Source organism: Gammaproteobacteria bacterium, assembly GCA_013697705.1.
Lineage (GTDB): Bacteria > Pseudomonadota > Gammaproteobacteria > UBA6002 > UBA6002 > UBA6002.
Genome location: JACCWJ010000027.1, coordinates 1 through 57,671 on the forward strand (window position 1 = coordinate 1; position 57,671 = coordinate 57,671).

Consider the following 57,671-nt stretch of genomic DNA (forward strand, 5'->3'; position numbering starts at 1 on the left):
GCGACTTGATCGCGGGATCCAGCCTCGGACGTGGATCCCGCGATCAAGTCGCGGGACGACGTGGATAGGGAATCACGGGGCGACGACAGGAAGGGTAGTCGCGGACCACGTAGAGGTAGTCGCAGGACGACGGGAAAGGGAGTCGCGACGTCGAACGTTCAGCTTAATAGTTACGATCTCGTAGCTTGGATGTATTAATTATTGGGATAATGAATCATATCGTGAAATGAGGCAATTTTTGTGGTTGTATTTCGGTAACCATGGGGTTGATTTGCATTGAACCTTAATCCCTCGCCCTTATTTAAAACTTGCCAAACGCCATTTACTAAAACGTCCATTTTTCCTTCGACCACAATGACATGCTCAATCACTCCGTGTTTATGTGGCGGCGATAAATGTTCACATCCCGGTAACAAGTCAATGATATAAATTTCAAAATTTAATTGTTTATCAAAAGGAAATAAGGGCATTACACGTATTTTTTTATCACTGGGATGAATACGCCGTGGTTGCCCAGCTCGATAGATAGGTTCATCAAACTCTGTGCCAATCTCTTCAATAAAAGAAGAAAAAGAAGTACGAAAACCGCTCGCAATTTTCCATAAAGTTGCAATGGTGGGGCTAGACTCCTCTCTCTCAATTTGCCCTAACATTGCTTTACTTACTCCAGTTTCTTCCGCTGCTTTATCTAAACTCCAACCGCGTTCTCTGCGTAAGGCCTTTAATGTTAGGGAAATATGCTTATAAATATCTTTCACAACTGACCCTTTAAATAATAAACTTGTGCGCAATAACGCACAGTGATACTATCTTAATTATGCGTTATAACGCACGACTTGTGAAGTGATAATCGTGGAGGTACAAAAATGTCAGAAGAGAAATTTAAAAATAAGTTGGTCGCTGTCTTAAATAAAAGCATTGAGACGGGCAAAGTGATGAATGCTTTAGCACATATGTGCATTGGTTTAGGCTCAGCGATTGGTAAAGCAGAATTGCGCTTAACAGACTATGAAGATGCAGATGGGGGCTTACATCCCTTCATTTCGGAAATCCCATTTATTATTCTGTCCGAAAACTCAAACAAGATTAAAAAATTACGCAATGAAGCGATTGCCAGTAAGATAATATTCAATGATTTCACTGATACAATGACAGTGGGAACTTATAAAGAACAAATTGCAAGGACATTGCAGGTCAAAGATGAAGACCTTATCTATTATGGAATTGTATTGTTTGGGGACTGGGATCAGGTAACTGAGCTCACCCGTAAGTTTTCTCTGTGGCGATAAAAAAGTGTGAGGGGCATTATAGAGAAGGGAGAACCCGGATTTCGCTGGCGCTTCATCCAGGCTACATTTCATTGCTAATAAGTGAGGAATATTTTTCTAAAACAGATGACAATAAGGAGAAAAAAATATTCTCCAGATAGAATGGGATGGCAACTTAAACTATAATTTATTAATAAAAGCTATAACTATGCTAACCATTTGGAGAAACTTATGAAACCTACACATATTAAGCCACCTTCTAAACAGGTGATAGCTATAGGAATATTAAACTCAAAAACTCATTTAGCGTGGGATTACTCCTCAGAATCTGCATTGTTTGTGAAAATTCCTCCAGGAGGTCAGCTTGATGATGTTAATAATTTTCTCAAGGAGAATGACGTCGAGTTTCAAACCAAACAACATAGAGGCCTTGTTAATATCGTTATTCCTCCCAGTCAGATCGAAAAAATAAAAAACCTTGAAGACGTTGAGCCTATTGCTCAATCTGGGCCTAAACCTTAACACCAGTTGCACTTGTCACCAAACCAGGATAATAGTGTAATCTCTGGAAACCTGTATCCTGTTTATTGTGAACACCCGAGGAGGAAGATGCAATACCACTTTCGGGGTAAGCTATTATCAAAATGCTATATTAAGACGTTAACTACTTTAAAGAAACAAGATGGACTTATTAACAAAACGCGCCACCCTCTTTATCATTTCCCTAGCATTGTTCATGGATGTATTAGATTCGAATATCATTAATACTGCAATTCCAGCGATGTCACGCAGTTTTCAAGTGAACCCTATTAATTTAAAAATTGCATTGATCAGTTATTTGCTGAGCTTGGCTATCTTTATTCCCATTAGTGGCTGGACAGCCGATAAGTATGGCACTAAGCGCGTGTTTATCGCTGCTTTAGGTCTCTTCACGATAAGTTCATTTTGGTGTGGATACGCCCACACCCTTATGGAGCTGGTTATTGCGCGCAGTATTCAGGGGATAGGAGGTGCCTTCATGATTTCATTAGGAAGGTTAATCGTAGCCCGTACATTTAAGCGTCACGAATTAGTGTCAGCTATGAATGCTGTGATTATTGTGGTTTCGGTTGCAGTAATGGTAGGGCCTTTTGTAGGGGGTATTATCACAGATAATTTTTCTTGGCCGTGGATTTTTTGGGTGAATATTCCCGTGGGAATTTTTGCCATAATTTTTTCTGTGTATTTTTTAAGAGATGACGCACAAAAAAAAGAGCGACCTTTTGATATGTGGGGTTTTATTTTATTTGGTGGCAGTTTAGCCATGTTATGCTTTTCACTTTCCCAAATGAGCGAAACAGATATTGATCTGCATGCCTCGTGGGCGATGATAACGATTGCGGCGGTCATGTTAATTATTTTTATAATTCATGCCAAACGATATGACCATCCCGTTATTAATATTGAATTATTTCGTATTCGAACTTTTCGAATTTCAGTTTTTGGAAATCTTTTCTCACGATTAGGTTTTGGCGGCATGCCATTTTTGCTGCCATTATTACAGCAGATGGGATTAGGCTTCAGCGCGCAATTATCTGGATTATTATTAGTACCTATGGCATTTGGTATTATTTTTTCAAAGCTCTTCGGGTTACGAATTCTAAAACTGATGGGTTATAAAAATTTTTTATTATTGAACACCACGTTAGTCGCATTCACTATATTTTCGTTTGCGATAATAAACCAACATACCTCAGTCTATACCATAGCTAGTTTAACTTTTATTCTCGGCATTTTTATCACATCACAATTCACAGCGATGAATTCTCTTGCTTTCTCACAGATTAGCCGGGATGAATTAAGTAATTCAACCCCTATAACAAGTACAGCCCAAGTGTTGGGACAAAGTCTAGGTGTTGCTGTTGGAGCGATATTGCTTAGATATCATTCTTCACAGTTAAAACAGGTTTTATTAACACCCACCGTGTTTCATCAAACTTTTTTTTCAATGGGTTTACTTACCCTATTGTCAGCGCTTATTTTCATTAGTTTAAGACCTGATGATGGCCAGCAAATGCTGCTTGCAGGATCTGAAAATGAAAGTTAAAGCAAGGATGGTTTCTTATTTTGAAGGTAGCTGCCCTGCCATAATTTAAGTTACGCTTGAATAAAACGTAACTATTCACACCCCACAGTGATTGGTTGGCTATGACGTTCAATTTTGAGCGGAATTTAAATTATTTTTCACAAGAAAACTATCAATCATATGCCTTGCAATACTTGCAGGAGGAGGAAGATTCGGTAAAGCCTCTCTGCTAAACCATTGAGCATCCTCTAGTTCTTTATCATTTATACACATCTGGCCACTTTCATAGTGTGCTTTAAATCCTACCATAAATGAATTTGGAAAAGGCCATGATTGACTACCAAAGTATTTAAGATCTTTCACTATAATACCTACTTCTTCTAGCACTTCTCGTTTGACCGCCTCTTCGCAGGATTCTCCAGCTTCAACAAAACCTGCTAAGGTGCTGTATACCCCTTTAGGGAAATGAGGTGATCTTGCTAGAAGAATCTTATCTCCGTGCTCAATTAGAACAATGACAGCTGGAAAGCTAGCAGGGTAAATAATTTTTTGACAGTGCGTGCAAATCTTAGCAATTTCTATGCTACTTATTGTTGTGGGAGAGCCGCAACTGCCACAATAAAGAGAAGAGCGATGCCAATTTATCAGTTGTTTGGCACGTAATATTAATTTAGACCTCTCTCCCTCCACTGTGGTCAGGAGATCACGAGCCGGGAGGAAGAGATGGTGGGTATTAATTTTTATTGACGAATGCAAATTTACAACATAGATAGTTTTGTTTTCAAAATTACCCAGAAAATAATAATTCTCTTGTGTGATACCCAAGCAGGTATCATGCTTTACTTCACCCAGGGGAATGACGCAATTTAAATCTTTCTGTTGCGTTAATAATTTGTCATCCCAAAAAAATAAACAATGATCATTTTCTGAGAGCATTGAGGATACCTCATCTAAAGACAGACCGTTTAACCATAAAATAATTTCTGTATTTAGGCAAGTGATTCATCTATGCCCCCCCCATAGCAATAAAACTAACAGCTTACAATTGGTATAAAATTAACGGCAGGAATTAAAGACAAAGGATATTTTTGCAGTGGTTATAAAGAACTCTATGAAGTAACTACTGTTTTCACTGGGGTTTTTTGAAATTAATCTTTCGAATATCACCACGTATCTAAACGTACAGAATTAGAAAAATACTCACTTAATCGCCGCTGAGTGCCTGGACTAACCATCGCCGGTAATTTTTCAAAATCAAACCAACCCTTTGCCTCGATTTCAGGAGAATCTACTTCCTCGATAGAATAATTTTTTATCACGAAAATTACGGGATAATCGTTTTGCCCTAAATAAGTGTTAAAATAAATGCCGAATAATTCTGGCTCTTGTTGAGTGACTATACCTACCTCTTCTCGGAGCTCGCGTAAAACAGCTGTTTTAATTGATTCACCTCTTTTAACGCCGCCTCCTGGTAAATACCAATGTGGTTGATAAGTATGCTTGACCAGTAGTATTTGGTTATCCTGATTTAGGATAATTGCACGCGCACCAAGGGTGACCACTCCCAATACGGATTTAATTTTACATAGCAAATATGTCGCCCATTTGTAAAAAAAACGTATGATTTTTTTCATAAGCCACACCTAATAATGGTATCTATGGATTTGAACATTTCACATTCCCTATGTAACTACAGTAATCATTAAATAGTACAAGGAGCAATAGGGGTCAAGCAATAGGATCACCTCTCAAATAATCTGCTCATCCATTGCATCTTCCAAAACCGCTAATTCAAGATGTAACCCTTATTGTCCAAGGAGGTATACTTCTCCGTTATATTGTTAAGTTTTTGAATTTATTAAGATGGTTATGCATAAAAAGGGTGGCATTCCAATCGGATTTACTTGAAATTTATAAAAGCACATGGGCCACTCAGCTTGTTACACAACGTTGTGAGTAAAGCTCATCCAGTAGATTAATAGTCTGCAATCATTAATCATGGCGCGCTTTAGCTATAGTCAGTTTCAAGCGGTCATTCCGAAAATATTGAAACATATCGGAAATTATCAGATAGGAATTAAGACCTTTTCAAGGCAAACGGCTTCCAAAATAGTAATTGAGGAATGCCCCTCCTTATAGGAACACGCTGGAAATTAGCGGAAGTATTAATGGCCTAATTTTAAAGTGAGACCAGCTCTAAATTGCTCAATATATTCTTCAACTTTGACCTTGTATCGATAAGCTATATTGTTTGTAAGCATCTCAGGGTTTAGGTTTTCCCCATCTTGAGGCCAACCATTGCTGGATGCCTCCTCTTTCCAGTCATCTCTTAATTCTTGTTCATTTGCAGGTTCATGAATGCACATCAACGCTATTGCTTTAAGACATGGTTCTCGTACCGCATCGTTGACGCCTTTGTTAGTGATATGATCCCACAAATACATGATAAGACTACACTCTTCGTCCGTTAAGATGCTCTGCAATCGAGAATCTACTCCTAACTCAAATAAATACTTAATCATCTCAAATATTTTTGGACCCACATCTACATCTACATCACCCTTAACATTTAAAATTAACAGTTTTTGTACGAATAAATCTAAACAATCCCTTAGTAAATCATCGTTCTTACGTTTTCGTTGTGGGTTTGCAAAAAATGGTTTAGCAGCCTCAGGATCCCTGCTCATACATAACAACTGAGCAACAGTATTGAAAATATTTTCATTAATGAGACGGTCACTGTATGTATCCAACAGACAAGTCGCAAGTTTAGAAGTTTTAAAATTCCCGGTGTATGTAAATTTATTATAAATGTGAACTTACCTTCTATGCTTTCAAAAATTGAGCCTAGAGTGTTTTTCATCTCCTCCACTATCCTCGCCGTATTCATTATCTCTTCGCAGTCCCTTGTAATATCTTTTTTAATACCAAATAAATATAGAGTGGGACTCCGCATAGGATTAAATGGCACCTTGCCGTCTTTAAAAAATGATTTTAGTGCTTCGCAAAGCATAGCCATATACCGATGATGAACGGTCAAAAAGTATTTATTTACCATTACCATCGTCCCATAAGTTGTGATTACGGAACCAATGAAGGAACCATCACTTGTCATGTTTTAGTCAATAAGCTATTCCAAGACGCCAGCTCCTCCATATGTCTTACAAAAAAAATTATCACTTGCTTGGTGCTTGTGAAAATAATTTTATCATTGCTTCATTAAAAGCAGGAATATCATCCGGCTTACGACTTGTTACTAACATATCATCCACTACTACTTCTTTATCCACCCACTGTGCTCCTGCATTTACTAGATCTAATTTGAGAGACGGCCATGATGTCATAGTATGGCCTTTAACACCGTTCGCATTAATGAGCGGCCAAGGGCCATGGCAGATAGCTGCGATAGGTTTGTTATTTTTAACAAAATGGGCAATGAATTCGATGGCATGATCATTAATGCGTAATTTATCGGGATTAATGACCCCGCCCGGTAATAGCAACGCATCGTAGTCTTGAGGACTGGCCTGTTCGAGGTTAACGTCTATAGCGAATTCATCACCCCACTTGGTATGCTGCCACCCTTTGACCTTTTCATTGTTTGGGGAGACGATAAAAACTTCTGCACCGACAGCTTGCAGTTCTTTTTTAGGCTCCGTCATTTCAACTTGCTCAAAGCCGTCAGTAACTAAAATCGCAACTTTAAATCCTGCTAATGCTTTATTCATGGTAGCTCCAACACTTAATTAATTCTTACTTAAGCTTAGCAAATATTCGATCGTCTTACCAAAATTGATGAACAATATTTTGGCTCTGTTTATTCGATAAATTAATCATCTCTAAGCTACGTATAAGCTTAAAATTACATTAAAAAATGCAGTATTTTTGCAATAGGTGGCGAAAAAAATGAATTAAAAATATATCTTATTTCTTTTGCGATAAATTTAGTATATTATTCGCGCCTTCCACAGCCATCGCCAGAGAACAGATATGTTAGAAATACTCGAACGTTTTATCATCAAATATACTATTCCGAAATTAAATAAAAAATTTATTTCACCCAACTTATCTTTTGATGAGAAAGAAAAACTTGATGAGCTATGCAATAAAAATAGAAAATTAATTTCAGGCTATGATCAGGGTGATTATGAACTGCTTTCAATCAAACATCATTTTCTTGAAGTCTTAGAGAAAAGGATAGGCAAAGGAAATCACCACAAAAAACTTCCGTTGCCGCTGCAAAAAATTGATATTATTTCATTAAAAATGATGGCATGGAAACGTGCAAACAAACTTGGATTGATTGTAGACCAAGTTAATCTTCCAGAAGAAATTAAACAAATAATTATTCCGCATGTACAACTAAAACCTTATGGTAGTTTAGGACCCATAAAGGCCGATAGAATATTACGAAATATCTATCGACTTTTAGATCTAGAACGTAACAATTCCGCGTTGAATCTCACCAAAATTAAAAGCGCAATAGAAATTGCATTTATATTGAATGCAAGTAAATTAAAAAATACTTTATTCGACAAAATACAGCTTCTTCCGGTGCAGAAGGATGTATTAATTACCTTATTAAAGTGGGCGATAGAGTATAATGACACCATTTCCTTTAATAGATTGTTTGAGTCTACTGAAAGCCTAAATAATGATGACATCCTTAAACTCATACCCTCTTCGTTTGCAGGTAATTCAGAAATCTTCAACTTGCTATCTTCTAAAGTCAGCACTGAAAGATTAAAAACCACATTATTATTACATGTGGTAGCCGAGTCTGGAGACATAAAAAAATTACGCGATCTTTTAGACCAAGGATTCCCACCTCTTAGACGAGATGAAAATGGCTGGTTGCCTTTGCATTACGCAATAAGAAAAGGAAAAATTAAAGCTTTCAAAATTTTGCATCCACTTGTTGCAGATCAGTTAACAGAGACAGACCATTACCAGCTTTTCTATTGTGCCGCAATAAATAATCGTCTTAAATCTATCGATTACCTGATAAAAAATAAGTTCAATTTAAACGCTAAAGTAGATAATACTAACATAATAACAGGCCTTTTAAGCCATCTGTATCAAGAGATGAATAGGGAAGAACAAGCGTGGGGTCTCGCCTATCGAACCTATGATGAATCTATTTCGATGATTGAATCGATCATAAGCACAAACTCTCAATTAGTGGGTAACAAATACGATAAAAAAATCTCTGAGAATTTAGAAATGTTAGCTTCAATTAAACATAAACATAGCACTAGTAATTTCAGCAAAAAGTCCAAAGCCCTTTTGGATCATCCTGCTATTGGAGGTGATCTAAGTTTATATCAGCGCTATTATGGAACATACAAAGGGAAGGTAACAGATGCTTTCACCGGCGCACTATCAGCAGGCTCAATAACTACACTCTTATTAGGAGTGGCTGTCAAAGTCAGCGCTAAATCTAGCAAAAGTCATGAAACAGCTAATATCATCTTAAGTCTAGGTGTTGTCGCAATTGTACTTGATTTGATGCTACTCTATTTATATTACAGCCGAAGAAGCAGAGTTCCCTGCACTAACTTCTTTAAGAATACTCCTCCCGCCCCTGAAAACAATGACCAAGGGCCCGTTATAATTGTGAGACCTTAATCAGAAGGAAGCTCAATTGATAGTTTTAATCGTATTTGAATTTTCAAGACCTTTAAGACATCTTTCAATATAAACGTTAACCACAGGGTCAGGAATATTGGGGTTCAAACAACTTTTGAACAACTCTTCAGCTTTTTGAAATTGGTTTTGTTGGTATAACTTTCTAGCTTCATTAAATACTTCTTGGTATTTGAGTTTATGGTTGCGGACCACTGTCTGATCAATCGCACACACTTCATAAATTCCAATAGGAATTGTTTGCCCTCTGATAATGACGTCATCTATTTGTCGCAACGCATAATGCTGGGGATACATTAATTTTTTGACGGTATTATCCGTAATGATAAGAGGGATTTTATATTCCTTAGTAAGCCCTTCAATTCGTGATGCAGTGTTAACCGCGTGGCCAATAACGGTCCCCTCCATTCGTGTTTCATTACCAATGATGCCTAATATCAACTCTCCTGTGTTAATACCGATTCCGATATCAATTGAAAATCCACCTTGGCTTTGTTGTTCCTTATTAAATACCGATAGTTGGTGTTTCATCGCTATAGCAGCTTGAACAGCAGAGTCTGGATTGCCAAATAATGCCATAATTGCATCGCCAATATATTTATCAATAAAGCCTCTATACTGGCTAATAATGGGTTCCATTTCGCCAAAAAAATTATTAACAAATTTGAACACTTCACTCGGTTTTATTCGTTCAGAAATATTGGTGAAACCACGTATGTCACAGAACATAATAGTGCGCTCGCAAGAAATACTGTCGCCAATTTTGACGCTGACCAAACTTTTTTTATTCAGTTGATCTAAAAATGCATGCGGCACAAAGTGTTCAGAGGCAGCATAAAGTCGAGCGTTGTCCAAAGAAATTGCTGCCTGTGTGGACAGCAAGGTTAATACTTGGAGTAAATCTTTTCTAAACGCATCTTGAATGAGATCATTCTCAAGATACAGAATCCCTATTAAGGTTTGTTGCTTTTTGATTGGCATACAGAGCAGTGACTTGGGTTTTTTAGTTAAAATATAGGGGTCATTCATAAACCTGCCACTGTCTTGAGCTGACTTACTTAAAATCACTTCCTCCTGACTATTTTTGACATAAGTTATCAGCTTAATGGGCAGGTCATCTCTATCGGTTATAGCAACACCCTGCTGGAGAATGATTTCTTCACGATTCGCATATCCTTCAGCTGCCACAAATAAATTACCCGCATTTTCAAGTAAGATGACCCCTCGCTCAGCTCCAGCATTTTCTAATATGATGTGGATCATTTCTCTTAATAAATTATCTAAGATAATTTCACTAGAAATAGCCTGTGTGGCTTTCAACACAGAAATATAATCTAATATATAGGGGTTCATAGTGCTGGAGGAAATAGAATCCCTTAAAGAAACTGAATCAACACCTAACTCTGGGCTGGTTTTTTGGGTAAATAACCAATTTGGATATTCTTTTTCTAGGGAGGCAGTTTTTGCTAAAGCACCCCAGCGCAGATAATTATAATGTGCTTCTTGCAAATATAATTTAGCAAATTTTGTTTTATTGCCACTTAAATAATATTTTGCAGCCAATTCATTCGCGATTGCTGCAAAGTATATAAAGCCGCCTTCTTGCGCTGACTCAATTGCTTTATCATACATCTGTTCTGCTTCGGTAGCATTGCCCTCGAGACGCGCCCACTCTGCCAACATGAGTAAATATTTATGTTCAATATTTCCAGGTTGAACTAAAAACCATTCCCGCACTTTCTTTAAAAGCTGCTTATACGTTTTTCTAAATGCTTTCTTTTTAGCACTTGAAGCATCTTTATAACATTGGGCAATACTAAGCGCGTAGATCGCATACAAATCTTGATTCCACACAACACCTAAAAAATAATTCCGCAAACTATACGCAGCAACTGAATTTTCTAAAGCAGTCTCATAATGTCCAAAAACAAATAGCAAATGAGCATACAACTCATAGCATCCTAAGGTAATAGTCCGTGCTTCTGATTCGAAAGGCGCCTCAATCATTTGTCCAATTTTTTTTATGGTTAAATTAGATTCACCTTGCCAATAAAGAATCAGCGCTTTGAAGAAGATACCAAATCGATAAAACCCTACGTCTTGGGCTCGGTACAGTGTTTCGTCAACTTCTTCCACTATATTGAGTGTTTCAGACAGCGGCTTGTTACTGGTAAAATACAAAGCCATGTGCACTACTTGAGCATATCCAGCAAATAGTGTGTCACCCGAGTCTATAGAAAGTCGATAAGCAGTTTTGCAAAGTTTGATACACTCTGAGAAGGGATGGCGCCAATGAGCAAACCACAAAGCATAGGTTGTATAATATCGTGACAAGGTGGGTAAATGATTTTGTTTTTTTGCTAGTTTTCCAGCTAATTCAACTAGGGCAAATGTTTGCTTATAATTCTTGAGGCGAGTCATTACAATCAAGGCATAGGTCATATAGGCAGTGATTGAATAGCGACAATACCCCCCTTTCAAATTAATTAATATTCTTTTTGTAGCCATTAATGCTAGTAATTGTGGATTTGCAATATATCCAGCAGGACCCATTTCCATTAACACATGACTTGCAACAATTATGGCAGGATCGGTAGCTTCTTTTAATTCTTGGTCAAGATTTTCGATATCTTTAAAAAGAAGCTTCATACTAATTTTAAGAATATCTTTGATGATGTGATAAGTGGGGTGTAATGGTAATTTAATTCCAAGTAATTTCAAGGCATCAATACCTGTTGCTAATGATTTTTCATGCTGATGACGGTTAGCATAGAGAATAACTTTTATAGTATAGATATCCGCCTTTTCTAGATTCGTCTTGGCGTGTGCAAGCAAAACATCAAAATATTGTTCAGATTCTTCATGGTTCCCGGCTAAATAAGAGCTCTCTGAACGTTCACGATAGAGATCAAATAAAAGCTGATAATCACTCTGCCAATATGATTCATCTAATAATTCAATGGCAGAGGAAACATAACTAAGCGCATGCTGGTAAGCAATGGAACGTTTAGCTTTTTGAGATGCTGTTAGATTTAGAGCCGCCACCACTAATTTTTCTTTTCGTTCACTCACTAAATCTAAACTTTTGTTGTAGTGTTGTAATATTTCGAAAACCGTGCGGTGATTTTCCATGTCTTGAGGCTCATATCTTTCTAACAAGAGCCTTGCTATGCGCAAATGGGTTTGCTTACGCGCCGATTCAGGGATTAAATCATAGGCAGCCTGCTGCACCCGGTCATGAATAAATTGATAGTCTATCTTGTCGATAATGTCGTGATCATTAAATTCGACTGACCCTATTTCAACTTGCTTATATGACGTTCCAATTTTTTTAATCAAACCCGTTTTTAATGCAGGAATTAATTCTTCAGCAAGGATCTGGGCGTTTTCTTGACCAATTAATTCGAGTGTAGTTAAATCAAACTGGTTACCAATACAGGCAGCCAACTTCAATGTTTCTTGAGTAGTTACAGGTAATTTTTGTAGTCGTGTAATAGTTAGATCAACAACATTATCTGTGACAGATAATTGTTCAATTTGATTAATATCCCATTCCCACTTATTGGTTTCATAAGAAAAATTCAGAACACCTTCTTGGTGCAGTAGTTTAAGAATTTGGTTGATAAAAAAGGGATTGCCGTGAGTTTTATAGTAAATTAATTTAGCGAGAGGCTTAACTTCATCAACAGCCTGGTTTAATGTATCGGCTACCAGGTTTTCTACATCAGACTCATTAAGATCTGACAGACTAAGCGTATGTACCGGAATGCCCACTTCCATTATGTCTTTTATCGTTTTTAGTAAATAATGGTCGGCTTTTACTTCGTTATCCCGATATGCCCCAATCGCCAGTAAATATTTGCTTTTGATATTCGTTAAAATATTTTCCATAAGTTGTAGTGAAGCATGATCAGCCCATTGCAGATCATCTAAAAATATAACCATGGGATGATCAGCACTGATAAAAATGCGGAAAAAATCCTCGAAAACCATGGTAAATCGATTTTGAGCCTCAGCAGCCTGTAATTCGACGACGGGGGGCTGTGGTCCGATGATCAATGCTAATTCCGGTAATATATCAACAATAATTTTGCCATTAATACCTAGGACGGCCATGATTTCATCTCGCAGAGAAGCTAGCCGGGAATCTGGCTCTGTGAGCAGTTGATTTATTAGAGACTGACAGGCATGTATTATTGCACTGTAAGGGACACTACGTTGCAGAAGATCAAACTTACCACTTATAAAGTATCCATGCTGACGCACAATAGGTTTTTGAATTTCTTGAATAAGTGATGTCTTACCTATACCTGAATAGCCAGTCACTAACAATAATTCACAGCTGCCATCGCTAACACGATCAAAGGCGTTTAATAAGGATTCAATTTGTTGATCTCGATGGTAAAGTTTTTGTGAAATATACAAATGTTCAGAAGAAATATTCTGTCTCAGTTTGAAAGGCTCGATTAAACTTTTCAACTGCCATTGTTGCGCACATTCGTTTAGGTCAAGACGCAGGCTAGTCGTTGAGCTATAACGGTCTTCCGGAATCTTCTCTAATAATTTACTCACAATGAGCGACAGCATTTTTGGGATTTGTGAGTTAACAACCGAAACTAAGGGAGGTATTTTAGCAATATGACAGTGCACCCATTCTATAGGATCATTGGCTTTAAAGGGCAATTCTCCTGTCAGCATTTGAAAAAAAGTCACCCCCAAAGAGTAGAAGTCGGTGCGATAATCCAGTGTTCTATTCATTCTTCCCGTTTGTTCAGGAGATATATAAGCAATATTGCCTTCTAAGACATAAGGACTTAATTGAGATTCGACTTTATCAAATATTTCTACTGCCAAACTTAAATCTGTGAGTTTAGTCGTTAATGTAGCGGGATCTATGATGATATTGTAAGGGTTTATGTCTTTGTGAATGATGTTGTGTTTGTGTAGAGAATCCACTACATCAACTAGCTGCTTAGCAATATAAAAAAAGTTAGTTAAATTAATAGGACGGGCATTTAAGAATTCCGCTAAGGTGATGCCTTGAATATCTTCCAAGACTAACACTAAGGAATTCTGGTTAGGCACTAAGCCTTCAAGACCAATAATTCCGGGCAAATCTAATTTTTTCAGCAATAGATATTCATGCTGCAATGTTTCCAAATCTCTTGGGTCTGGCCGTTCAGCCATAAGCGACTTAAGGATGACTTTTTTATTATCTTCTAATCGCGTTGCGCGGTAAACGACAACAGTAGGCCCTTCGTGGAGTTTTTCTACTATGTTATAACCTTTTATATGCACCACATTATCACCACTAACCTGTTAACGTATTTCTCTGAAATCATACAAAGACATATCTCTAATTATAGTAGTAAAACTGCCACGCAATAGAAGCTTAAAGCATTGATTAAACTATTATTATCTTGCAGTTGGAGATTTTTGCGTAACTATTCCGCACCAATTTTCAATCTGAAAGCATCTAGATTTGTGCTGAATAGGTTATGGTTTAGGGATACTCAGTGCCCATTTCGCAGTTTCGTGCACTAAGGGGTCTCTATCATTAAGGGATGCGGGAATTGAATCAGTGATCTCATCAATGCGCAAGATAGTACTTAAATAAATAGCAGCCGACTTTATCATGCTGGTCACTTGCAGTGTTGGGTAGGAGAGCAGCTCCTTTAATAGCTCGCCCAGCTCTTCATGGCTAGGATGAATATCATCTTCCTTAGAATAGATACGCCAAATTAATGCAACTAACTGTTTATGCGGACCTGAAACAGTGTGTTCTAACAATTGTTTGGCATAGCTTGATTTATCAGTGTCTGGACTATCTAAATAAAAATTTATTTTTTGAAGGGTAGTACTGGGATAGATAAATTCTAATAAAGCAAAAATATTATTTTTAATGGTGCGTATTTGCTTATCAAAAATCGAAGCGAGTAAAGTAAATTCTGTACTATCACCAATTTTTTCACGTAAAGTAAGAAAAAAAAGTAATCGGCTTGCTTCAGAATTAATAAACTTGTTGATTGTCGCTATTTCCGTTTTTACTTTTGCCTTATATTTTCTATTTCTAAGCGACTGTAAAATATCTAAGTGAATATCTCTGCCTTCAGTCTTGCGCAATATTTGGAGTAGTCTTCTGCGCGCAGCAGGACCTTTAATGAAGCCGATAATTTTTATGATCTGCGCTATTTTCGAGTCGTTCTTAAAAAGTAGAGCCACATTAAGGCTGTCCGTTAATGCAGCTATGGCATTATTGCCTGCTTTAATTAGTGATGAAAGGCTTGCTTGTCTAAATAAATTATCATCAAGTAAGTTTATTAGTAACTCAAAAAGCGTTTTATCCTGGAATTCACTTACCGCTAGAATAGCGCTATTTTTGACATTCGCATCTGCATCATTCAGCAAGGTGTTTAGCTGAGGTAACAGTTTTTTTTGGGGAGTAACCTGTCGCAATATAGTGGCTGCACGAATGCGTTTTTTTGGATTAGTTGACCTGATTAGGTTAGCTAACTCCTTGCTAGCAATATCAATAATTTCTTGATTTTTGGTATGATTTAGGGCCGCTATTAATGCTTCGTCTGCCAGCCAATCATCCTTTTCATTAATGAATGACAAGATAAAAGAATCTTTTTTATTTTTTGGATATTGAAAAATCATCGCACGAAAGGCTAATGATTTAATAGTAGGCTTAGGGTGTGTCAATGCAATAATTTCAATTTCCTTCAAAAGAAGGGGGTTACTAAAAGTATTCAGATAATAGAGTGCAGTATAAACAACATTTTCTTCACTTCTTTTTAGACACAACACTAAACTACTCGAAAAATGTTTAGGGTCTATATCTTTCATTAGACCTAAACAATAAATGGTCTCTCTTTCGGTTCCCGTTTTTATTTTATCGAGGACCAGATTTGCATAATTTTTATCAACATGACTTTGCCTAGGAACTCGACGCTTAATAAGCGTGTCGCGCAATTTTAAAACATAACCCTTTTGCAAAAAAGAGGTAATTATAATTGTTAAAATTATTATGAATAAAATTAACATGCCTAAATAGACAGGTCTAAATCCTGAAAAATATTGAAAGATAAGCAGTATAATACTCACTAATATAATAGCGGATGGAATAATAAATCCCTCAATTTTTTTCTGTAAACTACTACGTAGATTGGCAGGTAAAGGTTGATACAGCGTGAGTAGCGATTGGCGTACAATTGAATTTGAAAAACCTTCATCAAACATTTTCATTATCACACACAAGATAAAAACAACATGCTGCTCTCGATTCATGGGGAATGCCGCTACTAGCAACAGAGCAACGGCGCCTACGCTCACAGATTTAATTAATAATCCTGCTCTTATTCCTAATTTGCGAATTAAAAACTTGGAAACAAAAGCTCTATTAATTAAATCAAATACGTTTAAAACGGCGAAAAATATTCCAAGAAAAACTGCAAATGCCATCTCATTTTGAAATAACCTGCTGCCTTCCGTATAAAACATAAAATCAATGATGACATAAATCGCCAAGCTCGTAGCCACAAATAACATATTATTAATTAGGTACGAGTCTCGCCAATTAAATTTTATATTAACTGATGATTCTGTTGGCTGAGCTGACACATCCACAGCCTCTGGTTGAGAGAAGTGTTGTGCATACAGTTTAATTATTATTCTTAAAAAAATTGTAATGGTAAATGCAATTAAACCAATGACCAGGATACTGTTGTTAGCACCCAGTGTAAGGACAAACAAAGGAATAGCTAAACTCCCTATCACTGCTGACATAGACTGACACATGCCGATAATACCAAACAAACGTTTAGACTGTTCGAGGGTAAATAAACGATTTAAAATAGCCCACATTTGCCAATCTAAAATAGCAAAGCTTGCTTGCGCCCAGATTAGCAGGGCAAAATACACTCCTCTTTTATCAGACAAGAAATCGGATGCCCAAAAAAGCACAAATAAGCCTCCCACCATCACCGCCAAGGATAGGAGTAATGTGTTGACACTTATGCGACGCGCCAATAGCGTGTAGCCTGCTCCCATGAGTATCAGTATTAATGAGCTGATAATGTAGGCGTAAGGAAGAATGGCCGGTTTATAATGTGACAAAAATAAAATGATAGGTATGGTCTTAATCAAAACTTGCACAAAACCAATCAAGGAGGCATACCCGATAGAGAGGACTGTTATATTATGCTCATCCTTTCTTATGCCTAACTTGGTCGCAAATTTTCGCATTATTAATGACCTAATTTTGAAATTTGGTGCTGATGCGAGGTTAACTCATGAATCTGTTTAGTCATTAAACGAATAAGATTACATAGTTGCTGAATAATACCCATCGCTAGATTTATATTAATACTCAAGTGTTCCACTAAATCTTGACGATGAAGCTTAAGTAGCAAGCAATCTTCTACAGCCACTACGGAAGCGGTTCTTGGCTCGGGTGATAATACCGCAAGCTCTCCAAATATTTGTTGGCTGCCTAACTCGGCTAAAATATTTTCGTCTTCTTTAATAATTACCTTTCCCTCAACAATAATATATAAGACATCATCAACTTCACCTTTTTTAATGATGTAGTCACCTTTGTTAACGCGAAACTCTGTCGTTTTTGACGCTATTTCCGCAATTAACTCATCACTCACTTCTTGAAAAATATTTACACTACGCAGCATAATAATTTTTTCTAGTAATATCATTTTCCATATCCCATTCTAGTGTTGAGCATAAATAATCACTTTAGGCGGCTCCCTACTTTTCGAAACGAAACTACTATTTGTAAGACAAAGCGTATGATAACTAAAGCAGGAAGTATCCAGCTTAAAGCATAGGTAGAAATCCCAAATAATGTATCTGGTAGGTATTTGAGTAATATATATTGGCCTATGAGCGCAAGTAAGATACTTATACACCACGCCGTGATGCTGGTTACCCAAAACAGTATGTTGTCCTTGCTATCTTTATAAAAAGCTAAACGACTTATATTCTTAATGGTTAGCTTTCGTAGCCATTGGAAGGCAGAAGGATGTAGTTTTGGCTTTTCCAGCGCATCTGCTAATGCATGATAACCATCCCCTTGATAGAGCGGATTAAGATTTTTCAGGGCACTCATATAAAGCAGCAGAGCCAAAGTCCAACAAAAAATTTGGAACAGCGGTATAGCCACTAACCATGCAACAATACTCAGCAGTCCAGCAATGAATATATCTGTATACGCACCTGCCAAATGCACAATGATATGATTTTTTTTGCTGCTTAAACACATATCCGTTGTATCTACAAATGCAAACAAGCCAATCAGATTGAAGATAAGGCCGGCATGATGCACCTCTCGTCCAAACGCCTTTGTGGTAAAAGCGTGCCCCAACTCGTGCAAGGGAATTAACAATAGATTCATTAGAAATACACTGAAAATTAAAATAAATAACATTAGTGGCGACAGTATATGACGAGCTTCATGTTGCGCAACAGACACGAAGGCAATCACACCCATCACTACTATCAACGCTATAAGGATTTGCCCAAAAGGTTTAAATAATAAATTAACACCTGCGTTATAGCTCGTAGAAAGGAGGTGATCAATATCTTTGAAAATATATTTAAAGCGAAATTTTTTTAATACGAGGACTTTAAAACGCTGCCACCTTGTTAAATCGACAGGAGACGTCGGTTCAGAAACTAAATTCATTGCAGGTAAGGAGATAAAGCCACTATTAGCAAGATTGAGAATTGTGTTTGAAACCTCATCTGGTGCAAAAATTTTATGCTCTGTGAGTAATATCATAATGATATCTTCAATTGTCTGGCGTCCGTCTAGTTGTTGCCAAATCAGCCAACCAATATCAGAAAGCAAAAAATACCGCCACTGCTGAGGATTCTTCAGGATGGTAACGCTGCGACCATCCCCCATTTTTTTATGATAGTAACTAATATACGGTAACCGCAGGGGACGGCTACGTTCTACCATCAACATTACAATAGATTCGCCAGCGCTATCTTGATAGCTTAACAGCTCTTGTAACTGTTCCTTTGTTAGAATAAATAATTCGCCCGCTTCTTTCATTCTTGCTGTTGCATTCCGATGCGTAGCAGCGAGGGGCGCAATTTCTCCAAACATGGCGGGGTGCTCTAATACGGCCAACAATTTTTCTGTGCCATCTTCATTCTCAGCGACAATTTCCACCTTGCCCGAACTGATTAGATAACAATCCTGTCCTTCTTCTCCCTGCTGGAATAAAACGCTTCCCTCTGCAACATATTTCTCTTGAATATTACGTGCAAGTTGCGCTAGCCGCTCCAAAGGTAACTTAGAAAAGGTACCCACCTGTTTAACAAAATTCATGCGTAGCAGAAACTTTGCTGATTCCTGCATCAGTTCACTTACAGTAGGATGATTCCGCAGAAAAATGTAAAGACTTTCCACCTTCCATCCAATGACTAAAACACTTGATAACGCCGTTAGTGTAGTCGTTCTAGTGCCACTTGGAGAAAAAAAACTTGCATCACTCAATCCTATAGGCTGTCCTTCCTTTAAAACAGTTTGAGGAACCAATGTAATTTTGCCCGCCTCATTAACTTCGCTCACCACTTCGACCCTACCCTTTACAATGATATAGATGGCATCGATCACATCATTTTGGGAAACTATTCTCTCCCCTGCGGAGTATTGTTTTTCAAAAGCAAGTCCTGCCAAACCAGTTAGCTCTAACTCTCTTAACTTCGAAAAAATGGGTTGACTGCGGACAAGTTGCTTTCGTGTAGGGAGGGAAACTAAACGTCCTTTTTTAGGGTTCCGTGTCACAGGCATTTCTGCTCTCTTTTATGGATTGTAGAAAAGAGCACGGCAAGTCTACTCGCCTAGCTAGGAAAATAAGTGGGAAAAATTAATTTCCCACTTTTTGATACTACTTAGAAGAATCCAAGTCTGACGAGGAAAGACCCGCTAAACCTAATATTTTTGGGCTAAGCATGGATTTAAGTTGTTCACTTGACATGGAATCAAGGTCAGAAACATTAACACCAGCTTTTTTGAGTTCGCTTTGTAACTCAGGGTTTGTACGAGATTTTTCTTTAAGACGTGTTTTGATACTTGTGATATCCACCATAATAATAACCTCCTTAATTAAACTTACTTAATCAGTATAGTATTTTTCTAAAATTTAGAATTTTTCTTTTAATACTTACATAGTCAAATGCTTGGGGCCTGGTAACCCAGCTATACTGATATATACAGTTGAGAGGTTTAATATATGCCCATTAAACTTAAAAGATGGGATGATTACCCGCGAAAATAACGATGGCTGGAGGGTTTTAGTTTGCCGCTATCGGCCCCGCGCCCTCCCCAAGAAAGCTGAAACGTGGGATATTTGGTTTAGCCAACTGGGACCAAGCCCTAAATTACTTGCAGATGCTTACGGAAAAAACAGAAAATCGCCCATCACTTTTCATTAACGAGGGTGGGGCTGAAGGCTTGGAGTTTGTTGAGCCGTCCTTTTATCAAACTCTTGCTTCAAATTGTCGGATAAGCCAGTTATTTCAAAGTTAGGATCAGCAGCCTTAGCGCCTTTATAAGCATTGAACAGCGTTTCCTCTTTATCTTTTTTGTTCATTCCCGCTGTAAGAGCTGAAACATCAAAACTCGAGTTTCCTGTACCTAGCATTATTTTTGCGACTATTTCGAAGCTTTTAGCGGAAGTATCAGGAATATGCATTTTATTTTCCGTAGGATCATAATGATAACTTTTGTAGTTATCCATCGACCAAAAATTATAACCCTTCCCCGCCTCTGCAAATTCCATGCCCAACTTCTTAACGACGTCCATGAGTGCTTCTATCTCAATCACGCGCTCAAAAGAGATACTCAGCTTTTTCGTGTGCTTGGTCCATTCGGGTTTAGGCGTTTGAGCTAGGGTCGTATTAGTCGGTGGATTCAGTGATTTGTCTTGCTCATCATCGATATCTTCCTCTTCTGGGGACATCTCGGGCTGGTCTGCCATCATTATTTCCTCTCTAGATTTATTACTTATTATAGCCTGATAGCTAGCATTTTATCATTAATTATTAGGTATCTACCCGCACCCAAAGTGATTCGTTGGCTAGGAGGTCCGCTTCTAGGGGCGAGTAGTTACATTATTAGAAGCTTGTTTTAAAATGGCGAGGGTTGAGGCGATGCATCTGCTCCAGGTAAATTTTTCCCTATAGAATTCAGACTTTATAACAGCCTGACTCGACAGCGACTCTTCTAGTAGCAGCTGCTTAAATTGTTCGCTTATGGCATCTACGTCTAGAGGATTAACGAGTAAAGCCTGACCCGCGCTGAACTCTGCCATTGCGCTATTAGCCGATGTTAACACAGGCACACCACTTGCCAATGCCTCTAATACCGGCAAACCAAACCCTTCGTAGGTTGAGAGGTAACTGAAAGCCTTCGCACCTGAAAAAAGTGCGGGAATATCGTCTTGAGGAACATACCCTAATAATTTTATATCGTTTGCTGCATTGTTCTTTAGAGTAGTAAGGAGGTCATTTATTTTCCAGCCCACCGCTCCCGCCAGTACTAAGGGATATTTCTGGCGTAATGTAGCAGGCAGATTAAGATATCCACGAATTAGATTAGGTAAATTTTTTCGAGGTTCAAGGGTACTGACACTCAGAATATATTGCTTATAACCTAAGCAATACTTAGTCAATATGTTAGAAATTTCATTTTCCTCACGCGGATGAAATTCATCAGAAACGCCATGATGAACGGTGGTTATTCGTTGAGGATCAATTCCTAAATACTGAATAGCTTCATTGCGGGTAAATTCGGAAACGCTAATAATATGACTGGATTGATCTAAGGTTTTTTTCAAACCTCTTTCAAACCAACTCACTCTTTCTGCCGGTTGAAACTCAGGAAAACGCAAACAAGTGAGGTCGTGCAAAGTAGTGACACAGTGTCCATCATAAGGTTTAACTATAAAATTAGGTTCATGGTAAATCACGTCGCGAAATATTTTTTTTTTAACATAGGCTTCGAATGTTTTCGCACCTAGTCTATGGATAAGATTGCGCAAACCAGGAATTTTTTTTTGTAGAAATAGAAAAAATAAATCGGTGTGTGTTCTTTGATCAATTACTTGACGCGGATGGTATTTGACAAATCGATTTCCAGTAAATGTATAGAGAGAATTGATTTGCTCATTGTTAACCATTTGTTGAAATAAGTGCCATGTATAGAGAGGTATTCCTGTGCGGTGATAATCGAGCAAACTATCCGTGTTTAATAAAACATTTAGCATAGGCTGTCCATAATCTGTTTACATTTTCTTTTATTATGATTAAATTGAAAAATCGAAAGTAAGATACTGCAAAAAGCTAAAAAAGGATAGTCTTATGGATAAAACTGCCTTAGTAACGGGCATCACAGGACAAGATGGCGCTTATCTAGCCCAATCGCTGCTCAAAAAAGGGTATCGCGTTTTTGGTACTTATCGAAGAAGCTCCTCCTTAAATTTATGGCGACTGCAAGAACTCGGCATACATCAAGATGTAAATTTAATACCCGTCGATTTGTTTGAATTTAGTAATATACTAAAAGCAATTGAGACAGTACAACCAAGCGAATTATATAATCTCGCAGCTCAAAGTTTCGTTGGCTTGTCATTTGAGCAGCCACTCTACACTGCTGAAATTGATGGTCTTGGCACCCTCCGGATCTTAGAGGCTATCCGTATAGTCAACCCAGGAATCCGTTTTTATCAAGCGTCCACATCGGAAATGTTTGGTAAAGTAAAAAGTATACCGCAAGATGAAAATACTCCTTTTCATCCCCGCAGCCCTTATGGCGTAGCGAAGCTGTATGCACATTGGATTACGGTTAATTTTAGAGAGTCTTATAATCTATTTGCTTGCTCAGGGATTTTATTCAATCACGAATCGCCCTTACGCGGCTCTGAATTCGTCACCCGTAAAATCACCCAAGGCTTAGCGGCTATTAAAGCCAACAAACAATCTGTACTTGAACTTGGCAATCTCGATGCTAAACGCGACTGGGGTTACGCCGGAGATTATGTGGAAGGAATGTATCAGATGCTCCAACAGGACGAAGCGGATGACTTTGTGCTTGCTACGGGTCAAACGCACACTGTCAGAGAATTTATTGAAATAGCTGCCAAACATGCAGGATTTCAGATTGCTTGGGAAGGGACAGGCGTAATTGAACAAGGTATCGATACCTTAACTAATAATATAATAATTAAGGTAAACCCTCAGTTTTATCGCCCTGCAGAGGTGGATATTTTAATTGGTTCACCCAAAAAAGCCGTTGAGAAATTAGGCTGGTCACCCACAGTAACATTTGAAGAATTAATATATAAAATGATTACAGCAGATCTTAACAGAGTCTCCAGCCGGGTTCACGCGATGCAGGACGTTGCAATTTAAGCGCTTATAAAAAACGGATATAACAAAAATGAGAAGGAATATATTACAAACTTTATTTAGTTTTCGATATTTTATTTTGGGCTCCGTTAAGCGCGAATTACAAATTCAATGCCATGGTTCGTTGTTTGGCATCGTTTGGGTTCTATTAAACCCTCTTTCGCTTACCCTAGTTTATGCCTTAATTTTTAATAATTTGATGGGCGCAAAGCTTATTAATCATCCTGAAAAATTCGCTTATAGCATCTACCTCTGTGCAGGCCTACTACCCTGGAACTATTTCACTTCGGTTTTAACGCGCAATATCAACATGTTTGTGGATAATGCTAACCTACTCAAAAAATCAGTTTTTCCTATTCTCACACTTCCTATCATTATTTTACTTACTGAAACCGTGAATTTTCTGATGGCATTAGGTGTGTTTTCTCTTTTCTTGATTGCAATAAATCATTTTCCAGGATGGGTGCTCCTAGCAATCATTCCCTTATTGATTATGCAACAAATGCTAGCGCTCGGAATAGGAATCTTCCTAGGATGTTTTCATGTTTTTTTTAGAGACATAGGCAAGTCAATCAGCATCATTCTGCAATTTTGGTTCTGGCTAACGCCCATTGTATATGTCAGCACGATTCTTCCTGAAGTCGCCCAGAAATTTTTAGCTACTTTCAACCCTATGGTTTCATTGATACAAGCATATCAGCAGATTATTCTTGAAGGTAAGTTGCCCCCTTTAGCAGGAATCAGCTCCGAATTAGTACTAGGGATAATTGCAATAATGTTAGCGCTTACTACTTATCACAAACTTTCTTCCGATATAGTGGATGAATTATGATAGGTTCAATTTCGGTAGAAGACGTAAGCAAAAAATATAAACAATATGCAAACCGATGGGCCCGCGTAGCCAATTCCTTTTCGGGAGGACGCTATTATACTCCGCAAGAAAAATGGGTATTAAATAATATTAACTTCAGTGTGAAAAGTGGTGAGGCTATAGGAATCATTGGTCAGAATGGTTCTGGAAAAAGTACGCTACTCAAATTAATCACAGGAATCACTAACCCTTCTCGAGGACGGATTGATGTAACAGGCAATGTGGCGGCCTTGCTTGAACTTGGCATGGGTTTCAATCCTGAGTTAACGGGCAGACAAAATGCACAAATGGCATTGCAGTTGCGTGGTTTTGATAATCAAACCATTCAGCGATGGATGCCAGATATTCTGGAATTTGCAGAGATAGACAGTTATTTTGACCTGCCCTTGCGCACTTATTCAAGTGGCATGCAAGTTCGTTTAGCATTTAGTGCGGCCACAGTTATTCGCCCAGATATTCTAATAGTGGATGAGGCGCTTTCAGTCGGCGACGTATATTTTCAACATAAGTCCATTGCTCGCATTCGCGAATTTAAAAAGAAAGGCACTACATTATTCTTCGTTTCACATGATGCAGCCACTGTTAAAACACTTTGTAATCGCGCGATACTGTTAGAAAAAGGCCACCTCACACTAGACGATATTCCTGATAATGTTTTTAATTATTATAATGCGGTCATCGCTCAAAAAGAAAAAGATCAAGAAATCAAGCGCCTCGAATCAAATCAAAAAAAATCTATGACTCGAAGCGGCAACCGTAAGGCCACTATCGAAAAGGTCGAATTATTTAATTCGCAAGGGGACTCGTCACGTGCATTTAAAGTAGGTGAAACTGGCCTGATTAGATGCCAAATTGCCTATAAGTCGGACATTAAAAATGCCACCTTCGGCATGGTTATTCGAGACCGCTTAGGCAACGACATTTTCGGCACCAACACATTTTATTTGAATCATACGCTTACAACGCCCGGCCTAATTGAAGTTGAATTCAAAGTGCAATTTAATTTAGGATATGGCGACTACTCCATTACTGTGGCTAGTCACTCAATGCAAAACCATATCGAAGATAATCATGATTGGTGGGATAATTCATTAATTTTTCAAATTATTCCCAAAGATAGTCACTATTTTGTTGGTGTTTCGTTTTTGCCTGTGGAGGTATACAGCAAACAATTGATGCATGAAGGAAGTGAGCATGGATAATTACGAATTTAAAATAAAACAAATAATGAACGAATTATCTGCAAAAAATAGCTTAGATACGTCATTTAAAGAAACTAGAAAGAAAAGTGCTTTTGCGAGTAAACATTTACTTGCAAGGGAACTCACGAAGTACGACGGCACAGAATTCATTATTAATGCTTATCGAGCTCTATTGAAAAGAGGTCCTGATGAAGAAGGATTAGATTACTACCTTAACCAGCTTAAAGAGGGCAAATCCAAAGTAGCCATTATTAAACAAGTGCAACTTTCTTCTGAAGGTAAAAAAAATAATGTCAAAATAAAAGGCTTATCTGCCTCATCCTTTTTCGATTGGATAAAAGAAAACTTACTTAATAGGGCGATTCAACTGACCAAGTTCTTACCCCGAATTTCTTTCGAAAAGATCTCAAAAACAGAGAGACTTGAAATATTATTGCAACAAACCTTAACCGAGTTATTAGCAGTACAAGCCAAATTAAGCAAGATTGATCATAAGATAAAGTCCCAAGATAAAGATATTCATAAACTATATGAAGAAACAGGAACTAATCTGCACCTGAAAATACCAAATTGGGATCAATTCTATTCTAATTTTGAAGATGTTTTTAGAGGTCCACCTGAAATAATCAAAGAACGTATCCAAGTGTATATTCCGATTGTGCAAGAAGCCTTAACCAAGAACAATAATTCACCCGTATTAGATCTGGGCTGTGGCCGAGGTGAATGGCTTGAGCTATTGAAAGAAAACAAGATCAAGGCATTAGGCATAGATAGTAATCCAGCCATGATCGAACAATGTGATCAACGTGGTTTGGACGTAACAAAAGATGACGCCATGACATACCTAAAGAAACAAAAAAACCAGGTTTTTGGCTCTGTCACTGGCTTTCATATCATAGAGCATCTTCCGTTTATTACTTTGATGAGCCTATTGGATGAGATATATCGCACGTTAAAATCTGGCGGCATGGTTATTTTAGAGACACCCAATCCGCATAATGTAATTGTCAGCAGCAACTCATTTCACTACGATCCGACCCATAAAAAACCGTTACCTCCTGAATTGATGAAGTTCATCCTTGATCAAAAGGGATTCACAAATATAATGGTTAAAGAATTAAATTCCTTGCCTAATCCAATACAAGATGCAAGTGCCTTGACCGAAAAATTCAATGAACTTTTTTTTGGCCCACAAGATTATGCCATTATTGGATATAAAAATTAGAACTACTGCCATGAAAAAGAAAAATTGTTCCTTACCCAAAATTATCATTTGTCATCGTGAAATTACAATCCTAAGCACTATCGGACAAGATATTCTCGGTATGTATAAACTGTTGTCCCTCATGAGATTTCATGTTGTCATCGCAGGAGAAAAAATTGACTCAGAAATAAGCGATATCTATCAAACTCAATTAACAAAAAATATGTCTTTTAATGACTATGATATATTGATTTATCATCACCACGACTCTTGGTCACATGGCCACAATATACTCAATCATTTCACAGGCTCTATTATAGTTAAATATCATGGGCACATCCCCGCCTACTTTTTTGAATCGTATTCCTATGTTCTGGAAAATCAGGCGGAACAAAATGTCGAACAAATTCATGCCATGGCGCGTTCTTTACCGGTTAATCTATGGCTTACCAATTCTGAATTTACCAAGCAAGAGTTATTAAAGCAAAAATTGTGCGATAGCAAGGTTTGTGTCGTGCCACTATTTAATAAAATTCAAGTGAAGTCGCGAAAAATGTTGCAACAGGGTCAGATTAAAAGAATCCTCTTTGCAGGAGATTTCTCGCCTCAGAGTGGCCATAAAAACTTAATTAATATAATACACGAATTTACCAAACGATTTGATGAAGAGATAGAATTACTTCTTGTCGGTCCGCTTGACCCTGAATTACACGGCTATTTTGCTGAAATAACTCGAACTGCCCATAATCTCAAGATAGAAAATAATGTAAAGTTTGTTACCAATGTCTCATCAAATGATTTAGACGACTTTTATGAACTAGCGGATTTATTTCTCTGCATGAGCGAGGGTGAATCATTTAACTTAGCCATCCTTCGAGCACAAAGTTGTGGGCTTCCCGTTATTACCACAAAAAATGGCGCCTTATCTGAAATTATGGGTGACTTACCAGTGTGGCCATTGCCAATAAACGATCACTATATTTTCTATGCAACACTTATTAATGAAGTGTTAGGCAATAGCAAATATTATAGAACGCTTACACAGTGTGGTATTAACAACGTTTCCAATCAATTTCTTAATCATCATATTGAAAGAAAGTTTGTTAAGGCAATTTACCCTGTTCTTAAGGAATACATATGAAGGTAGCGATTGTTACAGTTCAAGTTCCCTTTATAAGGGGAGGCGCCGAACTTCTGGCCGAGGCGTGCAAGCAAGCAATGCAAGAACGTAACATTAATGCTGAAATTGTTACTATTCCGTTTAAATGGTACCCCCCGGAAGCAATACTTGATCATATTAAAATTGCCAGGTTGATGGATTTATCAGAGGTTAATGGAGAAAAAATTGATCAGATAATTTGTCTCAAATTTCCTGCCTACTACTGTCAACATCAACATAAAAATTTGTGGCTGTTACACCAACATAGACAAGCCTATGATTTATATAATACGCCTTATGGCGATCTAAATTTAACTAAAATTGGTAGGAAGGTGGCAAAAAAAATCAAATGTTTGGATAGTGAACTTCTACCTGAGCACCGCAATATCTATACTATTTCGGGACATATCGCGAACAAATTAAAAACCAATAATAATCTACCTACGAACGAAGTTCTCTACCCTCCGCCTATGAATGCAGATCGATTTAAATGTGAACAATATGAAAACTTTGTCATTTATCCCAGTCGTTTCTCTAATATAAAAAGGCAAGAGCTCGTTGTTAAAGCAATGCAATGGGTACCCCACAAATTAAAATTAATCTTAATTGGCTGTAATCAAAATGCCTATGGTCTTTATATCAAAAAACTAATCGATGAACTTAATTTAAATGATAAAATTATACTCAGAGATTTTGTGACGGAAGATGAAAAAATAGACCTCTATTCCCGCTGTCTTGCTGTGTATAACGGCATTTATGATGAAGACTATGGTTATGTCACGATTGAAGCATTTTTATCATCCAAGCCTGTCATCACCCATCATGATTCGGGCGGTCCATTAGAATTTGTTATCGACAAACAAAATGGGTTTATCGTGGACCCATGTGCACCTGCTATCGCTGAAGTCCTCAACCAATTATTAGCCGATAAGCAATTAGCCTGCGACTACGGCAAGCAAGGCTACGAATCCTTAAAAGAAAAAAATATATCCTGGGATTATACAATAGAGAAATTATTATCATGAAGATCGCTATGTTTTCTCCCCTGCCCCCCAAAGAAACTGGCATTGCGTTATACACTGAAAACATACTCCATGCCTTGATAGATAAGGTAAACATAACCCTTTTCGATACACATTTAACTTCAAATAATTTTTTAGGTAGGAAAGTTTATAATTATGCGGTAGATAAAAGCCCTATTGCCACATTGAATCAGTACGATCTCATCGTTTACCACATAGGAAATAACGCGCCCTTTCATCTTCCTATTTATCAAACACTTTGCCAATATCCCGGCGTTGTTGTCTTACATGATGCAGTAATCTACTATTTAATTGCGGCTCAAGATAATTATGAGGTAATCAGAGATTTCAGTATTAATTATGGCTTTTCCAGAGTTCGTGAGCTTGATGAGATTAGGACTCAATGCCATAACGATAATTTAGTAACCTATCCATACCCCGAACGTTATCCTCTACTTAAAACAGTGCTTAATAATGCGCAAGCAATTATTGTTCATAGTGAGACTACTAAAAATTTAGTTATTGCTCAGGGCTATAAAAACAAAATATATGTTATTCCCCTTTTGATATATCGAGATGCGCTGCGATGTCAATCGAATCTCCAGCGACATGGCAAATATCGCAAAAAGTTTAACCTAAATAATGAACTCATTATTGGCTCTTTTGGATTTATAGGACCCACTAAAAGATTAGACACGGTGTTGACTGTCTTAGAAATAATTAAATCCTGCCTTAATTTTAAGTTCTTAATTGTTGGCACAGGTTTAACTCAAGAATTACAAGCCAAAATAAATCATTATCATTTGCATGAGCATGTTATTTTTACAGGCTATCAATCATCCAATGAAGATTTTTTTGATTTAATGGATCTCTGCGATATTGTGATTAATCTACGCTATCCAAGTATGGGCGAAACATCTTCTATAGTCATTCAAGCAATGTTCTTAGGTAAGTCTTGTGTCGTTACCAACTATGGATGGTTTGCAGAATTACCCGATGCAGCCGTGGCAAAGATTTCTTATGATGCGTCAGAAACCGAGGTTCTGTTTAGTACCCTCACTATGCTGGGTAACAACAAGTTAAACCGACAGATCATGGGCGATAATGCTCGAAATTATGTACTTGAAAATTGCCATCCTGATCAAGTTGCTAATAAGTATTTAGCCGTTTTTTCAGATAATACTAAAACCTCTGCTAGTGACTAATTCGCTACCCTAAATTAACAAACATAAACCAATTAATCGTTTGCATAATGAACCAGAGTAAAGGAATTATCCAGGCACAATTCCAATTAAGCCGTTCTGCTTTCGCTTTATGTTCACTTTCCACAAAATACATTGTCAAGATGACTTCTATCAAGATTAAAAGCAGACAAATATAGTTTATGAACATAAACATATCAGCAAAAGTGACGTATCCCAGAGGGGGTATAGAGGATGTGAGATTTAAATGAAAAACCTCGGAAGCAATTAGAGTAGAAGTCGCAATACCTAATCTCTGCGAGACATGATCTATCCGCATAAAAAGAGCAAGAAAACTACAACCAATAATGATCAGGGCGGGTAATATGCCTTTTAAAATTCCTGCTAACCAGGGTCGTTCAATATACATACTAAATTTATAACTGGAGAATGTTTGTTGAAAAACCTTGTAATAGTGATTGGTCACTTTTGCTGTCCAATTAGGTAACAGCTTAAAGCCGACGACGTCTAAATCATTATCAAGTGCTGTGATTCCAGGGTCGACCTCAAAAATCATTTGATCGCTAGTCTGCTGCCTGTTCTCAATTATCACGTCCAGATCATGATGATCGAATGGATAATTACGCAAGTTATTGCACTTATTTAATTCCGCCTGCACCCGGTAAACCAAGTAGTCTTTTTGTTTTACTGCTAATTTCACTGTTGAACTGGTGGCGTTCATAATTTCGAAATTTAGCTTATCACAAACGGGTTTACATCTGAAAATGAGGTAAAAATCCATTCTAATACTCGCACTCTGCAAATCGTATCTGCCCACATGCAACATATAGACGCCTACCTTTACATGGGCGGGTTGTTTTTGCCCATTGGCATGATTTAAGACGTGTAACTTAATCGATCGATCTTTCTTGAAGGTAAATAACGATTTGAAAGAGAAAGCATGAGCATTGGAAGCAAAGAAGAAAAATAGTAAAAAAAACAGCCCACTAAGAGTTCGAACTCTTTTATTATTATTCATTGCTACACTCTTCTGCGGTGAATTACTTGTAAAATTTCGCCGATTTAATCACGGATCAAGAGTAGGCACAACAGCTTTGAACAAAAAACATTGAGTAAGAACTCGCTATAAGGCGCGGTAATTAAAGTCAAGGGTATTGTTGCAATGAATGAAGAAAGTTCCGTCATTAACGAATCAGCAAAAGCCCCGCCTATCCTTCTACGAGGATTTTTCGAGGGCCTTTACCAATTCTTCATAGTCATAGGATTCATTATATCGAGCCCCGTTAATAAAAAACGTGGGGGTACTGTTGACACCGCTCCGGACACCTCCCATGAACATTTCTTTAATTCGGGGTAAATAGACGTTATTTCGCATATCCCCTTCGTATTTAGACCCTGGGAGTTCTAAAGTGGCCACCAGTTCAAACATGACCTCCGGACTTAAACGATTTTGGTTTTTAAAGAGGAGGTTATGCATTTCCCAAAAATACTCATGACTAGCCGCAAATTCAGCAGTCTCTGCCGCAAGTTCTGCCTGGGGGCGTATTTGAGTTAACGGAAAATGTCTGAAAACATAACAAATACCCTCACCAAAATGTTCTAAGACTTGGGTAACAATGAAGTTCGCTTTGGCACAATAAGGGCATTCATAATCGCCGTATTCAACTAAAGTAATAGGTGCTTCGAAGCTTCCTTGAAAATGGTCTTTTTCAGAGACTGGAACCTTTAACATTTTCACAATCCTTCAGTATAAAAATGCGTTAATTACAGACTTGACTAGAAGCTCCTTCAAGAATAGGCCTGGTCAAGGGTAACCTGGAGGGAAAAATCAGTGAGGCAATGATGGATTGGAGTAGATTAGCCATTAATAATCATTCCTTGCGATATATTTCTTTCCCCATAATCTCGATACGAATAAAATATAGTACATTTAGATTAATTCTCCCTACCCCGTCATGGATAAAGATTTGAAGGGATTGCGACGTAAAATTAATTCATTCACCCTCCTTGGTTTATTGTTAGCAAGTGAAGCGACCTTTAGCCATCCAGCTGATATATTAAGACAAATAGAGGGAACCCCCGCGCCCAATGGTATAAATGTAGGGATGTGGTCGTGCCATCTCTACAATATAAGTGAAGGGTTGTATCGTAATGACTTATTAAGCATCACCTATGGGGGATTTTTTGCCGGAACCCTGCTCAATTGTTTTCAAGATCGTTGTTATGCCGTAGGCTGTCAGCGCTACTGGCTTGATATCCCCCTTAGCCAATGTGTGATGAGCCATTTCGGATATCGATTGGGGTTACTCTACGGTTATGATGAGAGGCTATCAGCAATTGCTGGCAAATGCGCCATACTGCCTTGCCTGCAATTTATCTACAGTATCAATTACAAAAAGGTTGGGGTTGAACTCATGTTAACGGGTGTTACATTGTCTGGAGGGTTTTTTATCCGATTCTAGGATTTGCGAAGCTAAGCAGTTGACCCAGCCTAACCATTCATTCCGGTCTGTAGCGCATCGATATGATGCCAAATAGAAACATGGCACCATGCACTGCCCATAAGCCAACATTTTTATTCAGCAGCCCCGTTTTGATCAAGCTAACACCGCCTAAAAGTACATTTACATAAATAAGATAAATCAATAGAGGGTAAAACGTACTGATAGGTTTTTGATAGCTTTGAATTCGCCCCTTATTCAGAGCTAAGGCAAAAAATGTAAGATTGATAATGGAGAGAGGGATTGAAAAACGCCAATGCAATTCAGCTGCTGCAAAACGATTTACTTTTGACAAAAAATATAACTCCAGGGTTTTCATACACCCCGGCCAATCTTCTAGCTTATAACTTGGCGTAGAAAGGCGCACGCCAAACTTGTTAAATTTGATCATTAATGATTGAAGATTACTAAGCTTTGCCGTATAGCGCACGCCATCTGTAAAAACAAGAAATTTGCTTTTATCCGGCAACACTTGTTCCTCCAACGATTTTGCAACGATAACATCATAAGACAATGCGTTTTGTTTATCCGGCATAAGATAACTAAAAAATATGCCTTCCAACTTTTTAGGTTGCGTTATTTTCTTATCGATATACATGATGCGATCAGGCGCTAACTCGTTAAATTGTTTAGGAAACACTTTATCAAAAGCAACTTTATGAATAGAGTCCTCGAACAGATGAATACGTTTGGTATTAGCAATGGGGAAAATATAGAGTTCTATATAGGAAGAAAAAAATACTAAAATCACACACAAAGTGATGATAGGCAAAAATAATTTTATCGCACTCATCCCTGAGGCATACATTGTTAAAATCTCATTAGTGGCATACATTTTTCGCAGCACCAATAATATCGTCAAAAAAAAGCCCAGTGGTAAAATAGGTTGTAGCAGGACCGGTATCTCTGTCACCATGATTTTTGCAATATCATTGGGATTGATTTTCGCTAAGGCTGCCTCTCCGACAAAATGGAAATAACTAACCGACAAAAAAATAACTGTAAACACACAGAGAATAAAAAAAAGATACGTAATTAAATTTTTAAGAAAATATTTATACAAAATCATGAGAAACTAAATTTATTGTGCATAGGTTTTAATTTTCATTAATAATTTATCTGCAAAATGGTTGGGTAAAATATTTAAAATTTTTATACCTACATTAAGTAGTGAAGGAAAAATTATTTCGGGTCGACGTTTTTCTAATTTATTTTTAATTATTTCAGCCGCTTTTGTTGCTGTGATAAGGAAAGGTTTGGGTCCCACCAATTTATCACTCATCGCAGATTTGACAAAACCGGGACAAATAACAGAAACATATATGCCATCTTGTTTAAACAACGCTCGGAGTGATTCGCCATAGGTTTTTATAGCCGCTTTACTGGCACAATAAGCAGGCGAGTGAGGCAGCCCTCTCAAGGCAGCTAATGAACTCATAATGGCTACTTGACCATTTTTAGCTTTGAGCATATGTTCGATGAGAGGATGCACAGTGTTTATAACAGAATTGATATTAACATTAGAGATTTCATTAGTTATATGCAAAGACTCCAACTGGCCTTGTTGGTTGAGGGTTGAAGACAGCCCTGCATTTGCAATGACCAAGTCGATTGGGTTAACAGCCATCATCTGAGTTAACCACTTTGCGAGCAATCCATTGTCTGTTATATCAAATGCTTGAGCATAAACTCTTGCACCTTTTTGTTGGCACAGATTTACAATTGCGTCTAAACGTTGGGCATTGCGTCCGGTCAGCATTAATATTTTATCGGGGGCAGCGTAAGCTTCTGCAAGTGCTGAGCCAATCCCGCCACTCGCGCCTGTAATCATTATTGTGTTAGGGAGGGCGCGCTTCATGATTATTACTTCAGACTTTGGAACAATAACATCATCTCAGTGGGCAGTAAGAGATGGGGGGCCAGATATATTTTTTTGTGGACGCTAAAACCGGCGTGGGTAAGAGAAGTAAAGACTTTATTCTGACGCGACACATGGGCATTAATCGTATCAAAGCCTTCTAATTTAGAAAACGCCTGAACTTTGCAAAGCAAACGATAACCAATATTATGCTTCATCACTTCGGGTTTAACGGCCAGGGCGTGAATATACATGCTATTGGGCAAAAGGTCACAAAAAAGATCTGCTATATGATTAATCCTCTCCTCTGGAATAAAAGTTCTCATAATATCTGCAATCTTATGCTCAACAGAGGGATAAAAATTGGCTATGCCCACTATTTTTTTATCTATTTCCGCAACCACTGTCTTAGAAAAAGAAATGGATGCGGTTTTATCAGTGACACCTAAAGCAATTAAATCAATAATATCGCAATTGGGTAAAATATTATTCAACAAAAAATCGCTAAGGCCACACGAAGCTACATGTAAAAGTTCAGCGATAGAATAAGCATCATCAGGTTCTCCCATGCGATAACTTATAGTCATAATTTCCTCTAGGATAATGTATTAATAATTTTTGAAAGGGTATCAACGGTATAGCTGATCTGCTCATCACTGTGAGCGCAGTTAATAAAAAAACGAATTCTAGCGAGGGATTTGGTGACGGCAGGATAGATAATCGGTTGCGCTTGAATACCTTTTTCATAAAGTGCATTAGCAATCTTAATAACAGAAATGCTATTACCTACAATAATCGGCACAATACCGAAACCCGCGCAATCCCCCGTATTCAGACCTTTATCCTGACATAATTGGAGAAATAACTGGCTATTTTGTTGCAGGCTTGCCACCCGCTCGGGCTCTGCCATCATTATTTCAAGTGCTTTTAAACTTGCAGCAGTAAGCGTTGGTGAAAGTCCTACTGAAAATATAAAACCTGGCGCATAATATTTTAATTGTTCAATGAGCGCTTGAGAGCCAGCAATATAACCGCCACATCCTGCAAGAGTCTTGCTTAATGTTCCCATCCAAATATCAACTTCACTTGCCGCTATATTAAAAAATTCGCTTATCCCCCGCCCTTTCTCACCTAACACGCCAATTGAGTGTGCTTCGTCAATCATTAAAAATGATTTGTACTTATTTTTAATTCTGATCAACTCTTTGAGAGGCGCAATATCCCCATCCATACTAAAAAGACTTTCAGTAACAATCAATACGCGTTCATATTTAAGTCGATTACGCGAGAGAATATTCTCCAAGTAGGTATAATCGTTATGAGGAAAATGTAAACGTTTTGCTCCTGATAACAATGTTCCTTGAACGATACTATTATGACTAAGCGAATCATAGATAATTAAATCATTCGGACCAAACAAATAACCAATAGTTGTAACGTTGGTGGCATGACCACTTACAAAAACTAATGCAGCTTCCGTGTCTAACATTGTTGCCAGACTAGTTTCTAATTGTTTGTGTAGCGGGATTTGACCCGAAACAATGCGGCTTGCTGCAACAGAGGTGCCATATTGATCGATCGCATTTTTTGCAGCTTCATTTACTAATGGGTGACCACTTAAATTAAGATAGTTGTAAGAAGCAAAATTGATACATTCCTTACCTGAAAATTTAACAAAACTGGTAGCGACCCCATCTAAGGAACGAAAATAAGGAATTTCAATATTTGCTTGAGCGAACAATTTTTTTTGCAGGGTAGTTTGAATATATTCAGAATATTTGTTGAATTGATAATGGCTCTCAGGAATATTTGAACAATCGACCGTCTCAATACCGTCAGTTAATTCTTCAATTTCAAGCGCATCACTTTGTGGTGACTTATCTTTTGTTATCATTTTTTACACCAATAGCGATGATTCTAATTTGTCCTTAGTTGGAAATCTGTATTCATAAATATTCTTTATGATGCGTTGTCCTGGAAACGCCAAGAGAAATCCAAAATAAAAGTAAGACGTGCCAAATATTATTAGCGCGGGCAAGAATAGTAAAGTGGCATTGCAATTATGAAACAAACAAATAAAAACACTTGTTAGCACATATATGCCCATCAGCACTGATACGCGAGCGGTCCTCCGAACCCTTTTGGAGGAGATCACTTTTTTTATCGCCAGCTTGCTGTCGTCGGTAAGATCATATTTCGGCGTGCGAACAAACTCTCTGTCCTTCTTAAAAAATCCTTCGAATATAGCCACACTAATAAAAGGAGCCAAGCCAATCGACATAAACATAAAAATCAGCGTGCGGAATAAAATATATTTATTCGTTTTATTTTGCCCTCTTTGACCTAACTTAAAAAATGTAAACAAAATGATAGCGCCAAACGACATGGTGATTAAACCTTGCACCACACCCCAAACAAATGTAGCAGCACTGACTTTTTCCAATGAAGCTGGTGAATTCAACAGCAAATGCGGCATAATTAATAATGAAAAAATGCTAATTGCAGGACAGAAAAAATAACTGGTTAAATGCGAAATATAATCGTATTTATTGCTAATCTTAGCCCCAGTCGCCAATATTTTGCCCGATAGTTTTTTTACAACCTGGATATTCCCTTTCGCCCATCGAATTTGTTGCTCGATAAATGAAGACACAGTGGGAGGTAATTCACAAGGACAGGTAGTATCGGCAAGGGTGACATAACTCCAGCCCATTGTTAAAGCGCGATAACTAAGGTCACTATCTTCAGTAATCGTATCCCAATTCCATCCGCCAGCTTGCTCGATCATACTGCGACGAATGACGCCTGCAGTGCCGTTAAATATCCCCCAGTGGTTGAGCTTACTGCGTGAAGAATTTTCGACTCTAAACAACGAGTCACAAACTAGCGCAATGCATTGAGTAAGCAGTGAAAAATTTTCATTGAGATGCGCCCATCTGGTTTGAACCCAGCCAATGTTATCCTCTGTGAAGTAATGAATTGTCTTTTTCAAAAAATCGGGTTCTGGCAAAAAGTCAGAATCGAAGATTGCAATGAATTCGCCATTCGCAATTTGTAAGCCGTTTTGCAGAGCACCGGCTTTATAGCCCTCACGATTTTCACGATGAATATGGCAAATATTAAAACCTAAAGCTCTTTTTTGATCACATAGCGCCTGGGCAATTTCTTTGGTTTCATCCGTTGAATCATCTAATACCTGAATTTCAAGTTTGTCGGACGGATAATCGAGCTTGCAGATGTTATTAATTAATCGCTGCACTACGGCCATTTCGTTGAAAATTGGCAATTGTACGGTGACTTTAGGGAAATCTATATAGCGGGCTTTCGGAACAGGTTCTTTAATAGCAGAAGCTTTATTATATAACCAAAGAATATACACTCGGTTAATCAAGCTCAGTACAATTATGATGAAACATATTCCAAAGAGAAGATAGATACTTTGGTTTACAAATTGAATCATCAACTCCATGGCTCCCTGTCCTTTATTCTCTTATGGTATCTACTCGCCCCAAGAAGCGGACGTCCACTTTAGGTGCGAATAGATACCTCTTATGAATCCTTAAGTGAAGCTGAGTATAATACTGGATTGAAAAAAAATGACAACCAAGAAATTTTTGTGGCGACAGGGAAAATTCCCGAGATTTACTGTCGCTTCGGTTACTCCAAAATATCCTTCATAATTTCTTCATTACGGCCATACAAGTCGTCAAAACGTTCGATATCATCCTCGCCCAGATATTCTCCAATCTGTACTTCTATGATTTCTAAAAGGGTATTAGAAAAGTTGGAAAGCCTATGCTTGGCTCCCTGAGGAATATAGGTCGATTGCGAAGAATAAAGCACGAGGTGCTCATCTCCATTAATGATAGTGGCAGTTCCGCTTACTACAACCCAATGTTCTGAACGATATTTATGACGCTGTAGCGACAAACTGCAACCCTCCTTTACTATCAGCCGTTTTACCTTGTAGTTAGGGAGGTCAATCAGCAATTCATATGCGCCCCAAGGACGATAGACATTATAGTGTGATGAAGCCTCGACTCTATTATTAATAGTGAGGCGCTCTACAATTTTTTTGATTTCTTGGCTCTGATCTTTGCGAGCTATTAAAATAGAGTCTCGTGTTTCTACAATAATACAGTCTTCCACACCTACTGCAGCTACAAGCCGGTGGGAACTCTTAATATAACAACCCTTCGTCCCCTCCGTTATTACATCGCCCTCAATGACATTGCCATCCTCATTTTTGGTCTTTAGATCATAGATGGATGACCATGACCCTATATCTGACCAAATAGCATCCACGGGAATGACGACGGCTGATTGCGTTTTCTCCATAACCGCATAGTCTATGGATAAAGAGGGGCACGCAGAAAAGCTTGGATGAATATAAATCACTCCCGACTTTTCGTTTTGTTTTTCGTAACTTTTTGAGCAGATAGCAAAAATTTCAGGCGAATGTTCTTGCAGCTCAGCCAGATAAGCACTAGCACTGAACAAAAACATACCTGAGTTCCACAAACAATTTTTTTCTTTATAATAGAGCTCAGCTAATTTCTTTTCAGGCTTTTCAATGAACTCTGCTACCTTGAATGCTTTCTGGTCTAATAGCCCCTCGCGCAACCGAATATAGCCATAACCTGTTTCCGGCGCTTTAGGCACGATGCCAAAAGTAACCAAGTAGTTATCGTTGGCTAAAGATTCAGCCGTACGCACCTTCTCTATAAAGTCATTCTCATTTTCAAAACTAAGATAATGATCGGCGGGCATAACAAAAAGTAGTGCATTTTCATCCTTCTTTCTCGCTTCAAGAGCGCAGAATGCAATCGCTGGGGCAGTATTCCTGGCAACAGGTTCGATAATGAATTTTGCAGAGTTAATGCCAATGTGCTTTGTCTGTTCTGTGACCTGAAAATGATATTCTTTGTTATAGATAATAATTGGCGGCAAGGCTGAAATTTTGTTGCAACGCAGTAGAGTTTCTTGCAGAAGTGTATGATCTCCCACAATATTCAAAAGTTGCTTGGGTGACGAAGAACGAGAAAGCGGCCATAGTCGACTTCCTGTCCCGCCCGCAAGCACAACGGGTGTTATAGTATCCATATTTATCATCCCTAATAAAACAGTCATGGGCAAACCCAAAACATGGGGAAGTGTAACAAAAATATTTTTTTATACAAAAGGATTATTGATTAGAGGACTCCTTTTTCTCTAATTCTTTTGCACTACGAACCTCCACATAATGTAAGAACCATACTTGAGCGATGAGGATAAATAATGCGCAACTCGCCAAAACAAACATCAGGGCAAAGTGATTATTTTTGATATTAAGAAATATTTGATCTGAAGCAATATTGGCTCCCAAAAAGCCAAACACCGCTCCCACGTAGAGTTTAAAAAATTTAACGTGGGGCATAAGAATAATGATGCCTAAGATGCCAATAATTGTTCTTTCACTTCTACAATAAATACATTCTTCCACAAGCCCTGTGAGATCTAAGGCCCAAGTGGTCACGCTAATTAAGATGGAAATAAGACCGACGGTAATGATGAGTTTTGTTCCCATAATTCTCTACCTTACGCTTCTTGCTTAGTTAAATAATAGTACAAGTTTGCAGACTTAAATTGATGCTAGCCTTAAGGCGCAGTTAAGCCTTATAACCTTAAATTACTGTATAAAATGGCCAATAATGGGTATCATTTTAGGTTATAAATAAACTTACCTGGGATTTTAATGAAACTGTTCACAGAGCAAAATAACAATGGTTTACATATAGCTATAACCACTCTAAATGAAGGGGGAAACATAGCATCAATTGCTAACGCCATGCTCACTCAGCTTCAGGCTGACCCCAGAATAGCAAGTGAAATAAAAGACATCCGCAGGGAAGATAGTGTTTATAAATTATTTTTGCATTCTGCGGATGTCATCAATACAGAGATAAATTTCCTGTGGGTAGTTTACGAAGTTATGATGGCCAACAGCTTCGATGTAGAAATAAACCATGGCTCTCTCACTTCAGCTATAAGAGCTTTAAGCCGCACATACCTCTGCAATTTACCACTCAAAGGTTTAATCACCTTGCCTGAGCTAGGACAACTTGATGAACTAAATGATAAACCCCGCTATTTGCTAGAGGACTCTTTATTAAAACAGGGGCAAGTGGATAACATTGAAGCCACAAAATTACATTCACTTTTACTTTTACTTGGTGCGGTGGAGATTACAACTGAAGGAGAGGAGCAGTTAGTCATCAAAAGAATGGCGGAATGGTTATTTGTCGCTTATATGCGCAGCGTCTTTCATTGCTCCAACTTATTTGATTTAGTTGCTCCCATTAAGGCGGTAACGGCAATCCGGCAAATGTTAATGCCACAAGAAAGTGAAACTGTTAGCATAGAGGCACAAGAAAAACTTTTTGATATGCATCATGTTAGCAATGCAATTTTTGAATATTATAATGCTCAGATTCAACGCTATGGATATGAAATACTAAAACATAGCCTTAATAAACCCGAATCTAAAGACGTCAACCATCTCTTTATGCACGCCCTTTATATTAGAAATGATATTGCGCTATTGACTTCCTTACTGCAAAAACAATGTATGAATATTGAATACAAACTGGGTGATGAAGAAATAACATTATTGCAATTTGCATTTAAGATGAATAATCCTGAAATTGCCTGTGAACTTTTACTCCATAAAGCCAATTTATTTGCTGTCTCAAAAGAAATGGACTCGGCCCTTTATTATTTAATGCAAAATATAGCCAAAAAAAATAAAACACGCGAGCATGAGGAAGACACGCAGCAATTAGTAGATATTATATTTAGTGCTGATGGGATAACTCCAGAAAAAATATTACAATTATATTCTCACGTTTATAAAGCTCTCCCTTTGACGCCAGAAATGCTTAGCAGATTTACGCTAGCCAATCTTCAGGCGTATATTTCAAACCCAGAGAATTTCTTGCGGCAACTGATTACTCATCCCAGTGACCCGCTGAGGTTACAAGCGTTTTGGATATTATATCAATCAGAATTCGGGCCCACCTGCGGCTCATTCCTAATGACACAAAGCCACTCTGCCCAAGCTAATCATGACGCTATTTTGTGCTTAATGAATATGCATGCTTCTAATCTGTTTAATACGATAGGCAATCGTGCTTGGTTTACCCAAACCAATCACTCTAGTACAGTTAAAATAACGACGCATTTGGATACAATTATTGAGTCGAATAAGCCGCTAGCGTTTAGTATTTTAAAAAAATATAAATACTCCAAACATAAAATTATAACCGATTCTATCTTCGATTCCTTTTTGGAGATCCGGGTTATCAATACAGAGGCTGTCAGCAAGGAAGAAGCAAATTACTCCTTAACCTATGTGCTTGCCACATGTCCTGCACGAGAGCTAGCCTCTTTCATTAAAGAAACCAAACTGCCTGTTAGTTTAATATGTGAATATGGAAACTTAAGTCTCTTAAGAATTACAATGAGCCAAGCGAATTTAGTTAAATATTTCAGCCTTTATAAAAAGCAATCCCACCACTACAGTTCGCGTAGCGAAGAAACTGACAAATACAATTCCGCACTACAAGTAATGACCAAACGTAAGTTAACAGTTTTTGGTTCTTTTGCTGCCAAACAGGTTGAAAATGCGATTAAAAATAATTTCAACCTTGCGCAGCGTAGTAAACAAAATCGCAAAAGACTATTTAAAAAATTACATGATGATATACCCCTCGTCTCAAAATCCATAGCAGAAAAAATTGAAACTTTCCCCCATGAATTCAATATGCGCGCTGAAGACATTCAAGCTGCAATGATTAATTTAGTCTCGAAGTTGTTAACGCTCGATTATGATGTTATGCATGCAAGCAAGCATTCGCCCGCCGTCATCGCAAGCGGTGTAATGCTATCCAATCATGATTTAGCAAATAAATTTATTTGCCATCTAGGAAAAACTAGCTTACATGACAAAATGTTCGGCAATGATAAATACGTTTATTTTGTTATGAATACACCAAATAAACCTTTTCCTGAAAAACTGGGTACTTTTTATGGTAATACCGTTTTTGTGCTCTCATTAATGAAATTGTTAGAGCTGGGTTATCAGCTATGGCTGAAAACCAGTGACTTATATAACTATGCCATTGGAAAAGTCCAAACGTTTACCATAGGGGAAACAAGGGTTGAATACAGTCATCATCTATCAGAAAATAAATTATCCAGTTATAGGATCACAAAATATATCGTAGACGGTAAGGCGAGAGAGGAGAGAATAAATATTGCGGATGAATCATTTGTCAATGGAGATATTGCAGCAGGGCTTGCGTGCGTACTTACTAATCATATTCAATTTCTCGATGCCAAAACGCAGTATGACCTCCTCATTCCATTCGCACCAGCCTATAAAAGCTTTGTTGAACAAAAAAACCCATGGTTAGATTCAGCAATACTAGACAAACAAATTCAATCTTTTCAAAATCAATCAATTAGTCAATTACATGATCTAATTCCAGCTTGTGAATTATCTATCGCAAGGGGAGTTAATTTGTCTGCTGAAGCTATTAAGTCAATACACTATATTGACCCTGAAATGGCCACAAAAAAACCTGAAATATCGCACTACTCACTCGTAAATGAGCTTTATTTAAGTATTGTGCAGCAACACAGTCCAGATAAAATAATTGCCTTGATTTCCAAACATCCTAATCAGGTAAATATTCGTCATGCCCTTTTTGATATTAGCCTATTAACAGCTTCAATGACGCATACATCTTATCCGGTCATGAAAGCGCTACTCTATCACGGCGCCTCACCACATCTGCTTTCTAAAATTAGCAAAAACTCAGCATACTTTACGCCTTTAATAAATTCCATCCTGCTGGACGATAAACAAGCGTTTGAAATTTTGTTGTCATCCAAAGCCAATCCCAACCAAATAATTTATCTTGATAACCATGGCAATAGCTCATCTGAATCTAACGATTCAATGAATCAACCCGTCACGGCTAAATTCATTGCTAAATTATTCGCTACCAGCCCTTACTTTGAAGAGCAATTAATAGAAGCCGCCCTTAGCGAAAAACATAGGGTCATATTTGTGGCCAGAAGCAAAGGTGAAAAAATATTATTTAGTAGGAGAGGCTCCCATCATGTGCCGTATGGCGAATGGGTATTACCTACTATTCAAGTACAGAACATTCAATCATTAACGTTTAGCTCACTTAAAAGAGATCTGGAATTTTTGCTGGGATATACCTTCAATGGACCTGACCCTTTACAGTTTAACCACAGGCAAAACGTAAGACTGGATTGTATTGATTGCAGTCACCACGTAACAGTAATTGAGGTTGATCTATCTAAATATGATGACACCATTCCTCCCTATAGTGATCACTTTGCTATGATTAAATGGTGCGATAACGCCACCGTGCACAAGGATAAAAAGATTGCCAGCCTTCCTATTCAAGAATCGCATTTATTGCTTGTTGACCCATCCTCATCGAATGTTGTCTTTGCTAAAAAGCTGCAAGCCGAATCGAATGGCCCCTATGCCTTGCATCATGCGATCATCAAAAATGACATGCTCACAGTAAAGGAACTGTTACAGCATCAAGGGTATGCAAATTGTAAGGTGACTATGCTTCATCCCGAAACCAAGGAATGGTTGCCCGGATGTACTCCATTAATTACGGCAACGCTGTATGCAAGTTCCGCCAATCACGCTGAATTGTTAGATTTACTCCTACCTCGCGGTGCAAATATTTTCATTAACAATAAAGTAGGTAAATCATTTTTTGATTACGCTCCACCCTTATTTTTGAATAGCCTTAGAAGCTGGCTCTCTAAAAACGATAATTCTCAATTTAAATCGCTTTTTGAGGCTTCTCAGCTATTTGCTAAGGATGATGACAATAACAATAATAAACTGCAAGACAACGCAGTTGCTGCAATTAACCAAATAAAATTAGGCTGACAGATTGATACACTATCACTAATATTTATTTTAAATTGGATTTAGTTTTTTAGACTCAAATGACTTTTTTAAATTATCCATAATGATATTCTTTTAGGTTTGACATATAATATCCGAGGACTGTAATGAAGCTGCGACACAATTCAAATAATGATCATTTTACTGTTACTATATCTGCTCAAAATGCACAAGAAGACATCGTTTTCTTGGTCGAATCACTACTGGAAAAGCTTAAGGGTGAACCCAGACTCGGCAACCAGATGCATATCTACTATTGGGGAAATGATAGCTTCATAATTAGTTTTGATATCCACGATCATATTCAAACAGAACTGGATTTTCTCTGGACTCTTTATGAATTGGCAATCGCCCACAAATTTGTTATTGAAATAAATGATGGCACTCTCGCTTCAGCGACCATTGATTTGAGCCATAAATATCTGCATGATCTAGTTGAGATACGCTTGATTACTTCTCTTGAACTCAACAACGCGAGTAATCTAGCGGTAAAACCAAGCTATGTATTAGCCGATTCTTTGTTGTCTTCTGAGCCGAACTCAACGGAAGCCACCAAATTACATCAATTAATTATATTACTTGGAAACGCAAGTCTTACAGCTAACCAAGATGAAAGTCTTAAAACCAAGAGAATGGCAGAATGGCTATTTGCTGCTTATATGCGCACAATTTCTCATCCAAGCTTTTTAAGCATGCCGCGTGTACATAAGTTAATTCGCAAAATCTCCCAAATGTTAACTCCGAAAGAAGACAGCCCACTTAGCTTACAAGAGCAAGAAAACCTTTTCAACATAGATAATATAAGCAACGCGATATTCGATTATTATCAAGTATGCATTAAATTGTGGGGTTATCATGAAGCTAAATTACATCTTAATAATCCAGAGTGTAGCAACATTAATGATTTATTTATGACCGCTCTTTATAAGAAAAATGACATTACCTTATTGACTAGCTTGCTTGATGAAAAATGCATAACTATTGAATACAAAGTGGGTGAAGAGAAAACCACCTTACTACAGTTTGCATTTATAATGAATAATCCTGAAATAGCATGTGAGCTTTTATCGCGCGGTGCTAATTTATTCGCCCTGTCAGATGAATTGCATTCAGTCATCTTTTATCTAATGAGAAATGCCAGAGGAACAGTTAATGACCCTAAGTTTTTTTATGACATCAAACAGCTAACTGACATCATTTTCTCGCAGAGTGCAATCACTCCTAAAAAAATATTGCAATTATGTTCTGACATTTATAGTTACCAGCCATTACCCCCGAAGATATTACAGCAATATACACTGTCAAACCTGAAAAAATTTGTGTTAAATCCCGAAAAATTTTTGCTTAAACTCCTAAGTGATCCTAACAATCGTTTATTACTGAAAGCAATGTGGCAATTATATGATGCAACATTTTCACTAGGCGCTAGAGCGCTACTATTTACTCTCACAATTAACCCGACGATTAATCATCAGGCTCTTCTTGCTTTGATGAAGTTCTATCCTGACAATGTATTTCACAACGTAATCAGCCCATTGTGGCTCAAAATACATAACACCTCAAACGTCCCTACTATAATGAATTATTTTGATCGAATTATTCATCAAAATCTACGCTTTGCATTTAGTGTTTTACAAAACTATAGATACGCGAAACACGATCTGATTAAAGAGTCTGCTTTTGTTTCGTTTTTAGAAATCCGAATTTCTGAAAAGGCATCGGAGAACCAGGCAGGGTCAAATTACAGTTTGACCTATGTTCTAGCGAAATGCTCACTATCAGAGCTAGAAAATTTTATTCACGCGGCCAAATTGCCTGTAGATTTTGTTCGATCTGAAGAAGGACTGTGTCTCATCAGAATAAAAATGCCTTTAAATAATTTAATAAAATATCTAAAGCTTTACCAGACACCGCCCCAGGTTCCATACACACCAAAAAACAAAGATGATGCTAGGCATGCATTACAAGTCATAACTAAACCGGCCTTATCATTTATTAGCTCTTACGCTGCTAGAAGAGTTGAACAGGCAGTAGGCAATGATTTTAAATTGATGGATTACAGTAAAAGAATCCCCAACGAGTTACAAATAAAATTAAATGCGAATATCCCCCTAGTTGCTAAAGCTGTAGCAGCCAATATGAAATTTATCCCCACCAACCGTGAAATACAAGCCAGTGAGATAGAGTACGCATTAAAGAACTTAGTATCTGAAATGAGAAAGATAGATTTTGATCTAATGCATGCTAGCAAACACCCAAAAGCAGTCATTGATAGCGGGTTTATTTTCTCTAATCGTGATTTAGCAGAAAAAATAATTAGTCACGACGGAGGCACTAGTGCTTATGACAAAATGTTTGGCAATGATAAATATGTTTACTTTGTTATGAATACCCCAAACAAACCCTTTCCTGAAAAATTGGATACTTTTTATGGTAACACTGTTTTTGTGTTATCACTTACAAAACTATTAGAACGCGGTTATCAATTATGGCTGAAAACAAGTGATTGGTATGGTTATCCCATACGAAAAGTTAAAACCCATACTATCGGCAATACCACTATTGAATATAGCCATCATATCGATGATGGTTTATCCTCCTGCTACATGATTGTGAAATATAAAATAGGGGGTAACCTTCAAGAAAAAAGAATTAAAATGGTAAATGAATCATTCATCAATGGGGATATAATCACAGGCCTCGCGTCGGTGCTCATAGATCATATAAAATATCTAGATCCAGAAACTCAGTATAGCCTTTTGAGCCCATTTCTGCGTGAATATACAGAATTTGTAAGGCAGCAACATCCAAGCATGTGCCCCATCGAAGCAGAAAATACTGCGCATGAACTCCAACAACAATCCATCAGTCAATTACATGAATTAATTCCAGCCTGCGAACTGTCTATTGCAAATCGCGTGAACTTGACGACCGATGTTATTAAACGAATAGAGTATATCGATCATTCCGTAGCAGATACACAACCTGCAATCACTTTCTATACGGCTATTAATAAAATATATGTAAGCATTGCCAAAAAACAAAGGGCTGAAAAAATAGTAAAACTGATCAACAAAAATCAACATATAATTAATATTCCACACGCTCTTTTTGACATTACCTTGTTAACAAAATCCATGATTCACAAAGCTTATCCTGTTATGGAATCTCTTCTTACCTCGGCGTCTGTGTTGCAACTTTCAAGGCTGAGAAAAGACTCCGGCCATTTCACTCATTTAATGAATTCAATTCTGCTGAATGATATGAACGCCATGAATATTTTGTTGTCCTCTCATACTGACCCCAATCAGGTTATTTATGTTGATAATAATGGCAACAGCGCTTCCCAACCTTCGAGATTATGGGACCAGCCAATCACTGCTAGCTTCATCGCAAAGTTATTTTGTTCTAGCCCTGAATTTGAACAAAAATTAGAAAATGCACGACTACCAGAAAGAAATTTACTTGTATTTGCGCCAAGAGCCAGCATTGATTCTTGCAACAAAATATTATTAGCTAGAAAAGGCTACAAAAAAGGCCAGGATCTTCTATCGCACGGTGATTGGGTCTTACCCGCCGTCTTGGTAGATAATATTAATGATTTACAACTCCACCAATTCACTAAGAACCTTACCTATTTATTGGATGTTGATTTCGATGACAGTATCCCAGTAAGCTTCACAATAAATTCAACCATGAAACTGGATTGTATTGATTGTACCTATAATGTGTTAGTCATGGATGTTGATCTATCAAACTATCATCACCATATCCCCTCGCACAGTGCCCACCTTGCGCAGATAAGATGGTGCGACCAAACAGAAATTGGCGAGAAATTGCTCGATGACATTCCGATTAAAGAATCTAACACAATGCTCCTAAACCCTTCTGCCTCTCCTTCTATTGTGTGTGAAAAATGGCAATTAGATCTAAATGGCCCTTATGCATTACACCAAGCAATTATTAAAAATGATCTGGAGAGCATTAAGCAATTGCTATCTCAAAATGTTTATTCTAATTGTAAGGTTTGCGTACTTCATCCAGAAACGAAAGCATGGTTACCTGGATCTAGCCCCTTGATTACTGCCACACTCTATTCGAAATCAGCACATTATTCTGAACTGCTGAACCTGCTTCTTAACTATGGTGCTGACATTTTCATTGAAAATAAATTAGGCAAAACGGTGTTGGATTATGCTTCGCCCTTATTTTTACAGGCCCTTAGGGAATGTCTAATTCAAAACAATAAATCTCACTATGAGCAATTGTTTTCTACTCCTAAGTCTGCTGTTGATGATAACAATAATAATAATCGCAAACGTCACGAGGGCAAAGATGAAGAAGAGGATGAATTAGAAATAGTAGAATTCAAAAGAATTAAAATGTAGCCAACTGCTTGCCTCAACTTCTGTGGTTAGATCTAGAATCTTAGCCTATTATTATTATGGTTTTACACAGAATGGAGAGTGACACCATGACAACATTGGTAGGAACACAAGATAATTTTGTTGATGCTTTATATCAACTATGCGAATTAGATTACGACGCTGTTGAAGCTTATCAAGCTGCTATCAACAGACTCGACCGTGAAGATTACAAAGGTAAACTTAATGAATTCAAAGCAGACCATGAACGACATATTCGTGAAATTCGATCACTACTTTCCAAACATCAAGCAGATGCTCCTGACAGTCCGAGTGCAAAGCATTTAGTTACCCAAGGCAAGGTAGTGCTTGCTAATTTATTTGGTGATGACGCCATATTAAAAGCAATGCTATCAAATGAAGTAGATACGAATACCGCTTATGAACGCTTAAATACGCGAGCTGATGAATGGGACGACGCCAAGGAAATACTCATGCAAGGATTATCAGATGAGCGCCGTCACAAAGCCTGGATCGAAAATACGTTATCCAGTAGCCAACGAAAAGCCGCCTAAAACTAATATTATTCAGTGCACGAGGAATTAAATATGAAAAAATTTATCTTTATTTTGGCTTTGGGGTTTACGGCTAACTCATTTGCATTGCCTAACCCAGCGGCAACAAATTGTACTGCTAAAGGTTACCAATATCTTTTAGTTAAAAATTCTGGCATTTGTATCTTTCCTGACAATTCATATTGTGAAGAATGGTCTTATTTAAGAGGTCAGTGTAGACCAGGACAAAATAAATTAAATATCCCTTCAAACCCCAGTGCACCTAAACCTCTTTACTAATAAAAAATCCCTGCTAAAGCAGGGATTTTTCCTTATCTACTAGAGATTAAGCGTCATAACTCTTTAATTCAGCTTGCATCTGATAAAACTTCTTCACGTACTGCTTAGTCTCCTGCGGCAAGTTTAACTGTTGCACACACGTCGCCGAAGGGTTTTTATTCAGGGCTTTTTGTACCCGTCCACCACCAGCATTATAAGCTGCCACCGCAAACTCCCAATTACCAAATTGTTTGTGGAGTTGTTTAAAATAATTTAAAGCGGCTGAAGTTGAAGGGCCTACTTGAAAACGATCACCACTTGAAATACCGTTTTCACGCGCTGTTGCTGGCATAAGCTGCCAAAGACCACCCGCTCCTTTAGGAGAAACTGCCTTGGTGTTATAGTGACTTTCAATCACTGGGATTAACGCTAACTCCTTGGGTAAGCTTAATTCATTCAATTTATTTGATATAAAAGTAAATTGGCTTTTTTGTTGACTTGTTGCCAATGCTTGTTGTAATTGGTTACCAGCAAATGAGCTTATGGAGTAGCCAAATATCACAGAAGGAATCAACACAAACTTTGCAAACTTACTTATTAAATTACTTTTCATAAAGACCCCAATTAGTTAGTTAACGAGCACTCACGCTAATCGTCCTAAAAGGCTGAGCGGATGTTCTAACTAGCTACAATGAGCTAGCTATTTCATACAACAGAAGTAATGATACGCGATGAATCTTAAGGGAACATTAATAGGTTCCTGGATATAGTTAATTTTAATAAAAATCTAACTAAATCAGTGATTTATTAGTTGTTTTTTATTTCCGGATTACAGGATAAAGGGCAAAAAGATGACAATAAATGTAAGCCTTTGCGGTGTATTTGGAGCGGTTTTTGACCTATAACGGCCGCTATTTGGCTGCCCCCGCGTGGAAATAACCTGAAGAAGGAGGGAAGACAACCCTGTTAATTTGAGGGTAGGAATGGTATTTTAGCGCTACTAACACTAGCAGCCACAAGTCGCAGACGACCGCAATGATCTAAGTTTTTGTTTGGTACCAGGCAATCCGTATATTTTTCGAATAATGCTATCGAAACATAAGCAAGTCATGGAAAAAAAAGACACACTTATTGATATTACATTAACTTTTGTATGCCTTTTGGTTATCTTTTGGCTGCATACAAAAACATTTATAAACTGGGACGTGGCCTGGCATGTTGAGGGAGCGGGACGCTTACTAAACGGAGGGACCTATCTAGTCAATATGTTCGACACCAATGCCCCCTTGGTATTCAGTTATTTTTTTCCAGTCATTTGGTTAAAGGGCATATCGGGCTTATCTTTTCCTCAATTAATTAACAGCTATATGGTAATAACAAATGTTATTCCCTTGTTACTCAGCTATCGCATTATTAACCAAACTTTTAATGATGATTTAATAAGAAAAAAATTTCTTTATTACACGGTTGTCTTTATTCTATTATTTCTGCCCGCCTTTAATTTTGGGCACCGAGAAATGATCTTAATAGAATTTTATTTACCTTATTATCTTAGCGCTATTTTCACAACCGCATATCAGAAAAATTTCAACAAGTGGCAAACATACCTCATCGCAGCATTAGGCGCCTATGGTATTGCCCAAAATATTTTCTATCTGTGTATTCCTGTACTTTTAGATTTATATAGCTACATCAAAGTAAAAAAAACCGCCCCCGGCAGCCTAATATTTTATTTGTCCACGATTGCTTTTGCATTGTTAACCATCTTTATATATCCAGAATACGTAAAATATATTATTCCGATGATATTACAATACGAAAGTGGCTTTAATTTTCCCTGGTCAGTGTTGCTTTTGGAGGTGCTCACGTTTGTCAGCCTAACAGCCATGGTCATAACCATTCTTAATTTTAAAAAATTTTGCAGCAATTATCATATAGTAATGACTTTTATTGCCGCATTTCTATCGCTGACTATTTATTTTCTTGAGCGTAAACTTTGGTATTACCATTTTTACCCAGCGCTTAGCTTCGTAGTACTTCTGTTAATTTTTATCATCCTAAAATTTTATGAAGAACTCAAAAGTGCTACCGTGAAAACAGGTAATTTAATCACGGTTTCCTTAGCCGCAGGCATACTCTTAACAATAATGATGACTCTTATCGGTTTTACCAAAGACGAATTATTTTTATTTAAAAATCCCAGTAGCGTAGAGAATAGATGGATCCATTATGCCGAGACACATTTCCTTAATAAAAAAGTGTTTTTCTTTGTTATTGAACTGAGACCTGCACACAGCCTTCCCCTTTACCTGGACAATAAAATTAAAATTGTTTCCCCGTGGTCTAATCCATGGATCTTGCCTTATATCATCCTCCATCAAACTAACATGTCACCTTCTCTCGTAAGAGACGTAAGTATGTTTCAAAACTTTACCACTCAGGCGCTTATTAATGAGCAACCCGATTTTTTGGTCATTGAAAATACGCCACAGGCACTCACTTACCGTTCGGGTCCTTTCAATTATGTAAGCTTTTTCATGCAAAATAAAAACTTTGTTGAATTTTTCAGGAATTACGAAATTTATGACCATTTTGACAGTTTCACGATTTATAAAAAATATAAGTAAAGAGCTACCCATAGCAAACGTGGTTACATTAATTAGAGTTATCATGGCTCTATTGGTGTTGTTAATTGTACAAATTAATCCTCTTACTAATTTAATTGCTATCTTTCTTATTCTTATCTTGATGTCATTAGATGCATTAGACGGATTCATCGCGCGCTCACTTAATGCCTCCTCTCTCAATGGCTCTATCTATGATATTCTTGCTGATCGAATTATCGAAAACATCTTTTTTATCTACTTTGCGTCTAACAACCTTTTCAGTGTCTGGTTTGCTCTAACATTATTGATTCGCGGACTGATTATTGACGCTGTAAGAACGATTTATGCAACCACTAAGACTACGCCCTTTAGCTGGCACAAAATTACCTGGGCTAAGTTTTTCGTAAATTCCAGGCTAAGTCGTGGCACCTACAACAGTTTCAAAATGATCACCTTTATTTGTTATGCTGGACTGCTCATGCCGCAGGGATATTTATTTACTCTAATTACTCATGAAAACATGAATCATTTAGCCCATTTGTTTTTATGGTTAACCGTTAGCATGGCCATCTTACGCACTATCCCAGTTATTTGGGAAGGACTTACTCGGAAGAGAATATAAAGGGACCAAATTTTATTATACGAGAGGTGGACATTGGAAATAGGGATTACAGGGATTGGCATCGCGAATCCTATTTATAAGCAGAATCAAGAAAGGGCAGTCGAGTTAGTTGGCAACCTATTACAACTTAATTCCTCTGAAAAAAAACTATTGAGAGCACTCTATAAATTTACTGGCATTAAGTATCGCTATAGCGTATTAGCGGATGCCTGTAAAATCCCGGGAGAATTTGAGTTCTTTCCTAATAATGAAAATGAAACATTTCCTACTACCGCCGCGCGCATGCAAATTTACAAAGATAATGCACTAACTCTCGCCTTAGTGGCGATTCAAAACTGTCTTATAAAAATTCAAGGTTTTAATAAACAAGATATTACTCATCTTGTCACAGTAAGTTGTACAGGCATGTATGCTCCGGGTCTAGATATTGAACTGGTGCAGCAGTTAGGCTTGAAGTCGAATACCAAACGCACCGCCATCAATTTTATGGGATGTTATGGTGCTTTTAATGGGATAAAAATAGCCGACGCAATTTGCAGGGCAGATAAACAAGCAAACGTACTAGTGGTATGCGTAGAAATCTGCACTATCCATTTTCAAAATAAAAAAGATTTAGATAATTTAACCTCCAACGCTATTTTTGCGGATGGAGCCTCTTGTGTATTAATACAAGGGGAACCGAAACAAAATAAATATTTAGGTTTGACTGCTTTTCATTGTGATCTTTTACCCAGTAGTCAGCAAGAAATGGCATGGCATATTGGTGATTCAGGATTTGACATGATATTAACTTCATATGTTCCAGAAGCCATTGCTTCAGGAATTCCTTTTTTTGTGAAGGAGCTCATGAAAAATTTAGAATTAACGTTAGAGGATATTGATTACTATGCCATACATCCCGGCGCCAAAAAAATTCTAAAGGCATGTGAAAAATCTCTCGGCATTAATGCACTGCAAAATAGATACTCTTATAATATTCTGGAAAATTACGGCAATATGTCTTCGGTGACAATTTTATTTGTATTAAACCTCATTTGGGAAGATATCAGCCTTCCAGAACACCATAATAAAACAATTTTCGGATGTGCATTTGGCCCCGGCCTTACCCTCGAATCAATGCTGTTGAAAACCCATTATGTTTAAAAAAACAAGGAGAGCTATTGTGGTTACGAACATTAAAACTAATCTGCCTATATATAAGGATAAAATCAAAGCTATGCATCTGGTGTCTAGTTTCTGGGACAATGTTTCCTTAGGGTGGCAAAAAATTTGGGGACCTCATATTCACCATGGGTTTTATGATGAGACGAAGAGCACTCCACTCGAGGCACAAGAAAAACTCATGGTCAAGCTCGCCCAGTTACTCGACATTCAACCCAAGGCCCAGATTTTAGATGTTGGTTGCGGCATGGGCAGCAGCGCTTTTTACCTAGCAAAAAATTTTAACGCCAACGTCAGCGGCATCACTTTAAGTCAAAAACAGGTATCAATAGCACAACGAGCGGCAGATCAGCAGAATGTAAAAAATGTAAACTTCAAAATTGAAGATGCTTTATCCTTGGCTAGCTTTAAAGACAACACCTTTGACATAGCATGGTCGTTAGAAAGTTGCGAGCAGTTTTTCGACAAGCAACAATTTATAAAACAAGTGGAACGAAAGCTAAAACTAGGAGGCAAACTGATGTTAGCCACTTGGTGTTCAGACCAAGAAGAATACAGCGAACAATTAGCTAAACGCTATCGCAAACTCTGCATTGCATTCGATTTGCCCTATATGCCTACCAGTACTCATTACACAGAATTACTGTTGGCGCAGGGTTTTAAAATTCATCACAATTTAGATTGGTCACACCAGGTAAAGGAAAGCTGGGAAGTGGGCACCTCGCTTTTGCAAGCATTGTCATTATTGAGGATAATCAAAATTGGAGGGTTGAGAGCATGGCGATTCGTAAATAGCGTCAGCATTATGCGAGACGCCTTCAATGATGGCAATGTAAAATATTGTGTTTTTGTAGCAGAAAAAATAACTAATTTCTCTACCTAAAGCTAAACTGTAACGCAAATTATTGTAGCTTGGATTCGGTCTTCGATATTCAAACTACAATAATTCTTTCAAAAAAATGATGGATGGCCAATTGGAATAGTTGCGCGAATGGTTGAAAGATCGACTATCTTAATAATATTTAACGCTGATTTCTCACGCACCAGCCATGTGTTCACCTCATTTAACAAGAATTCATAACCTGGTTTGGTCTTCATCTCCCTGCACTTCGGTTTATCTCTAGGGATAACGCTTTTTTCTATTAATGTAGCAGTATTATACTCTTTTTGTTTTTCGTCATTCATACCTATGAGCGTGGCAAGCTGAATTGCAAGTGTACTTCCATAGCATCCTTTATAGCTGCCAGGATTCTTCTTAAAAGAGGAGGCATTCTTTTGAAAATCTTTACACACTTCGCCATAGAGTGAGTGGAAAATATACCATTGCTGTCTTAGCAATAATTCCTTTTCAGGATTTGATTTACACCATAATAGCCATTTTTCACATCGATTCAGGAGTTTTTTCGTATCGGATTCAAGTCCCAAAGACCAAAATAGTCCTACTTTGTTATTGTTCATGGTGGTCTCTTTCCTTAGAGTGACTATCAGGGATTCAAGGTTGGTGATCAATTTTTTTGATGCTTTTAGTGATGGCCTGGGATAAGGTTTTTGTGAGAATATCGGCGAGCCGGTATTGATGAGAAGAGGTGGCCGGGATTGTTCGCCCGAGGATGTTGGGGGGATGAGCTTAGGCAAGGCTCCGTCGGCAGGCGTCATCGAAACTCGTCTAGTCGTACTTGAAGTTTTATTGGAGGGAATCAGTAGGATCCCGCTAGCTTCTTTATTTTCGTTATTTTCTTTCTCTGGGTCACGCTTCCATTCCATCACCTGGCTTGTGTAAAAGTGCGGAGCTATCACCTCCAGATAGTGATTTTTATTCAGCTGCTTATCTACAAAATGTATCCAGTTGTTATCACCATTCAGGTCACAATATTCCGTATAATAATGATCAATCTCTGCTTCCGTATTACCATTTTGGTTGTTGGGGTCTGCTCTTTCTTTTACAAATTCCTTAAATCCCTCAATAAAGATAGCACAACGTTGATAACTATACTCTTCAATTAGATCTCGCTTTGAAATGGATTTATAAAGTTGTTCCCTAAGCGCATCTAAAGAACAACCTTGTATTGCTTCACTGGGATATTTGCTACTTAATATGGTAAGTTCAGTGAAATCTTTCTTGAAATTTTGGCATTCAATATCTCTCTCAATAAACAGTTCGATGACTGTTCTAAAAATTTCATGCCCCTTATTTTCCTGAGTCTCGTTAGAAATACATGTACTAACATGAGACTTTAAGCTCTTCTCTTCAAACCGGATTTGTATTATAGACTTTTGCGCGATTAAACTTTCCTTTAATTTTTGAACCTGTTGATTCGTATTGAAATCATAGTCAGTCAAAACCGAGCCGCCGAATATAGGTTCATCAATCTGTTTAATTTTGCTTAAACGTTTTTCCCATTTATTTCTAGTTTTATCCATTAGTTCAACGAATTCCATCTCGTGGTTAAAATAACCCGCCCCGTTATTTCCTCCCTCGCCATTCAAGGTCAATCGCTCTGAATGGAAATCTATTTTTTCAGTTATCTGATTATCTTGAGTTGTTTCTTCCTTTATTGTCACCAGTTCCTTTATGACTAAATCTAATATCATTTGTAAACCGTCGAATCCACAATCAGACCCATTGAACTGTTGAGTAATTTCGATAGGTGAAGGTAAAATCTCCAAATCGGCATTTGATTTTGCCAATCTTTCCTCTAACCCACGGATTTCAGGTTCTTTGGTACCTTCCTCCCCTTCCCCATAATACTGTGGGTCAATTATAAGTAGTTGAGTTTTTGCCCCCTTCTGGGCAGGAGTAAACAAAAATATGGTCAGCCAATGATTATGTAGGTTCATTATGCCACAACAAATCTTCCCGACTTGCTCTTTTGAAGTTTCCTTACTCATAGCCAACATTTCTTGGTCTAACGTCCCCACCGGCAGGATCCTATATTTACTTATTTCCACTGGCTTATAATTTTCAATCCACTTCAAACCTGCAATTAAATCCACGTTTTGCAACTGGTATCGAGTTTTCTTACTTTGTATTCTTTTTAGTACTGGTCCTTTTGTATTAAAGGGATGATTCCCCCCATAGTGAGATCCATTACTATTCCCATTGGAATTTTGAGACTTACTCGGGATACTTTCCTCCTTAAGCCCTTCAGGAGTCGATGTTAAGGGATGAGGGTTGTTGTTTGTGGTGGCATTAAGTTGTGCGCTAATTGTTGAGGTGCCAGATTTTGGGTTATATGCAAGGATGCGACCTCTAAAGCCACGTTGTGGTGGATTAGTTTTTAGTGAATTTAAATGACTCTTATGGGCGGCTTGGATGTCTTGGTGGTTTTCAAATTCATTGGGGCGATATTTTATTAAAATTTCAAAAAAGAGGGGAGCTAGCCGCTTATGTTTCAGAATGGAAGAGTAGGGCGCCGGGTTATTCGTAGGGTAGAACAAAATGCTATGGAGTTGATCATCCAGTAAGATATTCTTAAACTGACCCTCATCCACAAACTTACCATCATCCAACTTGTTTACTTGCTTGATAAAATCTTCAACTATTGCTGTGGCGGCCTTTCTAAACATAGCTACGCGGTTACTTAAGTTGCTATCACTTTCGATGTTTTTTGTCTGTTCTCCGCAAACTTTCAACAATTTGAAAGA

General features: G+C 37.7%; 43 protein-coding genes (1 of these 43 running past the window's edge). 20 read left to right on the forward strand and 23 right to left on the reverse strand.

Annotated elements, in window-relative coordinates; genetic code table 11:
* Positions 1 to 194 precede the first annotated feature (194 nt).
* A complete protein-coding gene (locus tag H0U71_06450; protein MBA2654689.1) occupies positions 195 to 758 on the reverse strand; it encodes a helix-turn-helix transcriptional regulator in 564 nt (187 codons plus the stop codon).
* 108 nt (positions 759 to 866) lie between these two features.
* Here H0U71_06450 and H0U71_06455 point away from each other — a divergent pair, with 108 nt between their 5' ends.
* The 3 genes from H0U71_06455 to H0U71_06465 all read left to right on the forward strand — a co-directional run bounded on the left by H0U71_06455 (position 867) and on the right by H0U71_06465 (position 3,354).
* Positions 867 to 1,289 carry a DUF2000 domain-containing protein gene (locus H0U71_06455; GenBank protein ID MBA2654690.1) on the forward strand — a complete coding sequence of 141 codons (423 nt, stop codon included), beginning with the start codon at positions 867 to 869 and terminating at the stop codon, positions 1,287 to 1,289.
* A gap of 210 nt (positions 1,290 to 1,499) precedes the next feature.
* Positions 1,500 to 1,790: a hypothetical protein gene (locus H0U71_06460; GenBank protein MBA2654691.1), complete on the forward strand. Its 291-nt coding sequence runs from the start codon at positions 1,500 to 1,502 to the stop codon at positions 1,788 to 1,790.
* Between the two features lie 160 nt (positions 1,791 to 1,950).
* Positions 1,951 to 3,354, forward strand: coding sequence for a DHA2 family efflux MFS transporter permease subunit (locus tag H0U71_06465; GenBank protein ID MBA2654692.1), 1,404 nt, complete (start codon positions 1,951 to 1,953; stop codon positions 3,352 to 3,354).
* A 108-nt stretch (positions 3,355 to 3,462) separates the two neighbouring features.
* Here H0U71_06465 and nudC read toward each other — a convergent pair whose 3' ends face one another.
* The 4 genes from nudC to H0U71_06485 all read right to left on the reverse strand — a co-directional run bounded on the left by nudC (position 3,463) and on the right by H0U71_06485 (position 7,061).
* Positions 3,463 to 4,269, reverse strand: coding sequence for an NAD(+) diphosphatase (nudC, locus tag H0U71_06470; protein MBA2654693.1), 807 nt, complete (start codon positions 4,267 to 4,269; stop codon positions 3,463 to 3,465).
* 227 nt (positions 4,270 to 4,496) lie between these two features.
* Complete coding sequence (locus H0U71_06475) at positions 4,497 to 4,967, reverse strand: NUDIX domain-containing protein (GenBank protein MBA2654694.1); 471 nt, start codon at positions 4,965 to 4,967, stop codon at positions 4,497 to 4,499.
* A 531-nt stretch (positions 4,968 to 5,498) separates the two neighbouring features.
* Positions 5,499 to 6,086 (reverse strand): hypothetical protein, encoded by a 588-nt coding sequence (locus H0U71_06480; GenBank protein MBA2654695.1) that lies wholly within the window; start codon positions 6,084 to 6,086, stop codon positions 5,499 to 5,501.
* Positions 6,087 to 6,509: 423 nt separating this feature from the next.
* Positions 6,510 to 7,061, reverse strand: a complete 552-nt coding sequence (locus H0U71_06485) for a type 1 glutamine amidotransferase (GenBank protein ID MBA2654696.1) — start codon at positions 7,059 to 7,061, stop codon at positions 6,510 to 6,512.
* A gap of 262 nt (positions 7,062 to 7,323) precedes the next feature.
* Here H0U71_06485 and H0U71_06490 point away from each other — a divergent pair, with 262 nt between their 5' ends.
* Positions 7,324 to 8,961, forward strand: coding sequence for an ankyrin repeat domain-containing protein (locus H0U71_06490; GenBank protein ID MBA2654697.1), 1,638 nt, complete (start codon positions 7,324 to 7,326; stop codon positions 8,959 to 8,961).
* A 12-nt stretch (positions 8,962 to 8,973) separates the two neighbouring features.
* Here H0U71_06490 and H0U71_06495 read toward each other — a convergent pair whose 3' ends face one another.
* The 7 genes from H0U71_06495 to H0U71_06525 form a co-directional block, all read right to left on the reverse strand.
* Complete coding sequence (locus H0U71_06495; GenBank protein ID MBA2654698.1) at positions 8,974 to 14,280, reverse strand: AAA family ATPase; 5,307 nt, start codon at positions 14,278 to 14,280, stop codon at positions 8,974 to 8,976.
* Between the two features lie 195 nt (positions 14,281 to 14,475).
* Positions 14,476 to 17,226 carry a HEAT repeat domain-containing protein gene (locus H0U71_06500; GenBank protein MBA2654699.1) on the reverse strand — a complete coding sequence of 917 codons (2,751 nt, stop codon included), beginning with the start codon at positions 17,224 to 17,226 and terminating at the stop codon, positions 14,476 to 14,478.
* A gap of 2 nt (positions 17,227 to 17,228) precedes the next feature.
* Positions 17,229 to 17,690: a cyclic nucleotide-binding domain-containing protein gene (locus H0U71_06505; protein ID MBA2654700.1), complete on the reverse strand. Its 462-nt coding sequence runs from the start codon at positions 17,688 to 17,690 to the stop codon at positions 17,229 to 17,231.
* Positions 17,691 to 17,725: 35 nt separating this feature from the next.
* Positions 17,726 to 19,798: a cyclic nucleotide-binding domain-containing protein gene (locus H0U71_06510; GenBank protein MBA2654701.1), complete on the reverse strand. Its 2,073-nt coding sequence runs from the start codon at positions 19,796 to 19,798 to the stop codon at positions 17,726 to 17,728.
* Positions 19,799 to 19,895: 97 nt separating this feature from the next.
* Positions 19,896 to 20,096 (reverse strand): hypothetical protein, encoded by a 201-nt coding sequence (locus H0U71_06515; GenBank protein ID MBA2654702.1) that lies wholly within the window; start codon positions 20,094 to 20,096, stop codon positions 19,896 to 19,898.
* A gap of 342 nt (positions 20,097 to 20,438) precedes the next feature.
* Positions 20,439 to 20,990, reverse strand: a complete 552-nt coding sequence (locus tag H0U71_06520; GenBank protein MBA2654703.1) for a hypothetical protein — start codon at positions 20,988 to 20,990, stop codon at positions 20,439 to 20,441.
* Between the two features lie 111 nt (positions 20,991 to 21,101).
* A complete protein-coding gene (locus H0U71_06525; GenBank protein MBA2654704.1) occupies positions 21,102 to 22,274 on the reverse strand; it encodes a glycosyltransferase family 4 protein in 1,173 nt (390 codons plus the stop codon).
* 94 nt (positions 22,275 to 22,368) lie between these two features.
* Here H0U71_06525 and gmd point away from each other — a divergent pair, with 94 nt between their 5' ends.
* From gmd to H0U71_06560, 7 genes are read left to right on the forward strand one after another with little or no spacing between them, the layout of a single operon-like run.
* Positions 22,369 to 23,418, forward strand: coding sequence for a GDP-mannose 4,6-dehydratase (gmd, locus tag H0U71_06530; protein MBA2654705.1), 1,050 nt, complete (start codon positions 22,369 to 22,371; stop codon positions 23,416 to 23,418).
* 28 nt (positions 23,419 to 23,446) lie between these two features.
* Positions 23,447 to 24,247: an ABC transporter permease gene (locus H0U71_06535; GenBank protein ID MBA2654706.1), complete on the forward strand. Its 801-nt coding sequence runs from the start codon at positions 23,447 to 23,449 to the stop codon at positions 24,245 to 24,247.
* Complete coding sequence (locus tag H0U71_06540) at positions 24,247 to 25,488, forward strand: ABC transporter ATP-binding protein (protein ID MBA2654707.1); 1,242 nt, start codon at positions 24,247 to 24,249, stop codon at positions 25,486 to 25,488. The genes H0U71_06535 and H0U71_06540 overlap by 1 nt, the downstream gene beginning before the upstream one ends.
* A complete protein-coding gene (locus H0U71_06545) occupies positions 25,481 to 26,713 on the forward strand; it encodes a methyltransferase domain-containing protein (protein MBA2654708.1) in 1,233 nt (410 codons plus the stop codon). Before H0U71_06540 ends, H0U71_06545 begins: the two co-directional genes overlap by 8 nt.
* A gap of 10 nt (positions 26,714 to 26,723) precedes the next feature.
* A complete protein-coding gene (locus H0U71_06550; protein ID MBA2654709.1) occupies positions 26,724 to 27,833 on the forward strand; it encodes a glycosyltransferase in 1,110 nt (369 codons plus the stop codon).
* Positions 27,830 to 28,876: a glycosyltransferase family 4 protein gene (locus H0U71_06555; protein ID MBA2654710.1), complete on the forward strand. Its 1,047-nt coding sequence runs from the start codon at positions 27,830 to 27,832 to the stop codon at positions 28,874 to 28,876. Before H0U71_06550 ends, H0U71_06555 begins: the two co-directional genes overlap by 4 nt.
* On the forward strand, positions 28,873 to 30,078 hold the full coding sequence (locus tag H0U71_06560; GenBank protein MBA2654711.1) for a glycosyltransferase: 1,206 nt from the start codon (positions 28,873 to 28,875) through the stop codon (positions 30,076 to 30,078). Before H0U71_06555 ends, H0U71_06560 begins: the two co-directional genes overlap by 4 nt.
* A 4-nt stretch (positions 30,079 to 30,082) precedes the next feature.
* Here the strand turns inward: H0U71_06560 and H0U71_06565 are convergent, their stop codons facing one another.
* Both H0U71_06565 and H0U71_06570 read right to left on the reverse strand, forming a co-directional pair.
* Entirely contained in the window at positions 30,083 to 31,093 is a 1,011-nt protein-coding gene (locus tag H0U71_06565; protein MBA2654712.1) for a hypothetical protein, read from the reverse strand.
* Between the two features lie 198 nt (positions 31,094 to 31,291).
* Positions 31,292 to 31,813 carry a thioredoxin domain-containing protein gene (locus H0U71_06570; protein MBA2654713.1) on the reverse strand — a complete coding sequence of 174 codons (522 nt, stop codon included), beginning with the start codon at positions 31,811 to 31,813 and terminating at the stop codon, positions 31,292 to 31,294.
* A gap of 229 nt (positions 31,814 to 32,042) precedes the next feature.
* Between H0U71_06570 and H0U71_06575 the strand changes: the two genes are divergently transcribed.
* Positions 32,043 to 32,537, forward strand: coding sequence for a hypothetical protein (locus tag H0U71_06575; protein MBA2654714.1), 495 nt, complete (start codon positions 32,043 to 32,045; stop codon positions 32,535 to 32,537).
* A 37-nt stretch (positions 32,538 to 32,574) separates the two neighbouring features.
* Here H0U71_06575 and H0U71_06580 read toward each other — a convergent pair whose 3' ends face one another.
* The 7 genes from H0U71_06580 to H0U71_06610 all read right to left on the reverse strand — a co-directional run bounded on the left by H0U71_06580 (position 32,575) and on the right by H0U71_06610 (position 40,000).
* Positions 32,575 to 33,645 carry an LptF/LptG family permease gene (locus H0U71_06580; protein MBA2654715.1) on the reverse strand — a complete coding sequence of 357 codons (1,071 nt, stop codon included), beginning with the start codon at positions 33,643 to 33,645 and terminating at the stop codon, positions 32,575 to 32,577.
* A 12-nt stretch (positions 33,646 to 33,657) separates the two neighbouring features.
* Positions 33,658 to 34,434: an SDR family NAD(P)-dependent oxidoreductase gene (locus H0U71_06585; protein MBA2654716.1), complete on the reverse strand. Its 777-nt coding sequence runs from the start codon at positions 34,432 to 34,434 to the stop codon at positions 33,658 to 33,660.
* Positions 34,435 to 34,439: 5 nt separating this feature from the next.
* Entirely contained in the window at positions 34,440 to 35,021 is a 582-nt protein-coding gene (locus tag H0U71_06590; GenBank protein ID MBA2654717.1) for a GNAT family N-acetyltransferase, read from the reverse strand.
* 8 nt (positions 35,022 to 35,029) lie between these two features.
* Complete coding sequence (locus H0U71_06595; protein ID MBA2654718.1) at positions 35,030 to 36,328, reverse strand: aminotransferase class I/II-fold pyridoxal phosphate-dependent enzyme; 1,299 nt, start codon at positions 36,326 to 36,328, stop codon at positions 35,030 to 35,032.
* A 3-nt stretch (positions 36,329 to 36,331) separates the two neighbouring features.
* Entirely contained in the window at positions 36,332 to 37,894 is a 1,563-nt protein-coding gene (locus H0U71_06600; protein ID MBA2654719.1) for a glycosyltransferase, read from the reverse strand.
* 197 nt (positions 37,895 to 38,091) lie between these two features.
* Positions 38,092 to 39,537, reverse strand: a complete 1,446-nt coding sequence (locus H0U71_06605; GenBank protein ID MBA2654720.1) for a mannose-1-phosphate guanylyltransferase/mannose-6-phosphate isomerase — start codon at positions 39,535 to 39,537, stop codon at positions 38,092 to 38,094.
* Between the two features lie 82 nt (positions 39,538 to 39,619).
* On the reverse strand, positions 39,620 to 40,000 hold the full coding sequence (locus tag H0U71_06610) for a hypothetical protein (GenBank protein MBA2654721.1): 381 nt from the start codon (positions 39,998 to 40,000) through the stop codon (positions 39,620 to 39,622).
* Between the two features lie 168 nt (positions 40,001 to 40,168).
* Between H0U71_06610 and H0U71_06615 the strand changes: the two genes are divergently transcribed.
* The 4 genes from H0U71_06615 to H0U71_06630 all read left to right on the forward strand — a co-directional run bounded on the left by H0U71_06615 (position 40,169) and on the right by H0U71_06630 (position 49,658).
* Positions 40,169 to 44,422, forward strand: a complete 4,254-nt coding sequence (locus tag H0U71_06615; protein MBA2654722.1) for an ankyrin repeat domain-containing protein — start codon at positions 40,169 to 40,171, stop codon at positions 44,420 to 44,422.
* A 125-nt stretch (positions 44,423 to 44,547) separates the two neighbouring features.
* Positions 44,548 to 48,828 carry a hypothetical protein gene (locus tag H0U71_06620; protein ID MBA2654723.1) on the forward strand — a complete coding sequence of 1,427 codons (4,281 nt, stop codon included), beginning with the start codon at positions 44,548 to 44,550 and terminating at the stop codon, positions 48,826 to 48,828.
* Between the two features lie 86 nt (positions 48,829 to 48,914).
* A complete protein-coding gene (locus H0U71_06625; GenBank protein ID MBA2654724.1) occupies positions 48,915 to 49,379 on the forward strand; it encodes a DUF892 family protein in 465 nt (154 codons plus the stop codon).
* A 33-nt stretch (positions 49,380 to 49,412) separates the two neighbouring features.
* Complete coding sequence (locus tag H0U71_06630; GenBank protein ID MBA2654725.1) at positions 49,413 to 49,658, forward strand: DUF333 domain-containing protein; 246 nt, start codon at positions 49,413 to 49,415, stop codon at positions 49,656 to 49,658.
* Positions 49,659 to 49,704: 46 nt separating this feature from the next.
* Here the strand turns inward: H0U71_06630 and H0U71_06635 are convergent, their stop codons facing one another.
* Complete coding sequence (locus tag H0U71_06635; GenBank protein MBA2654726.1) at positions 49,705 to 50,250, reverse strand: lytic transglycosylase domain-containing protein; 546 nt, start codon at positions 50,248 to 50,250, stop codon at positions 49,705 to 49,707.
* 496 nt (positions 50,251 to 50,746) lie between these two features.
* Between H0U71_06635 and H0U71_06640 the strand changes: the two genes are divergently transcribed.
* From H0U71_06640 to H0U71_06655, 4 genes are read left to right on the forward strand one after another with little or no spacing between them, the layout of a single operon-like run.
* Positions 50,747 to 52,264, forward strand: a complete 1,518-nt coding sequence (locus tag H0U71_06640) for a hypothetical protein (protein MBA2654727.1) — start codon at positions 50,747 to 50,749, stop codon at positions 52,262 to 52,264.
* Positions 52,221 to 52,865, forward strand: coding sequence for a CDP-alcohol phosphatidyltransferase family protein (locus H0U71_06645; protein ID MBA2654728.1), 645 nt, complete (start codon positions 52,221 to 52,223; stop codon positions 52,863 to 52,865). Before H0U71_06640 ends, H0U71_06645 begins: the two co-directional genes overlap by 44 nt.
* Before the next feature lie 33 nt (positions 52,866 to 52,898).
* A complete protein-coding gene (locus tag H0U71_06650; GenBank protein ID MBA2654729.1) occupies positions 52,899 to 54,008 on the forward strand; it encodes a type III polyketide synthase in 1,110 nt (369 codons plus the stop codon).
* Between the two features lie 19 nt (positions 54,009 to 54,027).
* Complete coding sequence (locus H0U71_06655) at positions 54,028 to 54,909, forward strand: methyltransferase domain-containing protein (protein MBA2654730.1); 882 nt, start codon at positions 54,028 to 54,030, stop codon at positions 54,907 to 54,909.
* A 68-nt stretch (positions 54,910 to 54,977) separates the two neighbouring features.
* Here H0U71_06655 and H0U71_06660 read toward each other — a convergent pair whose 3' ends face one another.
* Positions 54,978 to 57,671, reverse strand: the 3' portion of a protein-coding gene (locus H0U71_06660; protein ID MBA2654731.1) for a hypothetical protein. Its footprint extends 3,780 nt past the window's final position; only the last 2,694 of its 6,474 coding nucleotides appear in the window; its start codon lies off the right edge, out of view; its stop codon occupies positions 54,978 to 54,980.

Bases quoted from the DNA above. Each gene is read 5' to 3' on its own strand.
- H0U71_06545 (MBA2654708.1), top strand. From the start codon at position 25,481: ATGGATAATTACGAATTTAAAATAAAACAAATAATGAACGAATTATCT.
- H0U71_06555 (MBA2654710.1), top strand. From the start codon at position 27,830: ATGAAGGTAGCGATTGTTACAGTTCAAGTTCCCTTTATAAGGGGAGGC.
- H0U71_06525 (MBA2654704.1), bottom strand. From the start codon at position 22,274: ATGCTAAATGTTTTATTAAACACGGATAGTTTGCTCGATTATCACCGC.
- H0U71_06500 (MBA2654699.1), bottom strand. From the start codon at position 17,226: ATGCGAAAATTTGCGACCAAGTTAGGCATAAGAAAGGATGAGCATAAT.
- H0U71_06515 (MBA2654702.1), bottom strand. From the start codon at position 20,096: ATGGTGGATATCACAAGTATCAAAACACGTCTTAAAGAAAAATCTCGT.
- H0U71_06585 (MBA2654716.1), bottom strand. From the start codon at position 34,434: ATGAAGCGCGCCCTCCCTAACACAATAATGATTACAGGCGCGAGTGGC.
- H0U71_06590 (MBA2654717.1), bottom strand. From the start codon at position 35,021: ATGACTATAAGTTATCGCATGGGAGAACCTGATGATGCTTATTCTATC.
- H0U71_06455 (MBA2654690.1), top strand. From the start codon at position 867: ATGTCAGAAGAGAAATTTAAAAATAAGTTGGTCGCTGTCTTAAATAAA.
- H0U71_06635 (MBA2654726.1), bottom strand. From the start codon at position 50,250: ATGAAAAGTAATTTAATAAGTAAGTTTGCAAAGTTTGTGTTGATTCCT.
- H0U71_06535 (MBA2654706.1), top strand. From the start codon at position 23,447: ATGAGAAGGAATATATTACAAACTTTATTTAGTTTTCGATATTTTATT.
- H0U71_06485 (MBA2654696.1), bottom strand. From the start codon at position 7,061: ATGAATAAAGCATTAGCAGGATTTAAAGTTGCGATTTTAGTTACTGAC.
- nudC (MBA2654693.1), bottom strand. From the start codon at position 4,269: ATGCTCTCAGAAAATGATCATTGTTTATTTTTTTGGGATGACAAATTA.
- H0U71_06615 (MBA2654722.1), top strand. From the start codon at position 40,169: ATGAAACTGTTCACAGAGCAAAATAACAATGGTTTACATATAGCTATA.
- H0U71_06490 (MBA2654697.1), top strand. From the start codon at position 7,324: ATGTTAGAAATACTCGAACGTTTTATCATCAAATATACTATTCCGAAA.
- H0U71_06520 (MBA2654703.1), bottom strand. From the start codon at position 20,990: ATGATGGCAGACCAGCCCGAGATGTCCCCAGAAGAGGAAGATATCGAT.
- gmd (MBA2654705.1), top strand. From the start codon at position 22,369: ATGGATAAAACTGCCTTAGTAACGGGCATCACAGGACAAGATGGCGCT.
- H0U71_06625 (MBA2654724.1), top strand. From the start codon at position 48,915: ATGACAACATTGGTAGGAACACAAGATAATTTTGTTGATGCTTTATAT.
- H0U71_06620 (MBA2654723.1), top strand. From the start codon at position 44,548: ATGAAGCTGCGACACAATTCAAATAATGATCATTTTACTGTTACTATA.
- H0U71_06600 (MBA2654719.1), bottom strand. From the start codon at position 37,894: ATGATTCAATTTGTAAACCAAAGTATCTATCTTCTCTTTGGAATATGT.
- H0U71_06475 (MBA2654694.1), bottom strand. From the start codon at position 4,967: ATGAAAAAAATCATACGTTTTTTTTACAAATGGGCGACATATTTGCTA.
- H0U71_06595 (MBA2654718.1), bottom strand. From the start codon at position 36,328: ATGATAACAAAAGATAAGTCACCACAAAGTGATGCGCTTGAAATTGAA.
- H0U71_06645 (MBA2654728.1), top strand. From the start codon at position 52,221: ATGACCATTTTGACAGTTTCACGATTTATAAAAAATATAAGTAAAGAG.
- H0U71_06465 (MBA2654692.1), top strand. From the start codon at position 1,951: ATGGACTTATTAACAAAACGCGCCACCCTCTTTATCATTTCCCTAGCA.
- H0U71_06630 (MBA2654725.1), top strand. From the start codon at position 49,413: ATGAAAAAATTTATCTTTATTTTGGCTTTGGGGTTTACGGCTAACTCA.
- H0U71_06610 (MBA2654721.1), bottom strand. From the start codon at position 40,000: ATGGGAACAAAACTCATCATTACCGTCGGTCTTATTTCCATCTTAATT.
- H0U71_06640 (MBA2654727.1), top strand. From the start codon at position 50,747: ATGGAAAAAAAAGACACACTTATTGATATTACATTAACTTTTGTATGC.
- H0U71_06550 (MBA2654709.1), top strand. From the start codon at position 26,724: ATGAAAAAGAAAAATTGTTCCTTACCCAAAATTATCATTTGTCATCGT.
- H0U71_06460 (MBA2654691.1), top strand. From the start codon at position 1,500: ATGAAACCTACACATATTAAGCCACCTTCTAAACAGGTGATAGCTATA.
- H0U71_06560 (MBA2654711.1), top strand. From the start codon at position 28,873: ATGAAGATCGCTATGTTTTCTCCCCTGCCCCCCAAAGAAACTGGCATT.
- H0U71_06565 (MBA2654712.1), bottom strand. From the start codon at position 31,093: ATGAATAATAATAAAAGAGTTCGAACTCTTAGTGGGCTGTTTTTTTTA.
- H0U71_06580 (MBA2654715.1), bottom strand. From the start codon at position 33,645: ATGATTTTGTATAAATATTTTCTTAAAAATTTAATTACGTATCTTTTT.
- H0U71_06605 (MBA2654720.1), bottom strand. From the start codon at position 39,537: ATGGATACTATAACACCCGTTGTGCTTGCGGGCGGGACAGGAAGTCGA.
- H0U71_06505 (MBA2654700.1), bottom strand. From the start codon at position 17,690: ATGATATTACTAGAAAAAATTATTATGCTGCGTAGTGTAAATATTTTT.
- H0U71_06510 (MBA2654701.1), bottom strand. From the start codon at position 19,798: ATGCCTGTGACACGGAACCCTAAAAAAGGACGTTTAGTTTCCCTCCCT.